At 74.8% G+C, this 55,803-nt stretch carries 54 protein-coding genes and 1 pseudogene (1 of these 55 cut by a window edge); 27 read left to right on the forward strand and 28 right to left on the reverse strand.

Annotated elements, in window-relative coordinates; genetic code table 11:
* Nucleotides 1–303 carry the 3' portion of a hypothetical protein gene (locus LZG04_RS14425; protein ID WP_233817065.1) on the forward strand. 189 nt of this gene lie to the left of the window's left edge, so only the last 303 of its 492 coding nucleotides appear in the window; its start codon lies off the left edge, out of view; its stop codon occupies nucleotides 301–303.
* A 263-nt stretch (nucleotides 304–566) separates the two neighbouring features.
* The gene (locus LZG04_RS14430) at nucleotides 567–1,898 is read left to right on the forward strand and encodes a serine/threonine-protein kinase (protein ID WP_233817067.1); all 1,332 of its coding nucleotides are present in this window, start codon (nucleotides 567–569) and stop codon (nucleotides 1,896–1,898) included.
* 35 nt (nucleotides 1,899–1,933) lie between these two features.
* Here the strand turns inward: LZG04_RS14430 and LZG04_RS14435 are convergent, their stop codons facing one another.
* The 6 genes from LZG04_RS14435 to LZG04_RS14460 form a co-directional block, all read right to left on the reverse strand.
* Nucleotides 1,934–2,890, reverse strand: a complete 957-nt coding sequence (locus LZG04_RS14435) for an LLM class F420-dependent oxidoreductase (RefSeq protein ID WP_233817069.1) — start codon at nucleotides 2,888–2,890, stop codon at nucleotides 1,934–1,936.
* 8 nt (nucleotides 2,891–2,898) lie between these two features.
* On the reverse strand, nucleotides 2,899–3,546 hold the full coding sequence (locus LZG04_RS14440; protein ID WP_233817071.1) for an HAD family hydrolase: 648 nt from the start codon (nucleotides 3,544–3,546) through the stop codon (nucleotides 2,899–2,901).
* Between the two features lie 49 nt (nucleotides 3,547–3,595).
* Nucleotides 3,596–4,333, reverse strand: a complete 738-nt coding sequence (locus LZG04_RS14445) for an alpha/beta fold hydrolase (RefSeq protein WP_233817073.1) — start codon at nucleotides 4,331–4,333, stop codon at nucleotides 3,596–3,598.
* A gap of 159 nt (nucleotides 4,334–4,492) precedes the next feature.
* Complete coding sequence (locus LZG04_RS14450; RefSeq protein WP_233817075.1) at nucleotides 4,493–5,410, reverse strand: sensor histidine kinase; 918 nt, start codon at nucleotides 5,408–5,410, stop codon at nucleotides 4,493–4,495.
* Between the two features lie 62 nt (nucleotides 5,411–5,472).
* Nucleotides 5,473–5,958, reverse strand: a complete 486-nt coding sequence (locus tag LZG04_RS14455; RefSeq protein WP_233817078.1) for a GNAT family N-acetyltransferase — start codon at nucleotides 5,956–5,958, stop codon at nucleotides 5,473–5,475.
* A gap of 10 nt (nucleotides 5,959–5,968) precedes the next feature.
* Entirely contained in the window at nucleotides 5,969–6,340 is a 372-nt protein-coding gene (locus LZG04_RS14460) for a hypothetical protein (RefSeq protein WP_233817080.1), read from the reverse strand.
* 51 nt (nucleotides 6,341–6,391) lie between these two features.
* On the opposite strand from LZG04_RS14460, the gene LZG04_RS14465 reads away from it, so the two are divergent.
* Entirely contained in the window at nucleotides 6,392–6,595 is a 204-nt protein-coding gene (locus LZG04_RS14465) for a hypothetical protein (protein ID WP_233817082.1), read from the forward strand.
* 18 nt (nucleotides 6,596–6,613) lie between these two features.
* Here the strand turns inward: LZG04_RS14465 and LZG04_RS14470 are convergent, their stop codons facing one another.
* Nucleotides 6,614–7,411: an SDR family oxidoreductase gene (locus LZG04_RS14470; protein WP_233817083.1), complete on the reverse strand. Its 798-nt coding sequence runs from the start codon at nucleotides 7,409–7,411 to the stop codon at nucleotides 6,614–6,616.
* 101 nt (nucleotides 7,412–7,512) lie between these two features.
* On the opposite strand from LZG04_RS14470, the gene LZG04_RS14475 reads away from it, so the two are divergent.
* The 6 genes from LZG04_RS14475 (at nucleotide 7,513) to LZG04_RS14500 (ending at nucleotide 15,296) form a co-directional block, all read left to right on the forward strand.
* Entirely contained in the window at nucleotides 7,513–8,469 is a 957-nt protein-coding gene (locus LZG04_RS14475) for a Ppx/GppA phosphatase family protein (RefSeq protein ID WP_233817085.1), read from the forward strand.
* A 10-nt stretch (nucleotides 8,470–8,479) separates the two neighbouring features.
* On the forward strand, nucleotides 8,480–9,241 hold the full coding sequence (locus LZG04_RS14480) for an STAS domain-containing protein (RefSeq protein WP_233817087.1): 762 nt from the start codon (nucleotides 8,480–8,482) through the stop codon (nucleotides 9,239–9,241).
* A gap of 182 nt (nucleotides 9,242–9,423) precedes the next feature.
* Nucleotides 9,424–9,864 carry a DUF4383 domain-containing protein gene (locus LZG04_RS14485; RefSeq protein ID WP_233817089.1) on the forward strand — a complete coding sequence of 147 codons (441 nt, stop codon included), beginning with the start codon at nucleotides 9,424–9,426 and terminating at the stop codon, nucleotides 9,862–9,864.
* A complete protein-coding gene (locus LZG04_RS14490; RefSeq protein WP_233817091.1) occupies nucleotides 9,848–10,486 on the forward strand; it encodes a hypothetical protein in 639 nt (212 codons plus the stop codon). Before LZG04_RS14485 ends, LZG04_RS14490 begins: the two co-directional genes overlap by 17 nt.
* Nucleotides 10,487–10,621: 135 nt before the next feature.
* Entirely contained in the window at nucleotides 10,622–12,196 is a 1,575-nt protein-coding gene (locus LZG04_RS14495) for a S8 family serine peptidase (RefSeq protein ID WP_233817093.1), read from the forward strand.
* Nucleotides 12,197–12,341: 145 nt separating this feature from the next.
* Nucleotides 12,342–15,296 carry an AfsR/SARP family transcriptional regulator gene (locus LZG04_RS14500; protein ID WP_233817095.1) on the forward strand — a complete coding sequence of 985 codons (2,955 nt, stop codon included), beginning with the start codon at nucleotides 12,342–12,344 and terminating at the stop codon, nucleotides 15,294–15,296.
* 11 nt (nucleotides 15,297–15,307) lie between these two features.
* On the opposite strand, the gene LZG04_RS14505 is transcribed toward LZG04_RS14500, so the two are convergent.
* The 4 genes from LZG04_RS14505 to LZG04_RS14520 form a co-directional block, all read right to left on the reverse strand.
* The gene (locus tag LZG04_RS14505) at nucleotides 15,308–15,667 is read right to left on the reverse strand and encodes a DUF2203 domain-containing protein (RefSeq protein ID WP_233817097.1); all 360 of its coding nucleotides are present in this window, start codon (nucleotides 15,665–15,667) and stop codon (nucleotides 15,308–15,310) included.
* 143 nt (nucleotides 15,668–15,810) lie between these two features.
* Nucleotides 15,811–16,968 carry a glycoside hydrolase family 6 protein gene (locus LZG04_RS14510; RefSeq protein WP_233817099.1) on the reverse strand — a complete coding sequence of 386 codons (1,158 nt, stop codon included), beginning with the start codon at nucleotides 16,966–16,968 and terminating at the stop codon, nucleotides 15,811–15,813.
* 86 nt (nucleotides 16,969–17,054) lie between these two features.
* Nucleotides 17,055–17,600, reverse strand: coding sequence for a hypothetical protein (locus LZG04_RS14515; protein WP_233817101.1), 546 nt, complete (start codon nucleotides 17,598–17,600; stop codon nucleotides 17,055–17,057).
* Nucleotides 17,601–17,635: 35 nt separating this feature from the next.
* The gene (locus LZG04_RS14520) at nucleotides 17,636–17,908 is read right to left on the reverse strand and encodes a YbaB/EbfC family nucleoid-associated protein (RefSeq protein ID WP_233817103.1); all 273 of its coding nucleotides are present in this window, start codon (nucleotides 17,906–17,908) and stop codon (nucleotides 17,636–17,638) included.
* Between the two features lie 90 nt (nucleotides 17,909–17,998).
* On the opposite strand from LZG04_RS14520, the gene mycP reads away from it, so the two are divergent.
* Nucleotides 17,999–19,264 carry a type VII secretion-associated serine protease mycosin gene (mycP, locus tag LZG04_RS14525; RefSeq protein ID WP_233817105.1) on the forward strand — a complete coding sequence of 422 codons (1,266 nt, stop codon included), beginning with the start codon at nucleotides 17,999–18,001 and terminating at the stop codon, nucleotides 19,262–19,264.
* A 46-nt stretch (nucleotides 19,265–19,310) separates the two neighbouring features.
* On the opposite strand, the gene LZG04_RS14530 is transcribed toward mycP, so the two are convergent.
* Nucleotides 19,311–19,607 (reverse strand): hypothetical protein, encoded by a 297-nt coding sequence (locus LZG04_RS14530; RefSeq protein ID WP_233817107.1) that lies wholly within the window; start codon nucleotides 19,605–19,607, stop codon nucleotides 19,311–19,313.
* A 28-nt stretch (nucleotides 19,608–19,635) separates the two neighbouring features.
* Entirely contained in the window at nucleotides 19,636–20,109 is a 474-nt protein-coding gene (locus tag LZG04_RS14535) for a WXG100 family type VII secretion target (protein ID WP_308199093.1), read from the reverse strand.
* A gap of 32 nt (nucleotides 20,110–20,141) precedes the next feature.
* On the opposite strand from LZG04_RS14535, the gene eccCa reads away from it, so the two are divergent.
* From eccCa to LZG04_RS14550, 3 genes are read left to right on the forward strand one after another with little or no spacing between them, the layout of a single operon-like run.
* Nucleotides 20,142–24,089: a type VII secretion protein EccCa gene (gene eccCa, locus LZG04_RS14540; protein ID WP_233817111.1), complete on the forward strand. Its 3,948-nt coding sequence runs from the start codon at nucleotides 20,142–20,144 to the stop codon at nucleotides 24,087–24,089.
* A complete protein-coding gene (locus LZG04_RS14545) occupies nucleotides 24,086–24,463 on the forward strand; it encodes a hypothetical protein (protein ID WP_233817113.1) in 378 nt (125 codons plus the stop codon). Before eccCa ends, LZG04_RS14545 begins: the two co-directional genes overlap by 4 nt.
* Nucleotides 24,460–25,740 (forward strand): hypothetical protein, encoded by a 1,281-nt coding sequence (locus LZG04_RS14550; protein WP_233817578.1) that lies wholly within the window; start codon nucleotides 24,460–24,462, stop codon nucleotides 25,738–25,740. Before LZG04_RS14545 ends, LZG04_RS14550 begins: the two co-directional genes overlap by 4 nt.
* A 380-nt stretch (nucleotides 25,741–26,120) precedes the next feature.
* Here the strand turns inward: LZG04_RS14550 and eccB are convergent, their stop codons facing one another.
* Both eccB and eccD read right to left on the reverse strand, forming a co-directional pair.
* Nucleotides 26,121–27,527 (reverse strand): type VII secretion protein EccB, encoded by a 1,407-nt coding sequence (gene eccB / locus LZG04_RS14555; protein ID WP_233817115.1) that lies wholly within the window; start codon nucleotides 27,525–27,527, stop codon nucleotides 26,121–26,123.
* Nucleotides 27,528–27,530: 3 nt separating this feature from the next.
* Nucleotides 27,531–28,811 carry a type VII secretion integral membrane protein EccD gene (gene eccD, locus LZG04_RS14560; protein WP_233817117.1) on the reverse strand — a complete coding sequence of 427 codons (1,281 nt, stop codon included), beginning with the start codon at nucleotides 28,809–28,811 and terminating at the stop codon, nucleotides 27,531–27,533.
* Nucleotides 28,812–28,910: 99 nt separating this feature from the next.
* On the opposite strand from eccD, the gene LZG04_RS14565 reads away from it, so the two are divergent.
* A complete protein-coding gene (locus tag LZG04_RS14565; protein WP_233817119.1) occupies nucleotides 28,911–30,404 on the forward strand; it encodes a protein kinase in 1,494 nt (497 codons plus the stop codon).
* A gap of 3 nt (nucleotides 30,405–30,407) precedes the next feature.
* On the opposite strand, the gene LZG04_RS41710 is transcribed toward LZG04_RS14565, so the two are convergent.
* Genes LZG04_RS41710 through LZG04_RS14585 form a run of 4 tightly spaced genes read right to left on the reverse strand, consistent with a single transcriptional unit; the run spans nucleotide 30,408 to nucleotide 36,219 of the window.
* Nucleotides 30,408–32,369 carry a transglutaminaseTgpA domain-containing protein gene (locus LZG04_RS41710; protein ID WP_308199094.1) on the reverse strand — a complete coding sequence of 654 codons (1,962 nt, stop codon included), beginning with the start codon at nucleotides 32,367–32,369 and terminating at the stop codon, nucleotides 30,408–30,410.
* Nucleotides 32,366–33,412, reverse strand: a complete 1,047-nt coding sequence (locus tag LZG04_RS14575) for a DUF58 domain-containing protein (RefSeq protein WP_233817121.1) — start codon at nucleotides 33,410–33,412, stop codon at nucleotides 32,366–32,368. The genes LZG04_RS41710 and LZG04_RS14575 overlap by 4 nt, the downstream gene beginning before the upstream one ends.
* A 3-nt stretch (nucleotides 33,413–33,415) precedes the next feature.
* Nucleotides 33,416–34,366: a MoxR family ATPase gene (locus LZG04_RS14580; RefSeq protein WP_233817123.1), complete on the reverse strand. Its 951-nt coding sequence runs from the start codon at nucleotides 34,364–34,366 to the stop codon at nucleotides 33,416–33,418.
* The gene (locus tag LZG04_RS14585) at nucleotides 34,363–36,219 is read right to left on the reverse strand and encodes a fibronectin type III domain-containing protein (RefSeq protein ID WP_233817125.1); all 1,857 of its coding nucleotides are present in this window, start codon (nucleotides 36,217–36,219) and stop codon (nucleotides 34,363–34,365) included. The genes LZG04_RS14580 and LZG04_RS14585 overlap by 4 nt, the downstream gene beginning before the upstream one ends.
* A 64-nt stretch (nucleotides 36,220–36,283) precedes the next feature.
* On the opposite strand from LZG04_RS14585, the gene LZG04_RS14590 reads away from it, so the two are divergent.
* Nucleotides 36,284–36,712, forward strand: a complete 429-nt coding sequence (locus LZG04_RS14590; RefSeq protein WP_233817127.1) for a hypothetical protein — start codon at nucleotides 36,284–36,286, stop codon at nucleotides 36,710–36,712.
* On the opposite strand, the gene LZG04_RS14595 is transcribed toward LZG04_RS14590, so the two are convergent.
* Nucleotides 36,699–37,943, reverse strand: a complete 1,245-nt coding sequence (locus LZG04_RS14595) for a sensor histidine kinase KdpD (protein WP_233817128.1) — start codon at nucleotides 37,941–37,943, stop codon at nucleotides 36,699–36,701. The genes LZG04_RS14590 and LZG04_RS14595 overlap by 14 nt on opposite strands.
* Nucleotides 37,940–38,596, reverse strand: a complete 657-nt coding sequence (locus LZG04_RS14600) for a response regulator transcription factor (protein WP_233817130.1) — start codon at nucleotides 38,594–38,596, stop codon at nucleotides 37,940–37,942. Before LZG04_RS14600 ends, LZG04_RS14595 begins: the two co-directional genes overlap by 4 nt.
* A 40-nt stretch (nucleotides 38,597–38,636) precedes the next feature.
* On the opposite strand from LZG04_RS14600, the gene LZG04_RS14605 reads away from it, so the two are divergent.
* The 4 genes from LZG04_RS14605 to LZG04_RS14620 are packed head-to-tail and all read left to right on the forward strand — an operon-like array spanning nucleotide 38,637 to nucleotide 41,506.
* On the forward strand, nucleotides 38,637–39,317 hold the full coding sequence (locus tag LZG04_RS14605) for an AfsR/SARP family transcriptional regulator (RefSeq protein ID WP_233817133.1): 681 nt from the start codon (nucleotides 38,637–38,639) through the stop codon (nucleotides 39,315–39,317).
* The gene (locus LZG04_RS42500) at nucleotides 39,314–40,252 is read left to right on the forward strand and encodes a type VII secretion protein EccE (RefSeq protein WP_233817135.1); all 939 of its coding nucleotides are present in this window, start codon (nucleotides 39,314–39,316) and stop codon (nucleotides 40,250–40,252) included. The genes LZG04_RS14605 and LZG04_RS42500 overlap by 4 nt, the downstream gene beginning before the upstream one ends.
* A complete protein-coding gene (locus LZG04_RS14615; RefSeq protein WP_233817137.1) occupies nucleotides 40,249–40,821 on the forward strand; it encodes a helix-turn-helix transcriptional regulator in 573 nt (190 codons plus the stop codon). Before LZG04_RS42500 ends, LZG04_RS14615 begins: the two co-directional genes overlap by 4 nt.
* A 13-nt stretch (nucleotides 40,822–40,834) precedes the next feature.
* Nucleotides 40,835–41,506: a response regulator transcription factor gene (locus tag LZG04_RS14620; protein ID WP_233817139.1), complete on the forward strand. Its 672-nt coding sequence runs from the start codon at nucleotides 40,835–40,837 to the stop codon at nucleotides 41,504–41,506.
* Nucleotides 41,507–41,512: 6 nt separating this feature from the next.
* Here LZG04_RS14620 and LZG04_RS14625 read toward each other — a convergent pair whose 3' ends face one another.
* Complete coding sequence (locus tag LZG04_RS14625) at nucleotides 41,513–41,995, reverse strand: hypothetical protein (RefSeq protein ID WP_233817141.1); 483 nt, start codon at nucleotides 41,993–41,995, stop codon at nucleotides 41,513–41,515.
* A 133-nt stretch (nucleotides 41,996–42,128) separates the two neighbouring features.
* Here LZG04_RS14625 and LZG04_RS14630 point away from each other — a divergent pair, with 133 nt between their 5' ends.
* From LZG04_RS14630 to LZG04_RS14645, 4 genes are read left to right on the forward strand one after another with little or no spacing between them, the layout of a single operon-like run.
* Nucleotides 42,129–43,697, forward strand: a complete 1,569-nt coding sequence (locus LZG04_RS14630; RefSeq protein WP_233817143.1) for a hypothetical protein — start codon at nucleotides 42,129–42,131, stop codon at nucleotides 43,695–43,697.
* A complete protein-coding gene (locus LZG04_RS14635; protein ID WP_233817145.1) occupies nucleotides 43,694–44,266 on the forward strand; it encodes a hypothetical protein in 573 nt (190 codons plus the stop codon). The genes LZG04_RS14630 and LZG04_RS14635 overlap by 4 nt, the downstream gene beginning before the upstream one ends.
* Nucleotides 44,263–46,764 carry an Hsp70 family protein gene (locus LZG04_RS14640; RefSeq protein WP_233817147.1) on the forward strand — a complete coding sequence of 834 codons (2,502 nt, stop codon included), beginning with the start codon at nucleotides 44,263–44,265 and terminating at the stop codon, nucleotides 46,762–46,764. Before LZG04_RS14635 ends, LZG04_RS14640 begins: the two co-directional genes overlap by 4 nt.
* A complete protein-coding gene (locus tag LZG04_RS14645; protein ID WP_233817149.1) occupies nucleotides 46,761–47,582 on the forward strand; it encodes a tetratricopeptide repeat protein in 822 nt (273 codons plus the stop codon). The genes LZG04_RS14640 and LZG04_RS14645 overlap by 4 nt, the downstream gene beginning before the upstream one ends.
* A 172-nt stretch (nucleotides 47,583–47,754) precedes the next feature.
* Here LZG04_RS14645 and LZG04_RS14650 read toward each other — a convergent pair.
* Nucleotides 47,755–48,053, reverse strand: a pseudogene (locus LZG04_RS14650) (ArsR/SmtB family transcription factor); the annotation flags it as partial.
* Nucleotides 48,054–48,064: 11 nt separating this feature from the next.
* The gene (locus LZG04_RS14655) at nucleotides 48,065–48,928 is read right to left on the reverse strand and encodes a hypothetical protein (RefSeq protein ID WP_233817151.1); all 864 of its coding nucleotides are present in this window, start codon (nucleotides 48,926–48,928) and stop codon (nucleotides 48,065–48,067) included.
* 123 nt (nucleotides 48,929–49,051) lie between these two features.
* Between LZG04_RS14655 and LZG04_RS14660 the strand changes: the two genes are divergently transcribed.
* Together LZG04_RS14660 and LZG04_RS14665 are read left to right on the forward strand one after the other, a co-directional pair.
* On the forward strand, nucleotides 49,052–50,263 hold the full coding sequence (locus LZG04_RS14660; RefSeq protein ID WP_233817153.1) for a glycosyltransferase family 4 protein: 1,212 nt from the start codon (nucleotides 49,052–49,054) through the stop codon (nucleotides 50,261–50,263).
* A gap of 8 nt (nucleotides 50,264–50,271) precedes the next feature.
* Complete coding sequence (locus LZG04_RS14665) at nucleotides 50,272–52,380, forward strand: glycogen debranching N-terminal domain-containing protein (RefSeq protein ID WP_374202824.1); 2,109 nt, start codon at nucleotides 50,272–50,274, stop codon at nucleotides 52,378–52,380.
* Here LZG04_RS14665 and LZG04_RS14670 read toward each other — a convergent pair.
* The gene (locus tag LZG04_RS14670; RefSeq protein ID WP_233817156.1) at nucleotides 52,360–52,698 is read right to left on the reverse strand and encodes a MerR family transcriptional regulator; all 339 of its coding nucleotides are present in this window, start codon (nucleotides 52,696–52,698) and stop codon (nucleotides 52,360–52,362) included. The two genes, LZG04_RS14665 and LZG04_RS14670, sit on opposite strands and share 21 nt — an antisense overlap.
* 106 nt (nucleotides 52,699–52,804) lie before the next feature.
* On the opposite strand from LZG04_RS14670, the gene LZG04_RS14675 reads away from it, so the two are divergent.
* A complete protein-coding gene (locus LZG04_RS14675) occupies nucleotides 52,805–53,077 on the forward strand; it encodes a hypothetical protein (RefSeq protein ID WP_233817158.1) in 273 nt (90 codons plus the stop codon).
* A gap of 173 nt (nucleotides 53,078–53,250) precedes the next feature.
* Nucleotides 53,251–53,463, forward strand: coding sequence for a hypothetical protein (locus LZG04_RS14680; protein ID WP_233817160.1), 213 nt, complete (start codon nucleotides 53,251–53,253; stop codon nucleotides 53,461–53,463).
* A gap of 1 nt (nucleotide 53,464) precedes the next feature.
* Here the strand turns inward: LZG04_RS14680 and LZG04_RS14685 are convergent, their stop codons facing one another.
* Genes LZG04_RS14685 through LZG04_RS14695 form a run of 3 tightly spaced genes read right to left on the reverse strand, consistent with a single transcriptional unit; the run spans nucleotide 53,465 to nucleotide 55,761 of the window.
* On the reverse strand, nucleotides 53,465–54,256 hold the full coding sequence (locus LZG04_RS14685; protein ID WP_374202823.1) for an alpha/beta hydrolase: 792 nt from the start codon (nucleotides 54,254–54,256) through the stop codon (nucleotides 53,465–53,467).
* A 3-nt stretch (nucleotides 54,257–54,259) separates the two neighbouring features.
* On the reverse strand, nucleotides 54,260–54,442 hold the full coding sequence (locus tag LZG04_RS14690; protein WP_233817162.1) for a hypothetical protein: 183 nt from the start codon (nucleotides 54,440–54,442) through the stop codon (nucleotides 54,260–54,262).
* Complete coding sequence (locus LZG04_RS14695) at nucleotides 54,439–55,761, reverse strand: HAMP domain-containing sensor histidine kinase (RefSeq protein WP_233817569.1); 1,323 nt, start codon at nucleotides 55,759–55,761, stop codon at nucleotides 54,439–54,441. Before LZG04_RS14695 ends, LZG04_RS14690 begins: the two co-directional genes overlap by 4 nt.
* Between the last annotated feature and the right edge of the window lie 42 nt (nucleotides 55,762–55,803).

Here is a 55,803-nt window from a genome sequence, read left to right on the forward strand (position 1 = left end):
CCGTCGGTCACCTACGACGACAAGTACCGGTACGCCGTCGCCGTGGGCCAGGTCTACAAGGCGAATCTGCCCTCGCAGGTCGACGTCGTGACGTCCACCAGCGGCGCGATGTGCGGCATCAGGCTCGCGACGGGCGTGCGGTACGTCGTGTTCGCGCACGGCGACGCGTCCGACGGGCGGATCGAGTCGCACTACTGCAGCGGCACCCGGCCCGCCTCGGCCGGCCCGCCGGTGACCACCCTGCCCGGGAGCACCACCACGACGACCCCGCCGACGCGCACTTGCACCACCGCCACGCCGTAGAGGTCGTTTTCCACCCGGCCGTGCGCCGGAGGTCACTCAACCGGGTGGTCTTCGGTGCACGGCCGGTCAGCTTCCGGGGGTGGTGCTCGTAGTCTGCGACCGGGTCGAACCCGGCTTCGGCAACCCGAAGTCACCGTCGTTTGTGACGAGCGCGCTACGGGTAGGTGTACGCGGAACGGCATACGGAGTGGCTGACGGTGCCGTGGGACCGGTAACTTCCGGCGTCCGGGCCGACGTCGTCGACACAGCGGAGGTTCAACCGGATGTGGGACGGTGACCTGACCGGCGAGGTGGTCGACGGCAGGTACGCCCTCGGCAGCCTGTACGGATCGGGCGGCATGGCCGAGGTGTACCGGGCGGTGGACGAGCGCCTGGACCGGAAGGTCGCGATCAAGTTCTTCCTGGGCGAGGCCTCCGGCGAGGACCGGATCCGGCTCGACCGCGAGGCGCAGGTGCTGGGCGGGATGCGGTGCCCCGGCCTGGTCGAGGTGTACGGCACCGGGGTCTTCCGCGGCCGGCCCTACTTCGTGATGCAGCCGGTCGAGGGCGGCACGCTGCGCCGCCGGATGCGCGGCGCGATGGCGCCCGAGGTGGTGGCCGCGATCGGGGCGCAGGTCGCGGGCGTGCTGGCGCACGTGCACGCCAACGACGTGGTGCACCGGGACGTGAAGCCGTCCAACATCCTGCTCGACCCGGCGGGGCGGCGCGCCTACCTGGCCGACTTCGGGTTGGCGCTCCAAGCGCAGGTCACGCGCGTGACCAGGTCCGGGGTGCTGGTCGGCACGGCCGGGTACCTCGCGCCCGAGCAGGTGCGCGGCGGCGAGGTGCTGCCGGCGGCGGACGTCTACGCGCTCGGCCTCGTGCTGCTGGAGTGCCTGACCGGGCGGCCCGAGTACCCCGGCGGTGACACGGAGGCCGCGTTGTCGCGGCTGCACCGGGAGCCGCGCATCCCGGCCAACCTGCCCGCGCCGTGGACCGAGGTGCTGACCGCGATGACCGCGTCCGACCCGGCCAGGCGGCCGTCGGCGGCGGAGTGCGAGCGGCTGCTGACCCGGGCGCAGGAGGCCAGCGCGGGCCTGTCGCCGCTGGTCGAGGTGGCGGTGGTGGACCGGCCGGCGCCCGAGGAGCCCGAGCCGAAGTCCGGCAACCGGGTCATGCTGGTCGGCGGTGCCGCCGCGGCGGCGGTGCTGACGTTGCTGGGCTTCCTGCTGTGGGGCGAGGGGACCGCGCCGGACACCGGCGACCGCACGGGCAGACCGGTGACCAGCACCGTGCCCGAGCCGGTCGCGGAGCAGGCGGGCGACACCGACGCGGTCGTGCCGGGCCACGACCCGTCCACGGTGACCGCGATCGATCCGAACTCGCCGGGGCAGACCCCGGGCGGGAGCACCGGGCAGCCGGGCGGCGGCACGACCGTCGAACCCCCGCCCGCCACCACCACGACGACCGCGAGCACCAAGACGACCAAGTCGACTCGTGAGACCGAGGTCCGCGTGCCGCCGGAGACGCCGCTCGTGATCACCCCGAACCCGGGCCCGCCGACGGTGACCGGACCGCCGTCGCGTGACCGGGGCAGCGGGTCCAGCCGGGGCTGACCCGGCCGCGCGGGCGGGGTCAGCCCAGTGCGGGTTCAGCGCAGGGCGGGCAGGAGCTCGCCCTTGGCGAAGTCGAGGAACTCGCGCTGGTGGTCGCCGCCGATCTGCACCAGCGCCAGGTCGGTGAAGCCCGCCTCGCGGAACTTCGCCACCGCCTCCACCACCGGGCCGACGTCCGGACCGCACGGGATCCGGGCGGCCACGTCCTCCGGTCGCACGAACTGCGTCGCGCCCGCGAACCCGGCCGTGCCGGGCAGCTCGGAGTTGACCTTCCACCCGCCCGCGAACCAGCGGAACTGCTCGTGGGCCCGTTCGACCGCCGCGTCGCGGTCCGGGTCCCAGCAGATCGGCAACTGGCCGATCTTGCGCGACTTGCCGCCCTGGAAGACGTCCCACTCCTGGCTCAGCGACGCGTCCGGCTCGGTGGCCACCATCGCGTCGGCCAGGGGCGCGAACGTGCGCACCGACTGCCCGCCCGACACCGCGACCGCGATCGGCACGCGCTGCTCGGGCAGGTCCCACAGCTTCGCCGAGTCGACCCGGAAGTGCTGGCCCGAGTAGTTGACGTACCCGCCGTCGAACAACTGGGAGATGATCTCCACGGCCTCGCGCAGCAGCTCGTGCCGCACGTTCACCGGCGGCCAGCCGCGGCCGACCACGTGCTCGTTGAGGTTCTCACCCGCCCCGATGCCCAACGTGAAGCGGTTGCCCGACAGCAGCTGCACGGTCGCCGCCTTCTGCGCCACCACCGCCGGGTGGTAGCGCACGGTCGGGCAGGTCACGTAGGTCATCAGCTCGACCCGCTCGGTGGCCTGCGTGACCGCGCCGAGCACGCTCCACGCGTACGGCGCGTGCCCCTGCTCGTCCAGCCACGGCGAGTAGTGGTCGCTCATCACCTCGAAGTCGAACCCGGCCTGCTCGGCCAGCCCCGCGTGCTCGACCAGCTCGCGTGGCCCGGCCTGCTCGGTCATGAGGGTGTACCCGATCCGCACGATTCCTCCTACGCCATCGGCAGGTCGGTGAGGTCCGCCCGCAGCCCGTCGAGTTCTTCGTAGACTGCCGACGCGCCGGCGTCGCGCAACTCGGCCTCGCCGAAACCACCCGTGCGAACGCACACCACCGGCAGGCCGGCCCGTGCGGCGGCCTGGCAGTCCCACACCGAGTCGCCGATCACCACCGCCCGACCGCCGCCGTCGACCCGCTTCAACGCGACCTCGATCAGGTCCGGCGCGGGCTTGCTGTCCTCCACGTCGTCCGCGGAGGTCGACGTGATGCCGGAGACGTCGATCAGCTTCACGTAGTGGTCGACGTGGTGGCGCTTGCCCGAGCTGGCCAGCACGACGGTGAAGTCCTGCTCCAGCGCCGCGGCGACGAGGCGGTGCGCGCCCTCCAGCGGCCTGATCTCGGCCAGCATCGGCTCGAACGCCACCTCCCACGCCTGGCGCAGGTCGTCGCCGTGCTCGCGTTCCACGTGCTCGCCCGCGACGGCGGCGACGAGCTTGTCACCGCCCATCCCGATGGCGCGGTGCAACCGCCAGGTGGGCACGGTGATGTCGAAACGGCGGAACGCGCGGTACCAGGCCACCGCGTGGTGGTAGTTGGTGTCCACCAGCGTGCCGTCCACGTCGAGGACGAGCGTGTTGGTCATGCGGCCTGGTTAGCCCGACCGCCTGAGCGGCAAACCGGCCGCCCTCGGTTCAGGCGGCGGGCACGGAGTCGAGGAACTCCTCGATCAGCCGGACCCACTCGGTCGGCGCTTCCACGGCGGGGGAGTGGCCGCTGTCCAGCTCGGCCCACCGCGCGCCGGGGATCAGGTCGGCCAGCTCGCGCGTGACGCCGGGTGCGATCAGCCGGTCGTGCTTGGTGCCGATCACCAGCGTCGGCACGGTCAACGACGGCAGCTCGGGACGCAGGTCGACGCGCTGCACCAGGTCCACCTGCTCGGGCGTGCCGGGCGGGATGGTGAGCGCGATCAGCTCCAGGAAGCCCTCGGTCTGCTCGGCGGTCATCCGCCGCAGGAACGGCTCGCCCAACGCGATGGACATGAGGAAGCGGGCGAGCTCGGTGCGGGGGCCGTCGACCAGCCGCCGCCACTGCCGCATCCGGTCCAGGGTCTCGCCGTCCAGGTGGGCGAACCCGGCGGTGAGCACCAGCGCCGTCACCCGTTCCGGGTGCCGCCGCGCCGCGCGCACGGCGACCGCGCAGCCCATCGAGTAGCCGACCACCGCGAACTTCTCCTCGCCGTCGGCGGCGGCGACCAGCCGGTCGGCCAGGTCGTCCAGTTCGAGGGCGGTGGTCGCGCGCGGGGTGGTCCCGGAGCCGGGGAAGTCCACCGCGTGCACCTTGCGGTTGCGCGACAACCGCGGGATCAGCGGGCTGAAGTTGGCGCGGACCGTGCCACCGGCCCCGTGGGCGAGCAGAAGTGCGGGAGTCACGGTCCCGATTCTGCCGGTCGGGGCCGGTGCGCCGAGGTCGTTCGCGCCCGAAGGTCATCCGCGACCAGCGGGATTGGCGGGAGGTGGGTGTGCAAGCACACACGCGTGGCTTCGGTGCACCGAGCCGCGCCGAGCCCGCCCCGCCGAGCCCTTGCCCTCTCAGCCGATGTACACGCGGATCGATGTGCCGTCCTCGCCCGTGTGCACGCGCACCAAGTCGCACAGCAGGTTCACGAGCATCACGCCGTACCCGCCGTGCGGGTTCGGGCCCGGGTTGCGCCTGCCCACCATCGGGTTCTCCAGCCGGCCGGCGTCACGCACCTCGCACACCACCGAGCCGCTCTCCCGCCACAGCAGCAGCGTGCCGGTGCCGCCACCGTGCACGACGCTGTTGGTGGTCAGCTCGTTGACCGCGAGCACCAAATCCTCCACCTGGTCGGCGGTCAGGCCCGCGTCGGCGGCGAAACCGGCCACCAGCCGTCGGGTGGGTGCGAGGTCGTCCAGGTCGAACCGGCGGGTCAGGGCGTCCGGCGGCGGGGCCGGCAGCGGGCGGTTGAACTCCTCGGCGACCAGGAACGGCTCGCGGTAGTCCGCGCTGGGCCTGCGTCGCCGGCCTTCGACCACGACCGGGTGCGTGGTCTCCGCGTCGCGCAGCGCCTCCGGCGTGAGGTTCGCCGTGTCGTACGGGCAGAGGATCCAGGCGGGCCGGTCCTCGAACGCGGTGTTGACCAGCGCCTCGTGCTGCACGCACGCCGGGTACTCCAGGTCGGTGCGGTCCGGCCAGATCGGCTCGCCGACGATCCGCACCCGGCCCGCGCCGGCGTTGTTGTCGGTGAACGCGGTCAGCACACCGGGGATGATCCGGCCGGGGTTGCGCCCCGCGCGTCTGAGGTCCACGAACTCGACCTGCTCGGCCTGCCGGCCCAACGCGCGCCGCAGCAGGTCGATCCCGCGCCGCGGCACGGCCACCAGCACCGGCTCCCCCGCGGCGAGGCCGTCGCGCACGAACGGCACCGTACCCGCGAGGTACTGCTCGTCGTCGCGGTACAGCAGTGCCTCGTGCACGAAGTCGACCACCTTGGGGCACCTCCGAACGGTCGCGGGCGGTCACGCCCGCCCAGTATCGCGCCCGAACGCCGTTACGGGAGCGGCCTGCGCAGGCAGACGCGTGTCGTCGGGTCCAGACCGCGTGCGGTCTCGGCCGCCACGACGGCCGCCAGTCCCGGCGTGAGGTCGGTGACCTCGTGGAACCCCAGCCGCCGATAATAAGGGCCGTTCCAGGGGATGTCGCGGAACGTCGTCAAGGTCAACGCGGCCAGCCCGCGCCCGGCGGCCCAGCGCTCGACGTGGTCGAGCAGCGCGGCCCCGATGCCGCGGCGGGCGCGGTCGGGGTGCACGCAGAGCTGCTCGACGTGCGCCGCGCCGTCGACCTGCTCGACCGCGACCCAGGCCACCGGGTGCGGGTCGGCGGCCACCCAGACGTGCAGGTGGGCCAGGGTGCTCAGCGGCATCGGGTCGTCGTCGGCGATCTCGGGCATGCCGAAGTCTCGGAAGGGCTCACCGGACGCCCGTTCGATCGGGGGCAGCAGCGGCAGCTCGTCGGGCCGGGCGGGGCGGATGTCCACCGGGACATGATCAGCCGGCGGTGAGGTTCTGCTCAACGTCATTGGCCAGCGCCTCCAGCAGCCGCGACGGCAGTTGCTCGTCGGCGCAGTCGGCCACCCGCAGCTCGGCGACGCTGCCCGCGACGCCGGCCAGCGAGACGCGCAGCTCGCCGCGGCAGCCGCGGCCGGCCAGCGGTTCCCAGGTCAGCAGCAGCCGGTCGTAGTCGGCGGCCAGGCTCACCTGGTGCGGCCCGTCCTGCGCGCGCAGGATCAGCACGTCGTCCGAACGGCCGACGACCTGGTAGGGGTCGGGCAGCCAGGCGGCCAGCCGGACGGGGTCCGCGGCGGCGTTGAACACCAGGTCGGGCAGGGCTGGGACGTCTCGTCTCGCGTGGATGGTCACGACGTCACGGATACTCCGTTCGAGCGACGGCACACGGGGTAACCAGCGGCCATGACCGCAGCACAGGAACCGCAGGACGACCCGATCGACCCGGACGAGCTCGCCGAGGAAGCCCCGATCGACCCGACCCCGCAGGAAGTCGACGAGTACCGGTCGCTGATCGGCGACGAGACGCCGGAACCCGACGAGGCGGTCGAACACGAGGAGCCGACGCCGGAGGCCGGCGGTCGAGGGCCGGAGATCCCCGAGTTCTGACCCGACGGGAGCGGTAAGTCAGCCCGAGCCCGGTTCGGTCATGCCCCGCATCGCCCGCGCCTTCACCGGGTCGGGCAGCAGGCGGCCGGCCGCGGCTTGCGCCTTGTTGCGCAGGGAACCGGCCACCACGTGGTCGTCACCGTCCATCAGCGCCTTGAACCCCGCCCGTGCGACGTCGGCCGGGTCGTCCTTCGGGCCGGTCGCCACCTTCGTGTCCGTCATGCCCGCCCGGCGGAAGAAGTCGGTGTCCGTCGGGCCCGGCATCAACGCCGTCACGGTCACCCCGCTGTCGCGCAACTCCTCCCGCAACGACTGCGAGAACGACGCCAGGAACGCCTTCGACGCCGCGTACACCGAGTGGAACGGGCCCGGCGCGGTAGCCGCGATCGACGACGTGAACAGCACGCGGCCGGCACCGCGCTCCACCATCGCGGGCACCAGTCGCTTCGCCAGGTGCACCGCCGAGGAGATGTTGAGGTCCACCACGCGCAGGTGGGCGCGCAGGTCGCTGTCGTCGACGAAATCCCCGCCGATGCCGATGCCCGCGTTGACCGCCAACGCGTCCACCGGCCGTCCCACGCCCTCGACCACCGCGACCAGGTCCTCGTTGCCCTCGAACGTGGCGAGGTCGGCGCGCACCGGGTCGACCCGCGCACCGCCGGCGGCCAACTCCCGCGCCACGTCGTGCACCACGTCGTTCTCCGCCGCCGCCACCACCAGGTCGAACCCGTGCTCGACGAACACCTTCGCCAGCTCGAGCCCGATCCCGCTGGACGCGCCGGTCACCACCGCCAACGGCCTCTCCGAAGCACTCATGGCCCTTGAACTACCCGGAGTCGGATCACCCAATCCGGTTTCACCCGATGCGCCTGCGGGTACCCCTCCCGGTACCTCTCACTCGCGAACGGTGGTGACGTATGTCCAGACGGCCCGGTCAGGTCGGGGTGCTCGACGTCGGCTGCTTCAGCGCCCACCTGCTCGTGGTGTCGGGCTCCCCGCTCAACCCGGTCGTCTCGCACAAGACCCGGCTCCGCCTCGACCAGGCCCTCGACCGGCACAACCGACTGCGCCCGGAAGGCGTCGAACAAGTCGTGACCGCCGTCCGCACCGCCCGCCGCATCGCCGAACGCGCCGGCGTCGCCGGCATCGTGCCGTTCGCCACCTCCGTCATCCGCGACGCGCCGAACGCGGACCAGGTCATCGCCGAGGTCGCCCGGCGCACCGGCACCCGGCTGCGCGTGCTGCCCGGCCCGGAGGAAGCGCGCCTGGCCTACCAGGCGGCACGGCACTGGTTCGGCTGGCACGTCGGCCCGCTGCTGGTGCTCGACGTCGGCGGCGGCACGGTGGAGCTGGCGGCCGGTCAGGACGTCGAGCCGTCGTTCACCCGGTCGTTGCCGTTCGGGGCGCGCACGATGACGCGGCGGTTGGCGTTGCGCGGGACCGCGCCCCGCGACCACCGCGGCCTGGCCCGCGAGCAGGTGCTGGTGCACGACCGGGTGGTGGCCGCGCTGGAGGGCACGTCGGTCGCCGACCACCGGGCCGTCGGCTGCTCGAAGGTGTTCCAGCAGTTGGCGCGGCTGGCCGGGGCGCGACCGCAGCACGAGGGGCCGTTCGTGCCGCGCACGTTGCGGCTGGACGACCTGCGCGGCTGGATCCCCCGCCTGGCCCGGATGCCCGCGCCCCGGCGCGCCCGGCTGCCCGGCATCTCCCGGCACCGCGCGGAGCAGTCGCTGGCGGGCGCGCTGGTGGCGCAGGCGTTGATGGTGGCCACCGGCCACGACGAGGTGGAGATCTGCCCGTGGTCGACCAGGGAAGGGCTGCTGCTGTCCCTGATCGGGGCGGGCGACGACGACGAGAACTACCGGGTGGCGTGAAGGGGTCGGGATGCTGGCGCTGTCGGTCGAGGCCCACCGGACGGGGTGCGCGGTGGTCGTGGCGACCGGGGAGTTGGACCTGGCGGGAGCGCGCCGGGTGCTGGACCGGATGGACCGGTTGGTGAGCGAGGGACGTGACCGGATCGTGCTCGACATGTCCGGGGTGGCGTTCTGCGGCGCGCAGGCGATGAGCGCGTTGGTGCGGACGCGGGCGCGGGCCCAGCGGGCCGGTGGGTGGCTGCGGCTGGCCGCCGTGCCGCCGCACGTGCGGCGGGTGTTCGAGCGCACGGACCTGGACCGGCTGTTCCCGCGCTACCCGGACGTGGCGTCGGCGGCGTCCGGGCGCGTGGTGCCGAGCGGGGTGGCGTCCGGTGGTGACGCGCGCGCGGTGTCGGGCGGCACGGTGGCGCGACCGGGGTCGGCGACGGTCGGTCGTGGCGGGCGGGTCGTGTCGCGCGGCGGCGGGCGCGCGGTTCCGGGTGCGGACGGGCGGTTCGGTGGTGCGGCGGCGGACCGGGGTGGGGACGGGCGGTTCGGCGGCGGTGCGGCGGGCGGTGACGCGCGGTTCGGTGGTGCGGCGGACGGCGATGGCCGATTCGGGGGATCGGCGGCGGACCGGGGCGGGGATGGGCGGTTCGGTGGCCGTACGGCGGCGGACAGGAGCGAGGACGGGCGGTTCGGCGGTTCGGCGGCGGACGGGGACGGCGATGGCCGGTTCGGCGGTGCGACGGCGGACAGGAGCGAGGACGGGCGGTTCGGTGGCGGGTGGTGATGCGCGGTTCGGCGGGGGTGGGCGGCGACTTCCCCGTTCGGTGGTGGGGTGGATGGTGGTGGGCGGGCGTCGGGCACGCAGACCGGAGTGCCGGTTCGGGTGGTGGGGGGAGCGCCGCCGTTTCGGGTGGTGATCGCGGGGTAGCCGGGCGGGAGCCAACGTCACAGGCGAGGTGATCGGCGATGAGTGCGACCACGCGGCTGCCGCACCCGGTTCGCGGCGCGGCGATGGCGGTCGCGGTCGTGTTCCTGCTGGTGGGTGTGCTGGGGTTCGTGCCCGGGATCACCGCCCACCTCGACCGGATCGCCTTCGCCGGTCCCGGGTCCGGCGCGCACCTGCTCGGCGTGTTCCACGTGTCCGTCCTGCACAACCTGGTGCACCTGCTGTTCGGCGTGGTCGGTGTCGCGATGGCGCGCACGGCGTCGTCGGCGCGGGCGTTCCTGATCGGCGGCGGGGCGGTCTACCTGGTGCTGTGGCTGTACGGGCTGGTCGTCGACGAGGACGGCCCGGCGAACTTCGTGCCGGTCAACGCCGCCGACGACTGGCTGCACCTCGGGCTCGGCGCCGGCATGGTCGCGCTGGGCCTGGCGCTGAAGGGGAGCCCCCATGCCCGCAGTGCCTGACCTCGTCGAACCCGCCTTCCGCGCGCTGGCCGCCGCCCGCGACGCCAAGGCGTTCCACCCGCGCGGCCGGTGGTTCGAGGGCGAGCTGACCGCGACGTTCGACCCGGCGCTGCCGCTGCCGGTGGGCGAGGTGGAGGTGTGCGGCCGGCTGTCCAAGGGCGTGGGCACGCCCGGCGGGCTGCCCGACGTGCTCGGGTTGGCGTTCCGGCTGCCCGGACCGTGGGACGTGCTGCTGTCCACGTGCGTCGCCCGCGTGGTGCCCCGGCCCACCCGGACCTGGACCAGCGCCCGGTACGGCAGCATCACCCCGTTCCGCCGGCGCGACCGGCTGGTGTGGCTGGCCGCCGTCCCCGACCCCGTGCGGTGCGGCTCGGCGGCGTTGACCGACCTGCCCGCCGAGCTCGGCTTCACCCTGGAGGTCGGGCCGCCGTGGCGTCCGGTCGGCCGGCTGGTGGCCCGTCCGCTGGACGTCGACCGCGACCTGCCCGCGCTCGACCCGGTCCTCAACCGGCCGGCGGGCCTCGACCTCGCGCCCGCCGTGCTGGCGCGGGCCCGCGAGAGGGCCTACCGGGGCAGCCGACGCGGGCGATCGCCCGATCCGGTGACTGCTCCGGAGGCATGATCGGTCGTTGCTTCGGGTAGCCGAGTGCCGTGACGGTGTCGTCGCGGTGCGCAGTCGCGTCGTCACCCGGAGGTTCCGCGCGGCCTGCTTGACCACCACCGCTGCCGGGCGGCCTAGTGGAACGGAGAACGACCGATGCGACACGATCGCTCGACCCGGCGGCGGGTCGCCACCGCGTGCCTGGCGACGACGACTCTGTTGCTGACCGCGGCCGGGTACGGGCAGGCGCACCGAGCCGAGGGCGACATCCTCGGCGTGGGCCAACCCGGCGCGGTGGAGGGCAGCTACATCGTCGCGCTGCGGGAGGACTCCGTCAGCCTGGAGCAGACCCCCGCCGTCGCCCAGGCGTTGGCCACGACCTACGGCGGCGAGCTCAAGCTGACCTACACCGCGGTGCTGCGCGGCTTCTCGACCGCGATGAGCGAGGACCAGGCGCGCCGGCTGGCCGCCGACCCGGCCGTGGAGTACGTGGAGCAGGACGGCACCGCGCAGGCCACCGGCACCCAGGAGAACCCGACCTGGGGCCTGGACCGGGTGGACCAGAAGAACCTGCCGCTGGACCAGAAGTACACCTACAAGGCCACCGGCGAGGGCGTGACCGCGTACGTGGTCGACACCGGCATCCACAAAACGCACCCGGACTTCGGCGGCCGGGCCGCCGACGGGTACGACTTCATCGACAACGACGGCGTGGCGCAGGACTGCCACGGCCACGGCACGCACGTCGCCGGCACCATCGGCTCGACCACGTACGGCCTGGCCAAGGCCGTGAAGCTGGTCGGGGTGCGGGTGCTCAACTGCCGGGGTTCGGGCCAGTGGTCGCAGATCGTCGGCGGCCTGGACTGGGTCGCCCAGCACGCGGCCAAGCCTGCGGTGGCGAACATGAGCCTCGGCGGCTCGGCCAACACCAGCGTGGACGAGGCGGTGAAGAAGCTGGTCACGGCCGGGGTCACGGTGGCGGTGGCGTCCGGCAACGACAACCGCGACGCGTGCAACACCTCGCCGGCCCGCACGCCGGAGGCGATCACGGTCGACGCCTCCGACAACGCCGACACCCGGGCGACGTTCTCCAACTTCGGCCGGTGCACCGACCTCTTCGCGCCGGGCGTCAACATCACGTCCACCTGGAACAACGACGGCACCCGTGCGCTCAACGGCACGTCGATGGCCTCGCCGCACGTGGCGGGCGCGGCGGCGCTGTACCTCAGCGCCAAACCCGCCAACCGCGCGGCGACCCCGGCGGACGTGGCCAAGGCCCTGACCGACAACGCCACCGCGGACGTCGTCAAGAACCCCGGCGCGGCCTCGCCGAACAAGCTGCTGTACACGGGCTTCATCGGGACCGACCCCAAGCCGCCCGCGTGCGCCGGCGGGTCGAGCACCGAGGACGTGGAGGTCCCCGACGCCGGTGACGCGGTCACGTCGCAGATCGCGGTGGCCGGCTGCGAGGGCCAGGGCACGGCGGCGACCTCGGTGAAGGTCGACATCGTGCACCCCTACACCGCCGACCTGGCCGTGGACCTGATCGGGCCCAGCGGCGCGGTGTTCCCGCTGCGCGCCTCCGGCGGCGCGAACTCGGAGGACGGCATCCACGAGACGTTCAAGGTCGACACGTCCAAGGAGAAGAAGAACGGCACGTGGAAGCTGCGGGTGAAGGACGTCTACACCTACGACACCGGCAGGATCGACGGCTGGTCGATCTCCTTCTGACGCCACCGGGTCGGTAGAGGGTGCGGGCGGGCGGTGACCGGCGGTCGCCGCCCGCCCGTCCACGCGAGCGGACCGCGGTGCCGGAACCGGACAGGGGCCGCTTCCGGCCGATTCCGGGCCGGTCCTCCTGCGGTATACCGAATCGGTGCGATTCGGGGTGTTGGGGCCCGTGGTGGCCTGGCGCGAGGGGGACGCCGTGCCGGTCGGTGGCGCGCGCGAGCGGTACGTGCTGGCCGCGTTGCTGCTCAACGCCGACCGCGTGACACCGGCGGAGCGGCTGATCGGCCAACTGTGGTCGCGGCCGCCGCGCTCGGCCCGCGCGCAGTTGCACAACCTGGTCAGCAGGCTGCGCGCCCGGCTGGACGAGGGCGTGATCGTCACCCGGCCCACCGGCTACCAGCTGACCACGCGTGCCGCCGAGCTGGACCTGGCCCAGTTCAGGGCGGCGGCCGAGCGGGGGCGGCGGGCGGCGGAGGCCGGTGACCACGCGGCGGCGGAGGAGTCGTTCGACGCGGCCCTGGCGTTGTGGCGGGGACCGGCGCTGGCCGACGTCGACGAGGAGCAGGCGGGCCCCGTCCGGGCGGCGCTGCACGAGGAACGGCTGGCCGCGCAGGAAGGCCGGCTGGCCGCGCGGCTCGCGCTGGAGCGGTACGACGAGGTGCTGGCCGAGGTCGCGCCGCTGATCGCCGAGCACCCGTACCGGGAACGGCTGTACGAGACGCGGATGGTGGCGCTGGCGGCCGTGGGGCGGCAGGCCGAGGCGCTGGAGGTGTACCGCCAGGTCTACCGGAGGCTGGACGACGACCTCGGCGTGACGCCGGGTGCGGCGTTGCGGGAGTTGGAGCGGCACGTGCTGCGCGGCGAGGTGCCCGCCGCGCCGCGCCGGTCCGCGCAGGTCGTGGTGCCGCGCCAGTTGCCGCCGGAGAACGCGGTGCTGGTCGGGCGCGGGAAGCCGCACGCCGAGGTCGTGGCGGCGGTGCGGGCCGACGACCGGCCCGGGTTGGCGGTGCTCGTCGGGCCCGGCGGGGTCGGCAAGACCGCGTTGGCGGTGTCGGTGGCCCACCACCTGGCCGGGCACTTCCCGGACGGCCAACTGTTCGCCACCCTGCGCGGGTCGCACCGCGACCAGGCCGACCCGCACGAGGTGGTGGGCCGGTTCCTGCGCGCGCTCGGCGTGACCGGCGCGGCTGTGCCGGAGGACCCGGACGAACGGGTCGCCCTCTACCGCAGCACGCTGGCCGACCGCGCGGTGCTGGTGGTGCTGGACGACGTGGCGGCCGAGGCGCAGGTCCGGCCGCTGCTGCCGGGCGGCACGTCGTGCGCGACCGTGATCACCTCCCGCCGCCAGCTCGGCGCGCTGGTCGGCGCGGCGCGCTGGACGCTGCCCGCGCTGCCCGCCGAGGACTCGCTGGAGCTGCTGTCGCGGATCGCGGGCGCGGAGCGGATCGCGGCCGAGCCGGAGGCCGCGAGCGGGATCGTCGCGCTGTGCGGCAACCTGCCGCTGGCCGTGAGCGTGGCCGCCGGCCGGCTGGCCGTGCACCCGACGTGGCGGGTCGCGGAGTTCCGGGACCGGCTGGCCGAGGAACGCGGTCGGCTGGACGAGCTGTCCTTGGGCGACCTGGACGTGCGGGCGGTCATCGCGACCAGCTACCGGCTGCTCGACCCGCCCGCCCGGGTGCTGCTGCGCCGGCTCGGCCTGTCCGCGACACCGGAGTGGCCCGCCTGGGTGGCGGGCGCGCTGGTCGGCGGCGACGGGCCGGTGGACCGGCTGCTGGAGACGTTGGCCGACGTGCACCTGGTCGAGGTGCTCGGCCGGGACCGGGTGGGGCAGGAGCGGTTCCGGCTGCACGGCCTGGTGCACGACTTCGCCGCCGAACGCGCCGCCGCCGAGGAACCGCCGCACGAGCGCGACGCGGCCGTGCACCGGGTGCTGTCGGGGTGGCTCGGCCGGGCCGGGGCGGCCGACGAACGGGTCGGGCACGGCATGCAGAACGCGGTCGGCCTCGACCTGCCGCTCGCGCCGGACGACGTGGCCGGGCCGATCGCCGCCGCGCCGAGGGAGTGGTTCGAGGTCGAGTCGACCGCGTTGACCGCGTGCGTCGAGCAGGCGTGCCGGCTCGGCCTGGCCGAGCTCGCCGGCGGGCTGGCGCTGCGCATGACCGGGTTCCTCGCCCTGCGCACCTACGACGTGGAGCGGGAGCGGATCCTGCGTGCCGCGGTCACGTGCACGCGCGCGCACGGCGTGGACCGGCAGACGGTGCGGCTGCTGCTGAGCCTGTTCGGGCTGGCCGCCCAGCGGTCGCGGTTCGAGGAGCTGCCCGCGCTGGCGGCCGAAGGGCTCGCGCTGGCGCGCAAGCTCGGTGACCGGCTCGGGGTGCTGGGCGCGCTCGGCAACGCCGGGTGGGCGGCGCAGAGCCTGGGCCGGCTGGCGGAGGCCGCGCGGTGGTTCGAGGAGGGCGTCGACCGCTGCGACGCGGGCACGCCGCCGCCGTTGGCGCGGTGGCTGGCGTTGTCGCTGGCGCGCACCCGGCACGAGGCCGGTTCCCCGGCGCGGGCCGTGCCGGTGGTCGAGCGGCTGCTGGCGGAGGGGTCGGCCGACGAGGAGGAGCGCAACCAGGCGCAGGTGCTCGCGTTGAGCGCCGACGTGCTGCTCGCGGTCGGTCGGGACGAGGAGGCGGAGCGGTTGCTGACCGAGGCCGCGGCGCTGGTGCACGCCCTCGGTGACGAGCTGGGCGTGGCCCGCGTCGGGCACGACCTGGCCCGGGTGTGGGCGCACCGGGGCGAGTGGGACCGGGCCGCCGAACGGCTCGCCCGCGTGCTGCGGGTGCACGAGGAGCTGGGCGTGGCGGACGAGGTGGCGCGGACCCTGGTCACGATCGGCGAGGTGGAGCTTGGCCGGGGACGGCCCGCGGCGGCGGTGCTGCGCCGGTCGTTGGCGATCTGGCGGGAGCGGGGCGCGCGGCTGGACGTGGCGCGGACGTTGGCGCGCCTGGCGTTGGCGGACCCGGTGGACGCGCGGGCGTGCCGGCGGGAGTGCGAGGAGATCCTGGAAGAGCTGGGACTGGACTCGCGTGCGCTGCGGCTGCCGTCGTCGCGGTGACCGGCGTGCCCTCAGGCCAGCGGGCGTCGGCCGGCGAAGCCCAGGTCCGCCCGGTGGTACCAGTGCAGGCCCTCGTCGCCCTCGAGCCAGCACAGCAGCACGGGCACGCCGTCGAGGTCGGACGGGAAGTCGACCAGCAGGGGCGCGAAGCCCTTCAGCTCGGCACCGGTCGCCTGCACCGCGGTCATCAGGTCGTCCAGCCGGGCCTGCGCGGCCTTCAGCTCGGGCAGCCCGCCGAGGTCGGTGGGCTCGCCGCCGTTGAGGGAGGAGGCCAGCTCGGCGGCGTCGGCGCGCAGCTCGACGATCTCGGTGAGCACCGGCAGGAGCCTGGCCAGCTCTTCCCGCGCCTCGGGCACGCTGAACACCGTCACCCCTGCTCCCCCGTGGACCGCCGCACGCGGACAGGCTACCCGCCGGGACCGGCCGGCAGCGCGACCCGGAACCGCACCGGGGGTCGAGGTCGGGAAAGCGGTGAGCCGGGGCCGCCCGGCGGTAAGGCGGCCCCGGCGTCACGTCAGCGCAGCGGCGGGGAGGCCAGCTTCGCCAGCTCCAGCGCCTGCTCCGGCCACCAGCGGCCGGCGGCCGGGCCGCCCTGGCACTCGCCGTCGGACTCGCCGGGGCGCTTGACCCACAGGAACGCGTCCACCAGCGGGATGCCGGTGTTCGCCGTGGGACGTTCGCCCAGGCCGCGGCCCGGCGGGTTGCACCAGTCGGTCTCGCCCTCACCGGGCGTGTAGTGACCGCGGCCGTTGCGGCTGGTGTCCAGCACGAAGTGCGTCATCTTGGACTTGCGCACCGGCAGCGCGTCCAGCTCCTCGTCGGCCGGGCACGTGGTCGCGCCTTCCTGCGTGCGCAGGTAGAGGCACTTCGACACGCGGGTGCCGTACCGCACCAGGTCGTCGGTGAAGCGGTAGTTGGACGTGTTGAGCGCGAACCCGTCCGCCCGCGTCACGCCGCCCCGCAACAGCCGGTTGACGATGCCCAACTGCTGACGCGGCTCGCCGTAGCCCGCGTCGTAGTCGTTGAGCGCCTGCCACGCCGAGTGCCCGGCGTCGAGGTAGACGCGGGTGTGCTTGCCGCGCTTGAGCGCGTCCACGGCGTGGTTGATCTCGCGGAACCGCTGCGGCACCAGCTCCGAGTCCGGGCCGATCGTGCACCACGGCTCGCTGGTCAGCAGGGCCAGGCCGTCCGGCTCGACCACGACGACGGCCTTGTCGTCACCGATGCCCTCGGCGAAGGCGTCGATCCACTCCTTGTACTCCTGCTCGCTGCGCGCGCCGCCCGCGGACCACTGCGAGCAGTCCCGGTAGGGCACGAAGTACGCCACGAGCACCGGCACCTGGTCCTTGGCCCGCGCCGCCCGCACGACCTCGCGCACGTCGCGCCGCACCTGGTCCGCACCCGCCGTGGTGAACCAGATCGCGGTCGGCTGGGCGGCCACGGCCTCCATCAGCTCGGCGTCCGCCACCCGGCCCTCGGCCCGCCACTGCCGGGCCTGCCGCGCGGCGTTGCCGTCCGGTTCGACGTAGAACGACGTGCCCTTGGGCAGGTGCGGCGGTCCCGAAGCCGTCACGGTCCCCTCCGCTCCGGCGCTGCTCGCGCCGATCAACGCGCACACCGCGGTCGCCGCCAGGGTCAGCCCGACGCGCCGTCGTCTCGGTCCGTTGTTCACTCGACTGCTCCTCACGGGGCGCTGCCTGGGAGCGCTCCCAACCGGCCGTCAGCATGCGGCGTCATGAGCTGGATCACAACCCCCGGTCACGCGTGCGTTCCCCTTTTCGCAATCCTGTCGTTACCTGACGCCGCGGACCACGCGGGCCGGGTGCAGCGCGATGGTGAACAGGCCCGTGGTCGGTCCGGCCGGCTCCAGCACGGTCGCCGCGATGCGCGGCGGTGGTGCCGGGCCGGACGTCGGCGAGCAGCCGCGCGACCTCCTCCGCCGGCTCTCCCGCCAGGTCGAGCGGGGTGAACTGCGTTCGTGCCGACGGCCACCCTGTTCGCGGCCACCGGGTCGGCGATCAGGCCCTCGGCGGCGGCCTCGGGCAGCGGCGCGGCGTCGGGGCCCGTGTCGGCGGTGTGCCACAGCGCCCGGACGCCGCCGAACGCGTTGCCCGCGTTGTCCGCGCGCACGGGTTCGGGCCGGTACTCGGCCCGGAACGACCGCGCGAGCAGACCCGTGCCGTTGCCGGACTCGTTGGCCGTGATCTGGCCGCCCGCCCACGCGTCGCCGGACACCGCGGCCGCCGCCTCGACACCGGTCATCGCCTGCTCCGTCGCGCCGGGGTCCATGTGCGCGAGGCTCATCGCGGCCCCCGGCGGGTCGGAGCGGTCGCCTCGGCCTACGGCATGAGCCGCTTGGTCAGCGCGGCCACCTGGTCTTGGGCGAGCCGGGTCGCCTCCGCGACCGTCGCCACGATCCGCCCGCTCAACCCGTCGGCGTCGGGGTCGCGGTAGACGCGCGGGTTCAGCTCCAGGTCGAGGAGTTCGCCACGCGCGTCGACGGTGGCGGTGATCAGGCCGTCCGGTGAGTCCGCGCTCGCCCGGATCCCGGCCATGCCCTGGCGCACGGCGCGCAGGTGGTCGGCGAGTCGCCGGTAGGCTGCTGGGTCCACAGGGGAATGCTCGGCCGGCCCGGGCCGCGTGCGGTGGGCCGTGACCGCTTCCGGCCACGGCGGCGACCGCTCACGCGCGCACTGCCGACGATGGTGCCCGTGAGACGACTCAACACCGCGCTCGCGGCCGTCGCGCTCGTGGCACTGTCCACACCGGACGCCCACGCCGCGCCGCCGCCGGGTGCCTGTCGCGACCCGGAGCCGGCGCGCCCGCCGATCCGGGAGCTGCCGTGGGCGCAGCAGGCGTTGGACGTGACGCGGGCGTGGCCGCACAGCACCGGCGCCGGCGTGCTGGTCGCGGTCGTGGACACCGGGGTCGACCGGGACCACCCGCAGCTGAGCGCGCCGGGGAAGGTGGCGCGCGGCGAGGACTTCCACCTCACGGGCGACCTCCCCGGCGACTTCGACTGCGGGTCGCACGGCACGGCGGTGGCGAGCATCGTGGCCGCCGACCCGGTGGAGGGCGTCGGCTTCCACGGTGTCGCGCCCGGCGCGCGGGTGCTGCCGGTGCGGGTCGCCGACCGCGACCTGGATGAGTCGGGCGCGGTGCGCGCGCTGGACCCCGTCGTGCTGGCCCGCGGCATCTGGTACGCCGCCGACCAGGGCGCAAAGGTGATCAACCTGTCGATGGCCGGGCTGGAGGACAACCAGTACGTGCGCGACGCCGTGGCGCACGCGGTGGCCAAGGACGTGCTCGTGGTGGCCGCCGCGGGCAACCGGCAGCGGGACGGCGTGCGGCTGCCGTCGTTCCCGGCCGCGTACGACGGCGTGCTGGGCGTGGGCGCGATCGACATCGCGGGCGACCGGATGTCCGGCTCGCAGCTCGGCGACTACGTCGACCTGGTCGCGCCGGGCAAGGCGGTGGCGGGCGCGACCCGCGCGGGCGGGCACGCCTACTGGGAGGGCACGAGCTTCGCCGCGCCGTTCGTCGCGGGCACGGCCGCGCTGGTGCGGGCGGCGTGGCCGGAGCTGACCGCGCCGGAGGTCGCGCGCCGGCTGCTGGCCACGGCGAGCCCGGCGCGGGGTGAGGCCGCCGCCTACGGCGCGGGCGTGGTCAACCCGTACCGCGCGGTCACCGACGGGCTGGTGGCGGCCGAACCCGACGTCCTGCCGGTCGTGGTCAAGCCCGTGGAAGACCCCGGCGCGGCCCGGGAACGGGCCTGGTGGCGTGCCGCCGTGGCGCACGCCCGCCGCCACCTCCTGCTCGCCGCCGCGGTGGTGCTGGTCGCGGTCGTGCTGCTGGTCGTGCTGGTCAACGGTCGCCGCCGGCGGTGGACGCCCACCCGGCTGGACCCCTTGCCCGAGGGCTCACCGCCGGCCGAGGTGCCCGACCAGGTGTTCCTGTTCCCCCGATGACGAAGGCCCCGACGCCGGTGGGCGTCGGGGCCTGGTCGGGTGCTGCTCAGAGCGCGGTCGAGCGGACCCGCATCGCAGCCGACTGCAGCGCCGTCTGGAGCTCGTTGTTGGCCACGTTCACGCCGTGGCGCAGGGCCGCGAGCACGGCCTGCTGCGCGGCGGACATCTGCTGCCACGCGTCGTTGACCTCGCCGAACGCCCCACCGGCCTGGTCGAGCCAGTCGAGGGACGTGGCGCCCGCCTCGGTGCGCCAGGTGTCCATCTCCTGCGAGACCTTGGTCATGGTCTCCTCGATGTGCCTGGCCAGCCCGTCGAGCTGGGTGAAGTTGCCCTTGATGAGCATGTCGGTCCCTTCCTGGTCCGGCTGGGTGTCAGGCGAGCTGACCGTTGAACGGCAGGCCGCCCGCGGGCACGGCCTTCAGCCCCGAGGCGCCCACCTCGTCGGCGTTGACGTAGGTCGACACCGAGTACTTGGTGTTCTCGCCGAGCGAGTCGAGCGCCGCGGTGAGCCGCGTGACCGCCGCCTCCCAATCGGCGTGGGCGGCGTCGAAGATCGGCCGCGCGGTGCCCTCCCACTGGCCCTTGAGCGCGTCCACGGTGGGGCGCAGCGTCGACAGGTGGCCCCTGATGTCACCGGACACCGTCCCCGCCATCGAGGCGGCGCGCTCCAGGGTCTCGGTCACGCCGTGAAGTTGGTCCTGCACTCCGGTTCTCCCTTCCGCTGGTCGCGGTCGCCGCCTGGTCGCGGTTCCCGCACCGCCCAGCGAACCGCCCCGGCGCGGTCGGTCGGGCGGGCGCGGCACGTTCCTGCCACGACCACCCGCCGACCACCCGCGCGCCACCACGATCGGTGCCGACGTGGAAAGGGGGTGCCGGGGTGGCGACCGTGGTGGTGACGAGACCTGGACGCAGGCCCGCGCCGGAGATGCCGTCCGGCGAGCTGGTGCTCGAGGCGCCGCCGGAGATCCCGCCGCCCGCGGGCCGGGCGTGGGCGCAACTGGTCGTGGTGCTGCCGATGGTGGCGATCATGGCGGCGATGCTGCTGACGTTCGGCGGCAGCACGACCGGCGCGCTGCGGTTCGTCGTGTTCGGCCTGTTCGGCGTGGCGATGCTGGCGATGGTGCTGGTGTCGCTGCTGAACAACAGCGGCCCGAGCAAGCGGGAGATGGCCCAGGCCCGGCGGTCCTACCTGCGGCAGTTGGCGCAGCACCGGGTGCGGGTCACCCGTGCGGTGCGCCGCCAGCGCGAGGCGCTGGCCCACCTGCACCCCGAACCGGACGCGCTGCTGTCGCTGGCGGTGTCGGACCGGCGGTGGGAGCGACGCCGGTCCGACGCGGACTTCGCCGTCGTGCGCGTCGGACTCGGCCCGCAGGCGCCGGCGCTGGACCTCGTGCCGCCGGACACCGTGCCGCTGGAACGGCTGGAACCGTTGTCCGCCTTGGCGTTGCGCCGGTTCCTGACCACCTACTCCGCGGTGGCCGACCTGCCGCTGGCGTTGGCGCTGGCGGGGTTCGGCGTGATCCACGTGGGCGGTGACCGGGACCGCGTGGTGGCGTTGGCGCGTGCGGTGCTCGCGCAGTTGGCGGTGCTGCAAGCGCCCGACGACGTGCGGATCGCCGTCTGCGCGGGTGACGCGGCACGGCCGTCGTGGGAGTGGGTGAAGTGGCTGCCACACGCGTTGCACCCCGAACGCGCCGACGCCGTGGGACCGGTGCGGCTGGTGACGTCCGGCGTGGTGGCGCTGGAGGCGCTGCTGGACGACGTGCTCGCCGACCGGCCCCGGTTCGACCCCGACGGCGCGCGCGGCACGGCCGGTCCGCACCTGGTGGTGGTGCTGGACGGCGGCTCGGTCGCGGGCTCGGACCACCTGATGACCGGCGGTGGCGTCGAGGGTGTGACGGTGCTGGACCTGTCGTCGCCGCTGCCGCGCGTGCCGGAGCGGGCGGCGCTGGCGTTGGAGGTCGCCGCCGACGGCGCGCTGAGCGCCCGCACCGCGGACGGCGACGTGGAGCTGGGGCGCGCCGACGTGCTCGACCTGCCGACGGCCGAGGCGCTGGCCCGCGAGCTGGCGCCGTTGCGGCTGACCGCGGGCAGCGCGGGCGAGCAGCCGCTGGCGGGCGACACGGGCCTGGAGGACCTGCTGGAGCTGGGCGAGGTGTACTCCTACGAGCCGGGGGAGAACTGGCAGCAGCGGCCCAACCGGGACCGGCTGCGCATCCCGTTCGGCATCCGCGAGGACGGCACGCCGGTCGAGCTGGACTTCAAGGAGTCCGCGCAGGACGGCATGGGGCCGCACGGCCTGCTCATCGGCGCGACCGGGTCGGGCAAGAGCGAGCTGCTGCGCACCCTGGTGCTGGGGCTGGCGCTCACGCACCCGCCCGAGTCGCTGAACTTCGCGCTGATCGACTTCAAGGGCGGCGCGACGTTCGCCACCCTGGACCGGTTGCCGCACACCAGCGCGGTGATCACGAACCTGGAGGACGAGCTGCCGCTGGTCGACCGGATGGCCGACGCGGTCAACGGCGAGCTGGTGCGCCGCCAGGAACTGCTGCGCGCGGCCGGGAACTTCGCCTCGCTGCGCGACTACGACCGGGCGCGCGCGGCGGGCGCGCCACTGCCCGAGGTGCCGACGCTGCTGGTGGTGTGCGACGAGTTCAGCGAGCTGCTGTCGGCCAAGCCCGACTTCGTGGACATCTTCGTGCAGATCGGCCGGTTGGGGCGGTCGCTGGGCGTGCACCTGCTGCTGGCCAGCCAGCGGTTGGACGAGGGGCGGTTGCGCGGGCTGGACACGCACCTGTCGTACCGGATCGGCCTGCGCACGTTCTCCGAGCTGGAGAGCCGGACCGTGCTGGGCGTGGCGGACGCGTTCAGCCTGCCCCGCGCGCCCGGCCACGGGTACCTGAAGTTCGGCACGGAGCCGATGGTGCGGTTCCGGTCGGCGTACGTGTCCGGGGTGCACCGCAGGCCGGGGTCGGGTGTCGTGGCCGGCTCGGTGGACCTGCCCGGAATGGCGCTCTACACCACCGATTATGTCGCGCCGAGCGCGCCCCCCGAGGTGGCGCCGGTGGACGAGGACGCGGTCGGCGAGAGCCTGCTGGACATCCTGGTGGACCGGTTGGCCGGCCGCGGCACGCCCGCGCACCAGGTGTGGCTGCCGCCGTTGGACCGCTCGTCCACTTTGGACGAGTTGCTGGGTGCGCTCGTGGTGGACCCCGCGCGGGGGCTGTGTCCCGTCGACCGGCGGCGCAACGGCGGGCTGCGAGCCGTGGTGGGGTTGGTGGACCGGCCGTTCGAGCAGCGGCGCGACCTGCTGGAGCTGGACCTGTCCGGTGCGGCCGGGCACGTGCTGGTGGTCGGCGGCCCGCGCAGTGGCCGCAGCACGGCGGTGCGCACGGTGGTGGCGAGCCTGGCGCTCACGCACACCCCGGCGGAGGTGCAGTTCTACTGCCTGGACTTCGGCGGCGGGCTGCTGGGCGCGCTGCGCGGGCTGCCGCACGTCGGCGGGGTCGCCGGGCGGCAGCAGGCCGGGGCCGTGCGGCGGACCGTGGCCGAGGTGGCCGCGGTGCTGGAACGGCGGGAGCGCCTGTTCGCCGAGCACGACGTGGACGGCATCGCCGGGTTCCGGGCCATGCGGCGGGAGGGCCGGTTCGCCGACGAGCCGCACGGCGACGTGTTCCTGGTGGTCGACGGGTGGCAGACGTTGCGCAAGGACTTCGAGGACCTGGAGGACGTGATCTCCGACATCGCGGCCCGCGGGTTGTCGTTCGGGGTGCACGTGGTGGGCGCGTGCGCGCGGCCGTTCGACCTGCGCCCGGGTATCCGCGACCTGTTCGGCAGCCGGGTGGAGCTGCGCCTGGGCGACCCGCTGGACAGCGCGGTGGACCGGCGCAGCGCGGCGGCGGTGCCGGAGGGCGTGCCGGGGCGCGGCATCACGCCGGGCGGGCACCACCTGCTGGTGGCGCTGCCGCGCATCGACGGCCAGTCCGATGTGGACAGTGCCACGCCCGCGCTGGCCGCGCTCGTGGACGCGGTGGCCCGGGCCTGGACCGGCGCGCCCGCGCCGCGGGTGCGGTTGCTGCCCGGTCGGGTGGCGGTCGCCGACCTCCCGCCGGCCGACGAGGGGCTGCGGTTCGCGATCGGCCTGGCCGAGCACGACCTCGGGCCGGCGCACGTGGACTTCGCCGCCGACGCCCACTTCCTGGTGCTGGGCGACGCCGAGTCCGGCAAGACGTCGTTCCTGCGGCTGCTGGCCCGGCGGATCGTGGCCAACCGCACGCCCGCGCAGGCCAGGCTGCTGGTGGTGGACCACCGGCGCGGCCTGGTCGGCGACGTGCCGGACACCCACCTGCTCGGCTACGGCGCGGACACCTCGACCACCGCGCACCTGATGGCGGAGGCGGCGCGGGCGATGGCGTTGCGGCTGCCCGGCCCGGACGTCACCGCCGAGCAGTTGCGCGCGCGCAACTGGTGGACCGGGCCCGAGCTGTTCGTGCTGGTCGACGACTACGACCTGGTCGCGACCGGCATGGACAACCCGCTGCTGGCGCTGCTGCCGTACCTGCCGCAGGGGCGAGACATCGGGCTGCACGTCGTGGTGACGCGGCGGACCGGTGGGGCCGGGCGGGCGCTGTTCGAGGCGTTCGTCGCCAGGCTGCGCGACGTGGGCTCGCCGGGGTTGATGTTGTCCGGCGACCGCAACGAGGGGCCGTTGCTGGGCGGCCTCAAGCCCGAGCCGCTGCCACCGGGGCGCGGCCGGTTGGTGGACCGGCGACGCGCGCCGTCGCTGGTGCAAGTGGCAGATCCGGACCGAGGGAGCGATCAGTGATCAACGGAGTGACCGAGGACATGGCGGCGTTCAAGCCGCGGCAACTGGACCTGACGGCGGTGGCGCGCGAGGCCGTGCCCGGTCGGTGCGGCGGCGGTGTGCTGGGGTGCCCGCCGTTCCAGGCGGCCGACGAGGCGTCGACCGCCGCGCTGACCACCTACCTGACCGCCGCCGACCAGGAGCTGGTCCGGTTGCGGGACATCGCGGTGGCGTGCGCGGACGACTACCTGCGCGGCGACGGCACCGCAGCGCAGGCGCTGGTGCGGGCGCGTGACGCGGCCCCGACCGGGCCCGCTCCGGTGTTCGCGGAGGCCACGCGCCTGTACCGGAACGTGCGGCGCGGTCCCGGCGGCGAGCCGGCGGCGCTGGCATGAGCTACGCGGGTGAGACGTGCGCGCAGATGGCCGCGCGGGTGGCGCAGGAGACGGCCCACGTCGCCCGGCTGGAACGGGCGAGCCGGATGTGGGTCCGGGCGCGGGAGGAACTGGGCCTCTCGGCCGCGGCGCTGGACGCCCAGGTCGGCGACCTGGCGCCCCGGTGGACCGACGAGGCCGGTGGGATGTTCGGGGCGCGGGCGTCGGCGGCGTCGAAGGGGATGGCCGAGTGGGCGGCGCGCATCGACGCGGCGCGACCGTCGGCGGCGTTGGACGTGCTGGCCGCCGACATCCCGGTGACGAAGGCGTTCCTCGACCAGTGCGCCGTGGCGGAGCAGCAGTTGCTGGCGTTGGCGGCGACGGGGGTGGCGGCGGCCGCGGTACTGGCGCAGCTGGTGGCGTTGCGGGCGCAGGCGGCGGCGCGGTTGGAGGCGTTGGACGGGTTGTACGCGGCGGCGGCCGCGGCGGTGAGCGCGGCGGCGCAGGGTGAGCGGGCGGCGACGACGGGGGCCGGTGGGCCCGGTGGCCCGGGCGGTGGGCCGTCCGGCGGCCCTTCCGGCGCTCCGGCGGGCGGTCCCGCGGCTGGTCCCGCGGCCGGTGGTCCTGCTCCCGGCGGCGCTCCCGGTGGTGCTCCTGGTGGTGCTGCTCCCGGTGGCGCCGCTGGTGGTCCGGCGGGTGGTCCGGCGTTGTCCGGTGGCGCGGCGACGCTGCCGACGCTGCCGACGCTGCCGTCCGTGCCGCCGACCCCGGACCTCACCCGGCCGACCCCGGCGTTGCCGCACCTGCCCGTGACGCCGCCGGTCACCACACCGGGCGTGACGCCGGCGTGGGCGACGCGCGGGATCGGCGGGCGAGGTGTGGGCGGTGCGGCGTTGACCGGTCTGCCCGCCGTGCCGGCGGTCGCGAAGGCCGTCAAGCCGGGAACCCTGTCCGCCGCGTCCCTGATCCCGCCGACACCACCCGTGCTGCCCACGGCGGCAGGTAGTGCCCCGGCGTCGACCACGGGCGGCGGCACCGTGCCGCCGATGATGCCGCCGGCGACCGCGGGGCGGTCCGGCGCGGGCAAGCCGAAGCCGGGTGACGCCCAACGCGCACCGGCGGGCAAGGGCAGGCGGCGCGCCGGCACGCCGGGCGTGCCCGAGACGTTGCGCGGGCGGCCGACCCCGGCGGGCACGCTCCCCACCAGGGCGGACGGGCGGCGGACTCCGGAGTCGGAGGCGCTGGACGAGGAACTGTGGCAGACGGAGGGGCCACGCTCCCCACTGACCGGCCGCTGACCACGACAAACATCGCACCGCCCCTCGCCGAGCGCGAGGGGCGGTGCGGTGTTTCCGACACCTGGCGAACTCCCGGCGGGTGAGCGAGCCACTGCGGGCCAGGGTGGTTTGGGCCGGGCCGGGCCGGGTTGCGCGGCTGTGGGGCGGGTCGGGTTGGGTTGGGCGCGGTCGGGCCGCTGTGTGTCCGGTGGGTTGGGCGTGGTCGGGCCGCTGTAGGTCCGGTGGGTTGGCCGGCTGGGCGGATCGGGTCGGGTGGGCCGGGTCGGCGTGGTCGGGTGGCTGTGGGTCGGGTTGGGTTGGCCGGCTCGGGTTGGTCCCGGCGGGTCGGGTCGGGTGGACCAGGTCGGGGCAGGTTTGGCGTGGGGCGGGTTCGATGCCCTTCAGGGGCGGCGCAGGGCGGCGGCCGGGTCCAGTGGTGAGCCGTGTGGGACGCGGGAGACCAGGCTCACCGGCAGGCGCACCGGCGTGATGTCCTGGTAGCCCAGCACTTCCAGCACGTCGCGGGACGCCAGGGCGTGAGCCCGGCCCTGGTCGGTGACCAGGACGACGGTGCCCACCGGGGCGTCCGGGCCCGGCATGACCTCCACCACGGCGGCACGGCCCGGTGGCACGATCACCCGGTCCGCCAGCGGTGTCCCGGTTTCCGTGCGCCGAGTGGTGGCGCTCATCAGCGGGTCCGGGGTGGGCAGGGGCGGGTCGACGACCAGGGTCGGCGGGGAGCCGGCGGCGTCGAACGCGGCGCACAGGGTCGAGCCGTCCGCCGCGGCGAACTCCGGGCGGGCCGTGGGCGGCTTGCCCGGGCCCGTCCGCACCGGTGGCCCCTGCTTGGACTGCCCGGCCACCAACAACCCCAGCGGGATCCCGACCGGCTGACCGCCGTCGTACGCCTGCGCGGTGGGTTGGAACGTGCGCTGGATGTCGTACTGGAGCTCGGAGATGGGCCGCAGCGCCTCGGCCTCCGCCAGGTAGTGCTGCACCTCGCCGCCGGACGCCTCCACCACGAACAGCTGACCCACCCGCGCGCCCGGCACCGCCCGTGACCCGGCCCCGACACCCGGCAGCGCGATCGGCGCGATCGGCTCACCCGCCGGCAGCACGTCGACCAGCGCCGACCCGACCCGCGCCCGCGGCTCGGAGCGCAGCGCCAGGCCCACGGCCACCGTGTCGGCCTGCCGGATCCGGTGGCGGAAACCGCGCCACAGCAGGTACTGGTCACCCGTCTCCGGCACGTCCACCAGCAGCGCGCGGTCCTCCAACGGCCGCCCGCCCGCCAGGTCGCCGACCACGAGCACCGAGTCGTTCACGGTCGCGCCGGTGACGTCCGGCCGGGGCTGCGAGCACATCGTCCAGCCGCCGGTGATCAGGCGCGCCGGGGCGGGCAGCGAGTCCGGCGCGTCCTCGATCCCGATCCGCGGCCCGCGCGGCACACCGGCCAACGACTCGCGCGACACCGTCCGCGTCTGCGCGTGCCTGCCCAGCGCCAACAACGCCGACACGTAGTTGGCCACCGGGTGCAGCCTGCCGTCCAGGTACACGTGCCGCGCGCCGGTCTCCTTCTCCACCACCACGAACTCGCCGCGCCACGCCGTGCTGCCACCCGGCGACACCATCCCGTACACCCCGAACCCCGCCAGCACGACCACCGCGACGGCGATGCCGCCGAACGCCGCCACCACGGCCCGGCGGAACGGCGGCTGCTCCGGGTCGGTCTCGCCGGTGACGAGCGCGGACACCACCCGTTGCAGCAGGAACTGCTGCGCCTGCACCTGATCCCGGTTCGACGCCACGGCTCAGCCCCCCAACCCGCGCAGGTACCCATACAGCCCGAGCACCGCGCACACCACCGGCACCACGGCGACCACCACGACGACCTCCGCCAGCTCCGCGTAACGCGACAGCCGCGCGTTCCGCTTCACCCGGGCCAGGCCCACCACGATCACCACCGCGCCGAGCCCGATCACCGCCGGTCCCGCCGGCAGCGCCGCCACCACCGCGATCCCGGCTCCCAGCAGCGGTCCGCGTTGCCGCACCGCCGGGTACAGCCGGGCGCGCAGCAACAACCCCACGCCCAGGACGCCCAGCAGCACCCACGACCACACGCCGCCCCGCGCCAGCAGCACCGCGCACCCCACGATCGCGACCGCGCAGCCGGCGAGCATCCCGGTCAACAGCCCGTCGGCCCGCACCACCGCCTCGCGCACCGCCGCACGGGCCGGACGGGGCGGATCGGCGAGCAGGTCCGCGGGCGTGCGCGGCAACGTCGGCAACGGCACCCGGCCCAGCCGGATCGCCAGCGGCGCGCACAGCGGCGAGAACACCAGCGCCGCGCCCGCGACCACGGCGGCCGCCTCCACGCCGGTCAGCACGTCCGCCGCCAACCACGCCCCGCCGGCGCCCAGCAGCGCGGCGGTCGTCGCGGCGGTGAACCACACCGCCCGCTCCGCCACCCCGACCAACGCGAGCACGGCCACCACCAACACCGCCGAGCACGCCGTCACCAGGTGCGGCGCGCCGAGACCCGCACCCACGCCGAGGAACAGCACCCCGCCCAACGCGGCGAACGGCAACGCCAACGCCGCCAGCACCGCGCCCGCCCCCGCGTCGCCGAACGCCCGCGCACACGTCACACCGGCCGCCAGCAGCGCCGCGGCCAGGCCCCAGGCCCACCACGGCGAACCCAGGGCCGCGATCGGCACCGCGCCGAGCAGCACCAGCAGCCCGCCCGCGAGCAGGCCCGCCCGCCGGGTGTGCCGCGGACCCCACGTGCGGCCCAGGCCGGACGCGATCACGTCCACCAGGTCGTCGTACTCCAGCTCGGGCCACTCGGTGCGCCGGTGCGCCAGGTGCAGCACCTCGCCGTCGCGGATCCGGTGCGCGGCCAGCGTCCGGCCCAGTTCCAGCGCCGTGCCGTCGGGCCTGCGCAGCAGCCAGCCGTCGTCGGCGGGCGGTTCACCCGCGTGCTTCACCAGTCCGGGCAGCACTTCGGCGACCGAAGACTGCTCGGGCAGCGCCAAGTCGATGCGCCGGTGCGGCGCGGCGATCGTCACCCGCACCAGACCTGTGGTGTTCATGCGCGTCACGATGGACCGGCGGTACCGCGCGTGGCGGACGTGCGGCAGCTACCGGACACGCGGCACGGCCGCTGGACGGCGTGCGGCAGCGTGGGGACAATGAGCACCGCGATGGTCAATCCTCACAGCAACCACCTCGTTCCGCTGGGCAACGGCCCGGTGGCGACGGTGTACGCGGGCGGCGGGGCGGCGTACAAGGTGCTCCCGGCCGCGCTGGACCGGCGCACGCGCGCCGCGCTGGAGCGGGAGGTCGCGAAGTGGCGGCGGGTGCCGTTCACCGCGGCCGTGCGGGGCGTGGAGGAGTTGGCCGACGGCGTGACCGCGGTGTGCTCGGAGCTGTGCCGGCACTCGCTGGCGGCGCGGGTGCGCCACGGCGGCCCGCTGCCGGTGAACGAGGTGCTGGACCTGGCGCAGGTGCTGGCGGAGGCGTTGGGCGCGGCGCACGCGGCCGGCCTCGTGCACGGCGGCGTCACCGCCACCAACGTGCTGTTCCGGGCGTCCGGCGAACCGGTGCTGGCCGACGGTGGCCTGATGGTCCGCCGGGCGTTCCCGACCGACCCGCCGGTGGACTTCGCCGCGCCGGAGACCGTGCGCGACGCGGTGCGCGACGCGCGCACCGACCTGTACGGCTTGGGCGCGGTGCTGTACCTGGCGTTGACGGGCGAGGTGCCCTACCCGGCGCGGATGGGGGAGCGGGCGGAGGAGCACCTGCTGCGGGTGCTGGGCTCCCCGGTGCCGGGCGTGACGCGCCCGGACCTGCCGCCGGGCCTGGCCGACGTGGTCCGCGCCCTGCTGTCGCGGGAACCGGACGCCCGGCCGACCGACGTGGCGGCACGCCTGGCCGCCATCGCCGGGGTGGGCTTCGACGACTTCGCCGACACCACCTACCACCAGCCGGCCGCGCCGTTCATCCCGATGCCCGCGACCCCACCGACCGCGCTCCCGCCCGCGCCGACAGGTCCCGCTCCGCGGTCGGTACCGCCGGTCGTGTTCCCTTCTGCGCCGACGATCCCAGCTTCGCAGCCGGCCGTCTTCCCCGCGCCGGCGGGTCCGGCCTCGCCGCAGACCTCGTTCCCCCCTGCGCCGCCGATCGCGCCGCCCGCCTCCGACGCCTACCCGATCGTGCCGCCCGCCCCGCCGGTGCGGATGCCCATCGTCGAGGTCACGCCGGACCGCAAGAAGTCCGACCGGACCGGGAAGGCCGGGATGGTGGCGGGCATCGCGGGTGCGCTGGCGCTCTTCGCCGCGGCACCCTTCCTGCTCCTCCGCGAAGACGCGCCACCGCCGTCGCCCGCCGCGCCGACCGTGAACGCGCCCGGCGGCGACACCGGCGTGCAGATCGAGCTGGAGGTCGTCGAGGACACCGGCGAGCAGGTGCGGCTCGCCTGGCGCAGCTCCGCCAAGCTGGACTACGTGGTCATCGTCGCGCCCGATGGGCAACCCAACTGGAACACGGGGCCGTTGCGCGAGCAGACCACGAACATCAAGGTCGAGCCCGGCCGCAAGTACTGCTTCGAGCTCCAGGGCACCGACGGCAACGAGGTCTACCACAGCCAGCTCAAGGGCATCCGCGACGCCGTCTGCGCGAAGTAGGGCTCAGTACCGGAACATCGCCCGCAGCCGCGCCTTCAGCGGACGGCGGGCCAGCCCCGATCGCACGTCACGGGCCGCGGCCCACGCGTGCACCCGTGCGTCGACCGGCGCGCCCGACCACATCGCGGCGTCCACCGCCATCGCCAAGCCGGACAACGCCTCCACCGTGGGGCGGTCGACGACCGGCCCGGCCGCCCGCGCCGCGTCCCGCACGGTCATCGCCGAGGTCACCGCCACCCCGTGCCGGCGCAACCGGTCGCGCACCTCGGCCCACGCGTCGCCCACCGTGCCCGACCGGCGCCGCCGCCACGACCGCGCCCAGGCCAGCACCGGCAGCGCGACCACCCACGCCACCGGCACGACGAGCAGCCACAGCAACGGCCACCACCGCCGGTCCTCGTCCGAGGTGCCGTCGACCGGGGGCGCGGGCGGCAGCCGGGGCGGTGACAGGTCCTCCACCGGCGGCAGCTTCTCCCGCGCCTCCTCCGTCACCTCCGACAGCCCCGCCGAGGCCGACGACACCTTGGCCGACCCGGTCGGGTCCAGCGCCACCCACCCCACGTCGGCCACCGCCACCTCGGGCCACGCCATGACGTCACCGTTGCGCACCACCGCGTCCGCGCCCGACCCGGCGAACCCGACCACCAGCCGCGCCGGGATGCCCAGCACCCGCGCCATCGCCACGTACGCCGCCGCGAACTGCTCGCTCGTCCCGCGCTTCTCGACCAGCAGGAACCGCTCCAACTGCGGCCAGCCGTGCCCGACCGGCAGCTCGCCGGACGACACCAGCTCGAACTCCTCGCGCATGAACTTCTCCAGCACCAACGCGGACTGGAACGACGACCGCAGGCCCCGCACGGCGTCCTTGGCGCGCTGCTGGACCTCGGCGGGCACCTCGCCGATACCGGCGAACCCGCCGGGGGCCGACGGGTCGATCCCCTTGCCCATCAACGTCTCCGGGTCGATCCGCGGCTCCCACCACGTCAACGTGTACTCGGAAGCCCGATCGGCCAGCAACGTGCCGCTGGAGGGGTTCACCACCGCGTCGACGCCGTCGACAGCGGCGGGCTTGGCCTGGCTGGGCAGCCACGGCCCGGCCAACGACCCCGTCAACCGCACGCGCGCCGACCGCGACACCGCGCCCTCCACCCCGGCGGGCAGCTCCGCACCCATCCGCCGCAGCTCGCCGCCGGGCGTCCAGTCGACCCCGTCGAACTCGTCCAGCACCGCGATCGGCCACCGGTCGACCGGCTGGGCGTCGGTCGTGGAGTACTCGAACACCGGCTCGGCGGGATCGGACAGCAGGGCCGGCAGCTCGTTGAGCGGGCTCGCCACCCGTGACGTCGCCAGCGGCGCGGACTCGCCCTCCCGCAACGTCCAGGCCGGTCCCGGCGACACCAGGCCCAGCGCCACCGCGCCGACGACACCGAGGACGATGGCCGCCCACGGCACGGACCGCGCCACGATCACCGCGCCGCACGCCGCGAACGCCACCGCCGCCACCACCGCCACCGCACCACCGGCCGCCGCGTACGCCTGGCTCAACACCACCACGCCCAACGCCGGCAGCAACGACACCAACGGCGTGCGCAGCCGCGCCAGCAGCTCGACCCCGAACACCGCGGCCGCCAGCACCAGCAGCGGCACGAACACGACGACCTCGGGCTCCGGGCGGGCGGGCCACGTCGTCTGCAACGCCAGCCGCCACGAGTCCGGCACGCTCGCGAGCACCACCCGCGGGTCCGTCCGCAACGCGGTCACCAGCACCGCCGACCCGGCCGCGGCCGCCGCCACCGCACGCCACGCCTCACGCGACCGCAGCCACAGCGTCACGCCCAACGCGGGCAGCACCGCCGCGCCCACCGGCAGCAGCAACGCGCCGACCCCGAACACCGGCCCGAACAACAACCCCGCCACCACCGCCGCCGCGTACACGGCGACCGTCCCCCGCACGGCCACGCTCACCCCACCGCCTCGTTCCACCGCCGGACCGCACGTTCGGCGTCCGGCGCCCAGATCACCCGCGCCCCGACGACCTCACCGGGGCCGCCGAGGGAGAACACGACATCGGGCCGCAGCGGCGCGACCGCGTCCAGCGGACCCGCCGTCACCACCACCAGGCTGCCCGGTGGGCGTGACGGCAGCGCCGAGCCCGGCCGCACGCCCAGCACGCACAGCTCGTCGAGCAGCCGCCGCGCGGCCAGCACCCCGCCCCGCACCGTCACGTCCACGCCGCACGGCGTGAGCAGCCGCCCGTGCCGACCGGCCACGACGCCCGCGTGCAGCAGGGACGCGGCGATCTCCACGGCCTCCTCGAACGCCTTGGCGTGCCGGGTGTCCAGCAGCAACGTGAACCGCGGCTGGTCGGGGTCGGCGTAGTCGCGCACCATCAGCTTCCCGGTCCGCGCGGTGGCCTTCCAGTGCACCAGCCGCACCTCGTCGCCGGGCACGTACTCGCGCACCTCGCGCAGGTCCAGCGAGCCGCGCGGTGACTGGTCGGTGGTCGGGCCGTCGTGGTGGTGCCGCCGGTAGCCGCCCGCGAACGGCCGGGCCGGGTGCAGCCGGGGGTGCACCCACAGCGTCACCGTGTCGCCGGTGTCCACCAGGTTGCGCACCAGGCCCAGCGGGTCGGCGCGCTCGATCGCCAGCGGGCCGACGGTGTGCTTGCCGCGTGAGGTGGTCGGCAGCTCGTACCGGTACACCGCGTCCGCCCGCACCAGCACGCCGCGCACGTGCGGCCCGCACCGGTCCCGCGCGGTGAAGCCGCCACCCGAGTGCCGGACGTCCAGCCGCGCCAGCGCGGGCCTGCCCCGCTCGACCCGGTCCGGGTAGACGTCCCGGCGCACGTCGACGCGCGGGCGGCGGGCGGCCGCGAAGAACGCCGCCACCACCGCGCCGACCGACAGCCCGGCCAACGCCTGCAACAACGGGTAGCCGGCGGCGAAACCGCCCGCGCCGCACAGCAGCGCGGCGACGAGCACGGCCACGCCGCGCCGGGTCAGCCGCACCGCTCAGCCCGCCGAGAGCGGCGCCGCGACCGTGCCCAGCACCTCCGCGACCACCTCGGCGGGCCGGCGCTGGTTCAGCTCCGCGTCGGGGGTCAGCACCAGCCGGTGCGCCAGCACCGGCTCGGCCACGGCCTTGATGTCGTCCGGCGTCACGAACGGCCTGCCCTCGGTCGCGGCCAACGCCTGCGCGGCCCGCACCAGGGCGATGCTGCCGCGCGGGCTCGCGCCCCAGCGCACGGCCGCGTGCTCACGGGTGGCCGCGGCGAGCCGCACGGCGTACTCGACGATCGCGGGCGCGAGGTGCGAGCCGCGGACCTCGGTGATCGCCGCGCGCAACCGGGGGATGTCGACCACCGGTTGCAGGTCGTCGGGGCCGACCCGCGCCGCGTCGCTCATCACCACCAGCACCTCGGCGGCCAGGTCGGGGTACCCGACGGACAGCCGCATCAGGAACCGGTCCAGCTGCGCCTCGGGCAACCGGTAGGTGCCCTCCATCTCGATCGGGTTCTGGGTGGCCACCACCAGGAACGGGTGCGGCACCTCGTGCGGGGTCGAGTCGACCGTGACGCGGCGTTCGCTCATCACCTCCAGCAGCGCCGACTGGGTCTTCGGCGTGCCCCGGTTGACCTCGTCGGCCAGCACCACGTTGGCGAACACGCCACCGGGGTGGAACTCGAACCGCTCGGTCTTCTGGTGGTAGACGGTCACGCCGGTGACGTCGCCGGGCAGCAGGTCGGGGGTGAACTGGATGCGGCTCCACGTGCCGCCGATGCTGCGCGCCAGGCACCGCGCCAGCGTCGTCTTGCCCAGGCCGGGCACGTCCTCCACGAGCAGGTGCCCTTCGGCGAGCAGCGCGGCCACGGCGAACCGCACCACCTCGGGCTTGCCGCGCACGACGCGCTGCACGTTGTCCGCGATCGACCGGTAGACCTCGGCCGCGTGCATCCCGCTCATCTCCATTCCAGGCGGTTGGACTCGACACCGTCGATGGTCACCCAGACGGTGTGACCGGTGCCGAAGTAGTAGAACTGGTCGAAGACCTCCGAGCCGTCGGCTTCCGTCGTGAAGCCGTACCCAGGATTGCTGTACCCGGTGTCCGTCGACTTCGGATAGGCGTTGTAGCGCGTATTGGGCTCGAACCCGGTCACGACCACGTGCATCCAGTAGCAGTCGGATCGACCGCACTTGTCTGCTGCTGAAGGTCCTTTGGATAGGGTGATCGACTTCACGGGCGTCTGCGGCACGGTGCGGGCGGAGGCGGGCGTGCCGCGTCCCGCGCTGTTCTCGGCGACCACGGTCACCGTGAAGGGGACGTCCGCGCCGGACCAGATGCCCGCGATGACGTAGGACAGGGGCCCGCCGCCGGGCACCGTGGCCGAACCTGGGCGGGAACCGTCGTCCCGGGTCCACGACACGTGGTAGGCGGTGACCGGTGCACCGTTGTCCAGGGCCGCCGTCCAGGTCACGGTCGCGTCCACGACCTGCGACGTGATGGCGACCTGGAGGTTGCCCGGCGTGCCCGGCGGGCTGGCCGGCACCACGGGCGGCGGTGGCGGCTGCACGGTCTGCTGCTGCCGTCGCGTCGGCTGCTGCGCGGGCGGCGGTTCCTGGGTCGTGGGCTGCTCGCGCCCCACCGGCGGTGGCGGGTTGGTGGTGGTCGTCGTCGGCGGGGTCGTCGTCTCTGTCGGAGGCGTCAGCAGCGAGCGGGAGGTGGGCGGGTGCACGCTGTTCACCTGGACCGGGGTCACCTTGCCCTCGGGGTCCACGACCAGCACGTGCTTGCCCTCGCCGCTGTCGACGTAGACGCGGGCGTCGTCGCCCTTGCTCAGCCGGGGCGTGCCGCGCTCGGGGGGCACGGGCGTCTTCTGGTGCTTGCCACCGGTGTGGTCGTAAGTGTGCAGGGTGCCGCTGCGCTGGTCGAGCACCGCGACGGTGGAGCCGGTGGACAACGGCCCGGTGTAGTCGCCGGGTTCCAGCGGCACGGTGTTGGTCTCCGCGGCCGGCCGGTCGCCGACCAGGTCGGAGCCGTCCACCAGGTGCAGCTTGCCCCGCCGGTCGAGCACCGGCACCAGGCCCGCGACGTCACCGGGCCCGACCTCGGCGTCGTCGGGCACGTCCGTGCCGATCGGCTTCTTCCGGGTCAGGCCGCTGTCCTCGACCAGGTGCACCGTGTCGGACGTGGTGTCGACGAACAACGGCTTCTCGCCCACCACGGTCAGCCCGCCCGTGTGGCCCGCCACCGTCGCCGGGCAGGACGGCGCGGTGGTGCCGGGGGAGAGCCGGCACAGCCGGCCGCTGCGCGTGTAGTGCAGCCACACCGTGCCGTCGGGCGTGGCCACCGGGTTGCCCAGCGGCTCGTCGACCGAGATCGGCGGCGTGTGGTCGGTGCCCAGCCGCACCACCTTGCCCGCCCTGCGGTAGACCAGGTACGGCCCGCCCGCGACCTGCAACGCCACCGGCACCTCGTCGTCGGTCGGCGCGGTGGTCGTCCCCTCGACCCGCAGCGTCGACTTGCCGAACTCGGTGACCTTGCCCTTCCCGACGACGTAACCGCTGGTGTCGCTCTGCACCACCAGGCTGCCCGGGTCGGCGCCCGGCACGGCCACCTCGGCGTTCACCCGCTTGGTCGAGCCGTCGACGTGGAAGACCTTGCCCAGCGCCGAGTTCAGCACCCAGTGCCCCGGTTGCAGGAACTCCAGCTGCGGCACCCCCGAGGCGCCGCCGATGGCCAACCCCGCCACGGTGAGGCTCGCCGCGGTCAGCAGGGCCACCGGCACGCGACCGCGCCACTTCGTGGAAATCCCCATAGCACCCACCCCCTACTCTGCAATCACGTAGCGTATGGCACCCGATACAGAAACGGTCCAGTCCTTGACTCGAACCCGGTCCCTGCTGCTCCTCGGCGCGCCGTTGCTCGTCGCGGTGCTCGTCGTGGTCCTGCTGACCGGCGAGCGCGACGTGCCGGTGGCCGACCTGCCCGCGACGCCGACGGTCGTCGCGGCGGTCGTGCTGGAGCCGCGGATCCCCGAGGCGGGCGAGGAGGTCGTGGCCAGGGTGACGATCGCCGCCGACCGGCCGATCACGGTGCGCGCGCTCACCGTGCAGGTCCTGAAGCGCACGACCAACACCTCGCACGACTTCCCCGAGCTGGCCGACCACGCCCTCGGCACGACCACGCAGGAGCTCACCTTCCGCCGCACCTTCGACACCCCGGGCCGGTACACGTACTTCCTGGCGTACCGGCTGGACGACGGGCAGTGGGTGCGGCTCAAGCCGTGGGAGACGGTCACGGTCCGCTGACCGGCAGGGAGAGCTCGAAGATCGCCCCGCCTTCCTCGGCGTTGTAGACCCGCAGCGTGCCGCCGTGCGCCAGGGCGACCCAGCGCACGATCGCGAGCCCCAGCCCGGTCGACGCGCCGGAGGTGGTGAACCGGTCGAACACGCGCTCGGCCGCCTCCGGGTCGATGCCCGGCCCGTTGTCGGCCACCGTGACGCGACCGCCGGCGACCGTGATGTGCACGGCGGCCTCGCCGTCCGGGCGGCGACCGTGCCGCAGGGCGTTGGCCAGCAGGTTGCCGATCGCGCGTTGCAGCAGCGTCGGGTCGGCGTTGACCATCGTGGGCGCGGCCGTGACGGTGACCCTGGTGTCCGGCGCGGGCGTCTCCTCGACCACCACGGCGACGAGCTGGTCCAGCCAGATCGGCTGGATCGCGAGCTGCTCGACGCCCGCCGCCAGCCGGGCGCGCACCAGCAGGCCGTCGATGATGCCGCCCATCCGCGCGGCCAGCCCGACCGTGCGCGGCAGCAGCTCGGCCTGCTGGTCGGGGTTGCGCATCGCGGTCTCGGCCAGGGCGCGCAGCGCGGCCACCGGGGTGCGCAGGTCGTGCGCGGTCTCGGCGAGCAGCACCTCCTGCTGCTCCAACGCCGCCGCCGCGGGCCGGATCGCGCGACCGGACAACGCGTGCCCGGCCAGGGCGAGCGCCACCACCAGCACCAGGCAGCCGCCGACCACGCGCCAGATCGTGCCGAGGTGGCGCGCCCGTTCCGGGGCGAGGTCGGCGAACGCGACGATCGCGCCGACCACCTCGCCGCCCTCGGTCTTCACCGGCTGCGCGCGCACGCGCAGCCCGTCCTTCGGGCCGGTCACCAGGGCTTCACCGCTGACCGCGGTGGTGGCCAGGGCGCTGAGCACGCCCATGTCGGCCTCGACGCAGGTCTTCTCGCTGCGGTGGCTGCCGAACTCGCGGGCCGCGCCGCCGGGCAGGATCACGAACGCGGGGCAGGAGCGGTTCACCGGGTCGTCGACCAGGTCGGCGGTGATCAGCGAGTCGTCGTAGTCGATCTGCCGGCTGACGATGTCGGTGACGCGGTGCAGCTCGGCGTCCAGCGCGGCCACGCCCTGCTCGTCGTCGTTCTCGATCACCATGATCGCGAACACCAGCAACCCGGCGGTGTTCATCGCGGTGAACAGCACGGTGAGCAGCCGGCGCAGCGACCGCAGCCGCGCCGCGGACCCGCTCGCGCCGGTCATGCGCTGCCCAGCCGGTAGCCGTGCCCGTGGACGGTGTGGATCAGCTCCGGCCCGTGCAGCTTGCGGCGCAGCCGCTTGATCACCGCTTCGACCACGTTCGCCATCGGCTCATCGTCCCAGCAGTGCTCGATCAGGTCCGCGCGGGTGACCACCTGCCCGGCGTGCGCGGCGAGGTACTCCAGCACCGCGAACTCCAAGCCGGACAACGACAGCAGCACGCCGGCGCGGCGCACCTCGTGCCGGATGCAGTCCACCTCCAGGTCGGCGTGCCGCAGCACGGTCGGCCGCCCGGCGCCGGCGCGGTGGCACAGCTTGAGCACGCGCGCGGTCAGCTCCTCGATCGCGAACGGCTTGACCAGGTAGTCGTCGCCGCCGTGGGCGAAGCCCGCCACCCGGTCGTGGACGGTGTCCCGCGCGGTCAGGAACAGCACCGGCGCGGTCCAGCCGAGGGAACGCCGGTGCTGGACGTAGTCGATGGCGTCGAGGCCGTCGAGCATCCGGTCGAACACCACGCACGCGTAGGTGGTCGCGGTGAACGCGCGGTCGGCGGTCGGGATGTCGGGCGCGGTGTCCACCTCCAACCCGGCGCCGCGCAGCTGGGCCGCCACGGCGACCCGGAGGTTCTCGTCGTCCTCCACCACCATCACCCGCATGTCATCAGAACCTCATGTGTCGTGACGGATCGTTGGCGGCGTGATCTTCCGAGTCCTCGGCCCGCAAACCGGGCCACGCAAGCCCGCCACCCTGCTGGCCACGTTGCTCCTGCACGCTAACGCGTGGGTGAGCCTAGACGAGCTGATCGACGAGATCTGGCAGGAACAGGCCGTCCCGGTGTCGGCCGAGCGCAACGTGCGCACCTACGTCTGGCAGGTCCGGCGGGTCGTGCCCGAGGGCCGCATCGACGCCCGGCCGAGGTCCTACCGGTTGCGCGTCGCGCCGGGCGAGGTGGACGCCGACGTGGCCCGCGCCCTGCTGGACCGGTCGGCCGGGGTGGCCGCGCCGGAGGCCGTCGGCTGCCTGACCGCGGCGTTGGAGCTGTGGCGCGGCACGCCGTACGCGGAGCTGCGGGCGGAGACGGCGGTGGCGGCGACGGCCTGGCTGCGCGAGCTGCGGTGGGAGCTGCGCGAACGGCTCGCCGACGCGTACACGGCCCTGGGCAGGCACGGCGAGGCGATCGCCGTGCTCCGCGCGCTGACCGCGGAGGACCCGTTGCGCGAGGGCACGTGGGCGCGGCTGGTGCGGGCGCTGCACGTGGCCGGGCGGCGGGCCACCGCGCTGTCGGAGTACCGCCGGGTGTGCGACTTCCTGGCCGCCGAGCTGGGCGTGGAGCCGGGGCCGGAGCTGGTGCGGGCGCGGCGGGAGGTGGCGGCGTGACGGCGGTGACGGCCGCACGCGGTGGTGGCCGGCAGGGTGGGGGCGATCAGCTTCGCGCCGGCGCGTCGACCGGGGCGATCAGGTTCGTGTGGGCGCAGCTCGCCGTGCTGGGCGCGGTGGCCGCGGCTTGGGCGTCGTCGCCGGTGGCGGCCGCGTCCTGGCTCGGCGCGCTGGCCGTCCTGGTGCTGTGCCTGGGTCGGTGGCGTCGGCGGTGGCTCTCGGAGTGGGTGGCGCGGTACGCGGCGTTCCTGGTGCGGCGCAAGCGGCGCGGGGCGTTGCTGGACGTCGTCGCGCCCGGCGCGTGGGTCGAGGGCGACCACGTGCACGGCCCCGGCGGGGTGGTCGCGGTGCTGCGGCCCCGGTTGGCCGCGCCGCGGGTGCTCGCCGGGCTGGCCGGGCCGGACGTGCTGGTCGTCCTGCACGTCGGCCGCGGCCAGGTGAGGCGTCCGCGCGCCTGGGTGGTCGCGCGGGCCGCGCGGACGCCGGAGCTCTGGCACGACGACGAGGTCGTCCGCGTGCTGGGCAACGCGACCCGCCGGACCCGCCGCGAGCTGCGCCGCCTCGGCGTGACCGCCGACCTGCTCGCCGAGGAGGACCTCGTCACCACCATCGCCGCGCTCGGCCACGTGACCGGGCAGCGCGAGGTGCGCGAGGACTGGAAGTACTGGCACAGCGGGCCCGTGGCGCAGGCGTGCTTCCGGCTGCCCGCCGCGACCGCCCGCGCCGCCGTCGACTGGCTGCTCACCGCCGCGCCCGGCGTCGCCGTGACCGTCGCGCTGACCGCCGACGACGCCGTGCTGCGGGTCGCGGGCGCCGCCGAGGCCGCCGTGGAAGCGGCCGTCGGCGTGCTCGCCGCGCACGTGCGACTCGAACGACTGGATGGACTGCACGCCCGGGGCGTCGCCGCCTCGCTGCTCATCGGAGGTGTCCTGTGATCAAGGTGTTGCCGACCGGCGTGGACGCGCTGCTGGCCAAGGCCCGTGCCGAAGTCGTGGTGATGGCGACCGGCGGGATGACGCTGCGCCGCATCGACCAGGCCAACCTGCGCCGCGGCGTGCGCTACCGGGTGCTGCTGCCCGACGTGCTGCGGCCCAACGCGCTCGCCCTCGCCCCGTGCGAGGTGCGCACGCTGCCCCAGGTGCCGATGGACGCGGTCGTCGTGGACGGCGTCGCGGCCGTGCTGCCCGCCGAGCGGGGCGTCGCGGTGTTCCGCTTGCCCAGCGTGGTGCGCGCGGCGGTCGAGCTGTTCGAGCGGGTCTGGCCGGAGGCGGTGGCCGCCTACGACGTGACCGACGACTGCGAGCTGACCCGGCGGGAACGAGAGTTGCTCACGTTGTTGTTCGCCGGCAGCACGGACGAGGCCGCCGCGGCCCGGCTGGACGTGTCGGTGCGCACGGTCCGCCGCATGGTCGCCGACATCATGAACCGCCTCGGCGCGCGCAGCCGGTTCCAGGCGGGCGCGAAGGCCGCCGACCGGGGCTGGTTGTTGCAGCGCGCCGGGTGACTACGGTGGGTCTGTGCGCATCCTGGTGACCGAGGACGAGGCGGACCTGCTCCACGCCGTGGCGGTGTCGTTGCGCGGTGCGGGTTTCGCGGTCGACACGGCGGCGGACCTGGCGGGCGCGGACGAGGCGTTGGCGGTCAACTCCTACGACTGCGCGGTGTTCGACCGCATGGTGCCCGGCGGTCGCGCGGCGCCCCGCGTCGACACCCTGGCCTACGTCCGGCACCGCCGCCGTACCGGCCTGCGCGTGCCGGTGCTGTTCCTCACCGCGCTGGACGGCGTGGGGCACCGGGTGGAGGGCCTGGAGGTCGGCGACGACTACCTGGTGAAGCCGTTCGCGATGGAGGAGCTGGTGGTGCGGGTGCGCCTGCTGTGCCACCGCCGCGAGATCGCCCGGCCCGCGGTGCTGCGGCACGGGGACGTGGAGCTGGACGCGGGCACGCGCCAGGTGCGCCGCGCGGGCGTGCTGCTGACGTTGACCCGGCGCGAGTACCTGGTGCTGGAGCTGTTGCTGGCCAACGCGGGGCGGCCGGTGTCGCGGGCCGACCTCATCCGGCACGCGTGGGACGAGATGGCGCAGCCCGCGACGAACGTGCTGGACGTGCTGATGGCCGGGTTGCGGCGCAAGCTGCGCCAGCCGCCGGTCATCCACACCGTGCGCCAGGTGGGCTACCGGATCGGCTGAGCCACCTCACCCGGTGACCAGCCGCACGACCGCCGTGCCACCCGTGACGCCGACCAGTTGCACGGCGAGCACGCCGGTCTGCGGCTGCGGCGGCGGCAAGGGCTGGTTCGAGCACCGGCTGCCGCCGCCACCGGGCGTGAACGTCAGCGTGCAGTACCCCTTCAGGGTGCCGTGCCCGCCGCTGTGCGGGAGGTCGACGTCGAACTCGATCCCGTCCTCGCGCACGGCGAGCACCTTGAACGTGCCCGGTCCGGTCGAGGAACCCACCGCGATGTCGACCGGACCGGTCAACGCCACCTCGCACGTCCCGTCCGCGCACGCGGCGTAGTCCGCGCCGTCCGCGGCGGTCGGCGGCGGGGCAGTGGTGGTGGTCGTGGTGGTGGTGGGCGCGGGGACGGCGGTGCCCGGCACGGTCCCGCACCCCGCCGCAGCCAGTGCCGCGACCAGGCCGCCGACGAGCAACCACCGGTCCACAGTGGATGGTGTCATGCCGTCCAGCGTGGCACACCGGGCCCGTCGTCCGCCGCCGCGGCCGGAACCTGCCAACCACCGTGGGCCGGGCCTGGCCGTCACTAGCGTCGGTCACGTCATCGGGTGGGAGGGGATCGGCGTGGGAGGGTTGATGTCGGAGCGTGACGCCCTCAGGGCCGACCGGGCGCGGGCACGGCTGCTGGAGGTGGCCGGGCCGGACCTGTACCGCCGCAACCCGTTCCGCGTCACGGGGTTGCGGACCGACGCGCCCCCGCGGGAGGTGCGGGCGCGGCGCCAGTTGGCGGTCGGCGTCTCGGCCCTGGTCGGGACCGCGCCGCAGCGCGACGAGCGCCTGCCGCTGCCCGAGGACCCGGGGCCGGAGCAGGTGCGGTCGGCGTTCGACGAGCTCGGCCGCGGCTGGCACCGGCTGGTGGGGGAGCTGTTCTGGTGGTGGGGCGAGCCGGGTGGCTGCGGGTGCGCGGAGGTCGTGCACCGGTTGCACGACGACGCGGTGCACGCCCACGCCGCGGTGCTGGACCTGGAGGCGGGCGGTGAGCCGGGCAACGGGTCGAAGCGGGCTCGGCTGTGGCGCGAGGCCGCCCAGGCTTGGGGCTTCGCCCTGGCGCACCAGGACTTCTGGTCGCACGTCGACCACCGCGTCCGCGCCCTGGCGGACCGTTCACTCGACCAGTCCACTGTGGACGCGGTGCGGGAGGCGTTCGCCCGCGCGTTGCTCGGACCCCAGGTGGCGCTCGCCGCCGCCCGCGGTGACGCCGAGCTGGCCGGGCTGATCGGCGAGTGGCGGCTCGACGCCGACGTCCTGGCCGACGCCCGCGCCCTCGCCGCCCGGCCGCTGGTCGACCGCCTGAAGGCGTTGATCGGGGAGTTCGGCGACCTGGTCGAGGCGCGCCAGTTCGGCGTGACGGCCCGCCGCGCGCCCGCCGAGCTGGCCGAGGCCGTGCGGCGGCTGGAAGTGGCGCTGCCGCACCGGAGCAACCCCGGCACGGCGCGGTTGCGCGAGCAGGCCGCCGTGGTGCTGAACAACTGCGCGCTGGCCATGCTGGACCAGCGCAAGCCCGACCTGCTGCGGGTCAAGGCGTTGCTGGCCGAGGCCGAACGGCTCGCCGTGGACGAGCAGACCCGGCGGACGGTGCGCGCGAACTTCGAGTCGGTCGAGGACGGCTCGGCGTCCGTGCGGGTCGACGGCATCGACAAGATGCTCGCCGGTGGCCAGTACCTGACCGTGGCCAGGATCCTGGGCCAGGCGCGCAAGCGGATCACCAACCCCCGCGAACGGGCCCGGATCGACTTCCTGCTGCGCGAGATCCGCGACGTCCGCTCGCACCGGTTGGTGGGCGACACGTCCGGGCGGTCCGGGTACGCGATCAGCCTGGCGTTGTACCTGGTGCACGTGTCGGTGGTCGCGCTGGTCATCGGCCTGCTGGACAGCGGCAGCCCGTTCGCCGCCGGGGTCGGCGCGGCGGTGGCGGCGGTGCTGCCCTGCGTCACGGCCCAGCGGCGGTGGTTCCTGGTCGGGCCGATGACGTGGCCCAAGTGGGTCGGCGCGCTGCTGGTCGTCGCCGGTTTCGCGGTTCTGGCGGTGACGGCGCCGGCGGTGGGGTTCGCGCCGGTGGCGATCAGCGTGGTGGCGTTCCTGGCCACGCGGACGGTGAGCGGGACGTTCAGCCGCGCGCTCGCGGACCGGTGGGACGAGCGATGACGGCGTGGCGACGGTGGCGGGCCGACGCGCGGCAACGCCGCCACCACCGGCCGTTCCGGATCGCCGCACCGGCCTGGGACGCCGCCGAGCGGGACCGGCTCCGCGCGATCCTGGAGGCCGCCGCCCGGGTGCGCGCCGAGGACGACGCGGCGTCGACCGGACGAACCGGGGACGACGCGGCGTCGGCCGGAGGAGGCGAGCCGGTCGGCGAGCACCCGTCGCCGTTGGCCGAGCGGGAGCTGTCCGCGGCGGCGACGAACCTCTGGCGGGCGCGGCGCAAGATCGCGAAGTCGCCGGTGGCCGACTCGCGCGAGGGCAAGCAGGTGGCGCGGTACCTCCGGGCCACGCAGGAGGCGCTGGACCAGGCGGGCGTGGTGATCCAGGACCACGACGGGACGGAGTTCCACCCCGACCTGTCGATCGAGGTGCTGGCGTTCGCCGAGGACCCGGCGCTGACCCGGGACGTGGTGGTGGAGACGGTTCGACCGTCGGTCTACCTGGGTGACCGGCGCATCCAGATGGGGCAGGTCGTCGTGGGCTGCCCCGACGCAGGGGGAGGCACTCCGTGAGCGACACCATCGACTTCGGCATCGACCTCGGCACGACCAACAGCGCGATCGCCCGGCTGGTCGGCGGTCAGGTCGAGGTCGTCAAGAACGTCGACCAGTGGGACTACACGCCGTCCGCGGTGTGGATCAACAAGCGCGGCGAGGTCCGGGTCGGCCGCCGGGCGCGGGAACAGGCCCTGCGCGGCGACGTGGACAACGCGCACACCGAGTTCAAGCTGGAGATGGGGCTGGAGAGCGCCGTCCGCCGGTTCGCCGACGCGGGTGTCGAGCTCACCCCGCCGCAGCTGTCCGCCGAGGTGCTCAAGTCGCTGGGCGTGGACGTGGCCGACCGGCTGGGCGCGCCACCGCCCGCGGCGGTCATCACCGTGCCGGCGGCGTTCCGGCTGCACCAGAACAACGCCACCGGCGAAGCGGCCGCGCTGGCGGGCTTCGGGGCCTGCCCGCTGCTCCAGGAGCCGACGGCCGCCGCCTTCGCCTACGGGTTCCAGCACCAGAGCACCGAGGCGTACTGGATGGTGTTCGACTTCGGCGGCGGCACGTTCGACGCGGCGATCGTCAGCACCTACGAGGGCGAGCTGCGCGTGCTCGACCACGCGGGCGACCCGCATATGGGCGGCAAGCTGATCGACTGGGCCGTGGTGGACCGCGTGCTGGCCCCGGCCGCCGCGCGCGAGCTGGGCCTGCCCGACTTCGAGCGCGGCAACCGGCGTTGGGTGGCGAACTTCGCCAAGCTGAAGGGCGCGGCCGAGGAGGCGAAGATCGGCCTGTCCCGGCAGACCGAGGTCACCGTGACGGTCGACCTCACCCTGGCCGACGGCCGGGAGCGGGAGTTCGAGCACGTGCTCACCCGCGAGGTGGTCGACGCGCTGGCCGAGCCGTTCTACGCCCGCTCGGTCAATTTGTGCCGGGAGGCGCTGGCCAAGGCCAACCTCGCCGCCGCCGACGTGGACCGGTTGCTGCTGGTGGGCGGCGCGACGCTGGCGCCCTCGCTGCGGGCCCGGCTGGCCGACCCGCACCTCGGCCTCGGCATCCCGTTGGACCACAGCCAGGACCCGTCCACGGTGGTGGCGCGCGGCGCGGCGGTGTTCGCGGGCACGGTGCCGCTGGAGCGGCCCGCGTACGTGCCGGCGGTGGGCGAGTTCGGGGTCGAGCTGACCTACCCGCGCACGACGAGCCTGTCCCGGGTGGCGGTGGGCGGCCGGTTCCGTTCGCCGTCGACGGTGGACTGGTCGGGTTACCGGGTGGAGCTGGCCAACCCGTCGGGCCGGCCGCCGTTCCGCAGCCCGAAGATCGCGGTGGACCCGACGGGCGCGTTCGTGGCCGAGGTGGTGCTGACCGAGCTGGACACGTCCACGTTCGGCGTGGTGCTCACCGGGCCGCGCGGCACGCGGGAACGGGTCGTGCCCGACGAGTTCAGCGTCCGGCACTGGGCGAACGAGCCGGGCGGGTCGGTGCTGACCAACGGGCTGGGGCTGGCGCAGGCGGACGGCGAGTTCGCGTCGATGCTGGCCAAGGGCGCGCGGCTGCCCGCGGCGACCACCGAGACGTTCCGGACCACGGTGCCGCTGCGCCGCACGGACCCCGACGCGGTGATCCGCATCCCGATCGTGGAGGGCGAGCACGCCCGCGCGGACCGCAACCTCCAGGTCGCGGTGATCGAGATCCGGCCCCGTGACGTGCGCATCGACCTGCCGGAGGGCGCGGAGGTGGAGATCACCTTCGAGGTGGACGAGTCGCGGCGGGTGAGCGTGGTCGCCGAGGTGCCGCTGGTGGACGAGCAGTTCGAGGCGACGATCGACCTGTCCGTGGTGGCCGCACCGTCGGCCGCACAGCTGCGCGAAAGGTTGGCGGAGGTGCGGCAGCGGGCGGACGAGCTGCGTGCGTCGGCGGAGCGCGCGTTGTCGGAGCGGGCGCTGGCCCGGTTCGCCCGGCTGGACGAGGAGCGGATGCTGGCGCAGGCCGAGGACGAGGTGCGGGCCGCCGACGGCGACCCGGCCGGCGCGGCGGCGGCCGACGAGCGGTTGCGCGCCATCCAGGCGGTGCTCGACGACGTCGAGTCGGACGTGCGGCTGCCCAGGGTGCTCGCGGACATGAGCGAGGCGGTCGAGGCGTGCCGGGCGCTGGTGGACCGGGTGGGCACGCCGGACGACCTGGTCGAGCTCGCGGACCTGGAACGGCGGGCCGGGCAGGCGCGGGCGGCGCAGGACGCGGAGGCCGCCGAACGCGTGGTGGGACGTGCGCTGGACCTGGAAGTGGTGTTGCTGCGCCGCGACGGGAGCCTGGACGTCACGATCTTCCACTACTTCCGCGCCAACGCCGACCGCATGTCGTCGCCGCACCAGGCGCGGACGTTGATCGACCGCGGCGAGCGCGCGTTGATGACCGGCGACACCGCCACCCTGGCCGAGGTGAACCAGCGCCTGCGGGTGCTGCTGCCCGCCACCGTGCCGGACCCGACGACGGGCGGCGTGCGACGGCAACGGGGGTTCACGGGATGACCGCCGACGCGCTGGAGGACTTGGCGCACGACGTCCGGCTGGCCGAAGCGGCGGACCGGGCGCGTGCGGGCGACTTCACGGGCGCGCTGGCGGTGCTCGACCTCGTGCCCGCCGACCACCCCGACCGGCTCGACCTCACCGCCCGCGTGCACGCCCAGCGCGGCGCGTTCGCCGAGGCGGAGGCGGCGTGGCGCGAGGTGCTGCGGTTGCGGCCCGACGACCCGGCGGCGTCGCACGGGTGCGCGTTGATCGGCCGGATCACGGCGGGCAGGCGGTCGCGGCGGCCGGTGCCCCGGACGGGTGTGGCCGCTGCGGTCGCGGTGCTCGCGGTGGCGTTGTGGTGGCCGCCGGTCGAGGTGACCGTGGACCACGGGCTGCGCCCGCCCCCGGTGGTCGCCGTCCGGCCGACCCCGGTCGAAGACCCGGTCGACGTGCTGGCCCGTGCGCTCACCACGCCCGACGTCGTGGCCGAACGCCGGGCGGGCGGTGTGCGCGTGACGTTCGGCGAAGGGCTCTTCGGGCCGGACGCCACCGAGCCGACCCCGAGGGGACGGCAGGTGCTCGAACGGTGGGCCGCCATGCTCGTCGGTCAGGACGTGCGGGTCACCGTCCTGGGTCACGCGGTGGTCGTGCCGGGCGGACCCGCGTCCGGGGGCTCGCCGGTGGCCCTGGCCCGCGCCGGCGCGGCGGCCGAGGTGCTGGCGGCGGCCGGCGGGCTGCCGCTGACCGCCTTCACCCTCGCCAGCGCCGACCAGACCGAGGCACCGCACCACGACCCGGCCCGCGACCGCACGATCACCCTGCTGGTGGCTCGGTGATCCCCGCTGCGCTGGACGATCCGTCCGGTCACCGCGTCCGGACGACCACCCGGACGGAGCTCGGCTCGGGGTCGGAGGGGTCGGGCGACTGCATCCCGGCGGCCAGGTCGGTGCGCACGTGGTCCAGCACCTCCGCCGTGATCACCTCGCCCGGCGGGTAGAGCTCGACCTCGTCCACGCGGTCCTCGGTCGGGTCGACCGCGAGGACCACGTCGAGCAGGTCGCGGATCGCCCGCGCCAGGTGCGGGTCGGCGATGTCGTACCGCACCTGACGTCCCTCGTAGGTGGCCACGACGAGCCCGCAGCCGCGCGGGCAGGACACGCGTCCGACCTGGTCGACTCCAACCGCTCGGCCGGCTGGGCGGGGTAGCCGGGCCCGTCGAGCAGAGCCATCGGGATGCGGCACCGGGTGGGGTCGGCCAGGGCGCGACCGAGCCGGGCGAGCGCGGTCGCCCGTGTTCCAGACGTCAGCGCGCGCGGAACTACACAGCTTCCGCTGTATCGACCAGGTGCGGCACCCGCTGGGTCGGGATCTCCTCCAACGGCATGTGCAGCAGCGGGTCGGCCTCGGCCAGCAGCTCCCGCGCCCCGCGCAACCCGGCCGCGATGCGGTCACGGCGGTCGCGCAGCTCGTCCACCCGGTCCCGTGCCCGCGCCACGATCCGCCGGGCGTGCTCCTCGGCGTCGCGGACCAGCCGGTCGGCCCGCGCCCGGGCGGCGGCCTCCTCGGCGGCGATCGCCTCCAACGACTCCGTCCGCCGCGCGTTCATCGCCAGTTCGAAGTCGACCCGGACCTCCTCCCGCAACGCCGCCGCCCGCTCGTCCAGCTCACGCCGCCGCTGCTCGGCCTCCCGCGTCGCGGCCAGCAGCTTCTCGCCCGCCTCGCGCATCAGCGCCCGGTGCTCGGCCTCGGCCTGCCGCCGTTGGGCGTCCAGCTCGGCGACGAGCCGCTCCGACCGCTCGCGCACCCGTGCGGCCACCCGTTCCGCGGTGGCCCAGTGGCTCTCCGCGACGGCCCGTGCCCGTTCGGCGATCTCGTCCGCCTCCTCGTGCGCGAGTTCGGCCATGCGCCGCAGGCGCTCGGTCAGCGCGGCCGGGTCGATCGGCGTGCGGCTGATCCGGTCGATGTGCTCGCGCAGCACGCGGATCTCGGCGCGGGCGGTCTCCAGTTGGCGCGCGAGGTCGTCGGCCCGCGCCTCGGCCGCGTCCCGGTCGACCGCCAGCACGCGCAGCTCGCCTTCCACGCCCTCCACGTAGTGGCGCACCTGGCCGCGGTCGTAGCCGCGCCACACCACGTCGAAGTCCGCCCGCAACGGCACCAGGTCGCCGTCCACAGCCACCACCACAGCACTCTCCCCGTGATCGACGTCTCGTCGCGGCGGGTATTGCGCACCGCCCACGATCTTTGTTAGCACTCTCGGGCGAAGAGTGCCAAACAGTGGTCTGCTCGCCCGCTCGAGGAGGTCGACTTGAGCAGCCTGCCTTCCGCCGCAACGCTTCCCCGCCAGGCCGGCCGCGACCGGTTGCGCGTCGCGCTCGTGGCCCCGCCCTACTTCGACGTCCCGCCCAAGGCCTACGGCGGGGTGGAGGCCGTCGTCGCCGACCTCGCCGACTCGCTCGTCGCCCGCGGCCACTCGGTGACCTTGCTGGGCGCCGGAGAACCCGGGACCAAGGCGCGGTTCGTGCCCGTCTGGGACCGCACGGTCCCCGAACGCCTCGGTGAGCCGTTCCCCGAAGTCGTGCACGCCGCCGCGGTGCGCCGCGAGATCGAGCGGCTCGCCGACGCCGAGGGCCTGGACGTCGTGCACGACCACACCCTCGCCGGCCCGCTCAACGCGCCCGCGTTCGCCGCGATGGGCCTGCCGACCGTGGCCACCGTGCACGGTCCCGTCGACACCGACATGCGCCGCTACTACCGCGAACTGGGCGACGACGTCGGCCTCGTCGCGATCAGCGACCGGCAGCGCGAGCTCGCGCCCGAGCTGAACTGGATCGGCACCGTGCACAACGCGCTGCGCCTGCGCGACTGGCCGTTCCGGGCGCACAAGGAGGACTACGCGCTGTTCCTCGGCCGCTTCCACCCCGACAAGGCGCCCCACCTGGCGCTGGAAGCCGCCCACGCCGCCGGCGTGCCGCTCGTGCTGGCGGGCAAGTGCGCCGAGCCGATCGAGAAGGAGTACTTCGAGGCCGAGGTCCGGCCCCGGCTGACCGACCGCGACCACGTGTTCGGCGTCGCCGACGCGTCCGAGAAGCGCAAGCTGCTGTCCGCCGCACGGTGTCTTCTGTTCCCCATCCGTTGGGAAGAGCCGTTCGGCATGGTCATGATCGAGGCGATGGCCTGCGGCACGCCGGTGGTGGCGCTGCGGGCGGGCGCGGTGCCGGAGGTGGTGGTGGACGGCGTGACCGGGTTGGTGCGGGACGATCCCGAGGAGCTGGTGGACGCGCTGCACGACGTGCGCGGGCTGGACCCGGCCGCCTGCCGGGCGCACGTCGCCGCGCACTTCGACGTCGACGGCCTGGGCTCGGGCTACGAGGCCGCCTACCGCAAGGCCCTCGCCGGCGACGGCTCGCTCACCGCGCTGCGCCGCGACTACGCCGCGCTGGACTCCGCGCTCGACCGCGTCTACGAGCGCAACGTCGACGGCGGGCCCGCCCTGCACGCCTCCGGGGACCGCGCGTGACGGCCGACCTGCCACCGGAGCCGTTCAACGCGGGCGAGCCCGCGTTCACCGGTGACGTCGGCGGCACCACGACGTTGGTCGAGGGCAGCACGTTCTGCCTGTCCACCGGCACCGGCGACATCGAGCCCGGCACACCGCACGGGCTGTTCTTCCGCGACGCCCGGCTGCTGTCGCGGTGGCAGCTGCGGCTGGACGGCCGCACGCCGCACCCGCTGTCGGTGTCGCACCCGGAGGCGTTCGCCGCGCGGTTCGTGCTGCGCCGCCCGCCGGCCGCGGGCCTGGCCGACAGCACCCTGCTGCTGGTGCGCGAACGGCTGGTCGGCGACGGGATGCGCGAGACGATCACGGTCGACAACCTGGGCCGCGAGGCCACCGCCGTGCGGCTGGAGCTGCACGTGGACGCCGACTTCGCCGACCTGTTCGCGGTCAAGGAGGGCCGGGCCGTGCACGGCGGCTCCGACGCCACCGCGGCCGGGGCGGAACTCGTGCTGCGCGACCGCAAGGACGGCTCGCGCGGGGTGTCGTTCACCGCCACCGCCGAGCCCGTCGTGGTGCCGGGCGCGTTGAGCTGGCACGTGGTCGTGCCCGCGGGCGGCCGGTGGTCCACCGAGGTGGTCGTGCAGCCGACCGTGTCCGGCCGGCCCGTGCAGCCCCAGTTCCACCGCGGCGAGCGGATCGAGGCCAGCGGGCCCGCGCGCAAGATCCGGGCGTGGCGCGCGGCCAGCACCCTGGTCACCGCGAGCGACCCGGTGCTGACCGGCGTGCTGCGCCGCACCGAGAGCGACCTGGGCGCGTTGCAGATCCACGACCCGGCGCGCGACGGCAGGCCGTTCGTCGCCGCCGGCGCGCCCTGGTTCATGACCCTGTTCGGCCGCGACAGCCTGCTGACCGCGTGGATGGCGCTGCCGCTGGACGTCGGCCTGGCCCTGGGCACGTTGCAGACCCTCGCCGAGACCCAGGGCAAGGTCGTCGACCCGCTCACCGAGGAGGAGCCCGGCCGCGTCCTGCACGAGCTGCGGCTGGGCCCGGACAGCACGGCGGTGCTGGGCGGCAACCACTACTACGGCACGGTCGACGCGACGCCGCTGTTCGTGATGCTGCTGGCCGAGTGCTGGCGGTGGGGTGCGGACCCCGCCGTCGTGCGCTCCCTGCTGCCCGCCGCCGATGCCGCGCTCGCGTGGGTCGACCGGTACGGCGACCGCGACGGCGACGGGTTCGTGGAGTACCGCCGCGCCACCGACCGTGGGCTGGCCAACCAGGGGTGGAAGGACAGCTTCGACGGCATCAACGACGCCTCGGGCCGGCAGGCCATCCCGACCATCGCGCTGTGCGAGGTCCAGGGGTACGTGTACGCGGCGTTGCTGGCCCGCGCGGAGCTGGCCGAGGGGTTCGGCGAGGAGTCGACCGCCGCCCGCCTGCGCGCCCGTGCCGAGGAGCTGCGGCACCGGTTCGCCGAGGCGTTCTGGCTGCCGGACAGGGGCTGGTACGCCGTGGCGCTCGACGGGCGCAAGCAGCCGGTGGACGCGCTGACCAGCAACACCGCCCACTGCCTGTGGACCGGGATCGCCACCGACGAGCACGCGGCCGCCCTGATCCGGCGGCTGGCCGACCCGGAGATGGACACCGGGTACGGCCTGCGCACGCTCGCGTCGTCGATGGGCGCGTACAACCCGATGAGCTACCACAACGGGTCGGTGTGGCCGCACGACACCGCCATCGCGGTGGCGGGGCTGCTGCGCTACGCCCACCTGCCCGGCGCGGTGGACCTCGCGCACCGCCTGGCGGACGGCCTGCTCGACGCCGCCGCCGCGTTCGGCGGCCGCCTGCCCGAGCTGTACTGCGGCTTCTCCCGCGACGACTTCAGCCCGCCCGTGCCGTACCCGACGTCGTGCTCGCCGCAGGCGTGGGCCAGCGCGTCGCCGTTGCTGCTGGTCCGCGCGTGCCTCGGGCTGGAGCCGCACGTGCCGCGCAAAACGCTGACCACCACACCGCACCTGCCGCAGCGCTGGGGCGAGCTGACCCTGACCGACCTCCGGCTGGGTGACGAGACCGCCCACATCAGCGCCACCGGCGAGAAGGTCGCGGTGTCCGGCCTGTCAGCCGACTGGACCACCTGACGCGCCGCCGTCGCACGCGCCGAGCCTGCCCCGCAGCTGGGCGATCTCGGCGCGTGCGGCGGCCAGCGTGTCCTCCAGCTCCAGGATGCGCGTGGTCGCGGCGAGCGAGTGGCCCTGGTCGAACAGCGCGCGCACGCGCTGCACGAGTTCGAGCTGCCTGCGGCTGTAGCGGCGGTGCCCGGCGCCGGAGCGGTGCGGGCGGACCAGGTCGGCGGTGTCCAGGCTGCGCAGGAACGCCTGCCGCACGCCGAGCAGGTCGGCCGCCTGGCCGATGGAGTAGGCCGGGAAGTCGACGTCGTCGAGCTCGTGCAAGGCCACATCCGGACCCTATCCGCACCGACCACTTGACACAATCTACAGCGGTGACTATAAGAAAGGTGTATCGGTCAGTGACCTGGTGAACGCGGTCCGGGGAGTGATCGACGTGCGTGACGTCCGGAGCGACACCGGCTTCGCCGACGTGGTCCTGGCGGACCGCGGCTGGCTCGACGCCGAGTTCGAGGCGATCGTCGCCGCCAACTTCGGCCCGACCGAACGCCCCTGGTCCTCCTCACGCCGCCCGTCGGCCGCACCGGCCCGTGCCGCCGAACCGGACACGTTCCCCCCGGTCAGCCTGGCGCGCCAGGTTCACCCGCGCGAGCGTTCCCCTCCGCCGCGCGCGGGATCGACGGTGACTGTTCGCTCGACGAGGAGGTGACCGGACCCGGGGCCTCGGCCCGTTCGGCGAGGTGGCCCGATCGGACGGCCATCACGGGTTTGAGCCCCCGCCAGTGCGTGAATCCACTTTCGAACGTCGTATCCGTCCGCCCGCTGCGACGCCTGGTCGCAGCGGGCGCCGTCCTGCCCGTGCCGTAGTGGAGGATCACGCTGATGAGCCTGGAGAAGCCGTGGAACGACGTGGCCGACCAGTCGCTGCCCGTCGAGCCCGAGCCCGACGCCGGGGTCGTTGACGAGGAGGCCGCCGTCGGCCGGGCTGACCTCGCCCCGCAGCCGCCGGACGTGCCCGAGGCCGACCCGGCGGACGTCGCCGACCAGAACCGCGTCGTCCCGCTGCCCGACGACGGCCCGGACGACACCTGGTAGGTCAGGGCACGAGCGCGTCGACCGCGTCGGCCACCTGCCGGCCGTCCAGCAGCACCCGGTCGTTGTGGTCGGCCCCCACCACCTCGACCGCCACCCCGCCCGCCGCGACCGCCACCGCACGGCTCTGCTCGGGCGGCACCACCGTGTCCGCCGTGCCGTATACGACCGTCACCGGCGCGCGCACCCGTCCCACGTGGCGTTCGGTGGCGAACTCGTCCGACAACAACCACCGCACCGGAAGGAACGGGTAGTGGCGGGCCCCGACCGAGGCCAGATCCGTGAACGGCGACCGCAACACCACCCCGACCGGCGGGAACTCCACCGCGAGCTCCGCCACCACCGCCGCCCCGAGGCTCTCGCCGAAGTACAGCAACCGCTCCGGCGGCACCCCGGCCTCCCCGACCAGGAACTCCCGCCCGGCGCGCACGTCCAGCGCCAACCCCTCCTCGGTCGGGTCGCCGGGGTTCCCGCCGTACCCCCGGTAGTCCACCAGCAGCACCGACAACCCCCGCCCGACCAGCGCCCGCGCCAACGGGACCCGCAGGTGGCGGTTCCCGGCGTTGCCCGGTGCCACCAGCACCGCCGCCCTCGCCGCCTCCGCCGGGAAGTACCAGGCCGCCAGGCCCAACCCGTCCCGGGTCCGCAAGGTGACGTCCCGCCCGCCACCCAGCACCTCACCCGCCCCCGGCAACGGCCCACCGGCCGGCAGGAACACCAACTTCCGCTGGAACGCGAACAGACCACCGAACACCACGACCACCATGATGGCGACCGCCAACGCCCACTTGCGCACCGCTCACCCCGAGGTGGTCGTCGTCGTCATCGCGGTGGTCGACGACGGCGCGTCCGGCCGCTGCGTCAGCGTGGGCGTCGGCACCGGGTTCGCCGTCGACGTGACCAACGGCTGCGGCTCGTCCTGGGTCGTCACCCCACACCTGCTGACCAGCGCGAACAGCACGAACACCAACACGACCCTCATCGCGGTGCCTCCGGCAGCTCCACCACGAACCGCGCCCCACCACCGGGCCGGTCCTCCACCCACACCGTGCCACCGTGCCGCTGCACGTGCTGCGCGACCAGCGCCAACCCCAGCCCGCTGCCGGTGTCCGCACCCCGCCGCCCCGCCCGCGCACCCCGGTCGAACCGGTCGAAGATCCGGTCCCGCAACTCGGGCGGCACCCCGGGCCCGGCGTCGTCCACCTCGATCCGCGCCCGTCCCGCCCGCGCGAACACCCCGACCCGCACCACCCCACCCGCGTGCCGCTCGGCGTTGTCCAGCAAGTTGTCCACGACCCGGTCCAACCGCCGCCGGTCGCCGAGCACCTGCGGCGGCGGCGACCCGGCGTCCACCGGCACCGGCCCACCCGGCCGCGCCGCCACCACGTTGCCCACCAGCGAGGCCAGGTCGATCGTCTCCGACGTCGGGTCCTCCGCCTGCTGGTCGGCCCGCGAGATCTCCAGCAGGTCCACCACCATCCGCGCGAACCGGTCCACTTCGGACGTCAGCAGGTCGAGCGCCTTGCCCGCCGTCCCGGGCACCTCCACCCGCCGACGCCGCAACACCTCGGCGGCGTTGACCATCGTCGTCAACGGCGACCGCAACTCGTGGCTGACATCCCCGGCGAACCGCGCGTCCCGCCTCACCCGCTGCTCCAACGCCTCGGCGGTCGCGTTGAACGTCGTGGCCAGCGACGTCAGGTCCGGATCGGTCTGCGTCGGCAACCGGGCACCCAGGTCACCACCGGCGATCCTCGACGCGGCCTTCGTCAACTCGCTCAACGGCCGCAACGCCCGCCTCCCGGCCCACGACCCCAACGCCACCCCCGACAACCCGCTGACCACCGTGACCGCCACCAACAGGGCACTGAGGAACCGGAACGTGCGGTCCAACTGCACGAGCGGCGCCAACTCCACGTACGCCCCGTCCGTGGTCCCGATGGGCAACGTCACCGCCAACACCGGTATCCCGTCCACCACGATCCGCTGCGCAGCCGGCGTCCCCTGCCTCCCCAACTCCACCAACCGCCTGGGCAGCACCGTCGCGTCGACCTGCCGCCCACTGGTCAACACCTGCCCACCGTGGAACAACAACACGGTCGAATCGGGCCCCGTCGTCAACCCCGTCAACAACCCGGTCAACCCATCCGACCCACTGCCCAACGCCGCATCGACCAACCTGACGTTGACCTCCGCCTGCCGCACCGCACTCTGCTCCCGCTGCCGCAACATGTACCCGGCGGTCAAATTCCACACCGCCACCCCCACCGCACTGGTCAACAACACCGACCCGACCCCCATCGCCAACCCAACCCGCCACCTCAACGAAAACCGAGGCACACC

This window comes from Saccharothrix sp. S26 (assembly GCF_021390395.1).
In the GTDB taxonomy this organism is placed as follows: Bacteria; Actinomycetota; Actinomycetes; order Mycobacteriales; family Pseudonocardiaceae; genus Actinosynnema.

Excerpts from the sequence above, each read along its gene's own strand:
- LZG04_RS14680 (WP_233817160.1), top strand. The coding sequence starts at position 53,251 with ATGAGCCTGGAGAAGCCGTGGAACGACGTGGCCGACCAGTCGCTGCCC.
- LZG04_RS14565 (WP_233817119.1), top strand. The coding sequence starts at position 28,911 with ATGAGCACCGCGATGGTCAATCCTCACAGCAACCACCTCGTTCCGCTG.
- LZG04_RS14440 (WP_233817071.1), bottom strand. The coding sequence starts at position 3,546 with ATGACCAACACGCTCGTCCTCGACGTGGACGGCACGCTGGTGGACACC.
- LZG04_RS14625 (WP_233817141.1), bottom strand. The coding sequence starts at position 41,995 with ATGACACCATCCACTGTGGACCGGTGGTTGCTCGTCGGCGGCCTGGTC.
- LZG04_RS14645 (WP_233817149.1), top strand. The coding sequence starts at position 46,761 with ATGACCGCCGACGCGCTGGAGGACTTGGCGCACGACGTCCGGCTGGCC.
- LZG04_RS14470 (WP_233817083.1), bottom strand. The coding sequence starts at position 7,411 with ATGAGTGCTTCGGAGAGGCCGTTGGCGGTGGTGACCGGCGCGTCCAGC.
- LZG04_RS14485 (WP_233817089.1), top strand. The coding sequence starts at position 9,424 with ATGAGTGCGACCACGCGGCTGCCGCACCCGGTTCGCGGCGCGGCGATG.
- LZG04_RS14635 (WP_233817145.1), top strand. The coding sequence starts at position 43,694 with ATGACGGCGTGGCGACGGTGGCGGGCCGACGCGCGGCAACGCCGCCAC.
- LZG04_RS14630 (WP_233817143.1), top strand. The coding sequence starts at position 42,129 with ATGTCGGAGCGTGACGCCCTCAGGGCCGACCGGGCGCGGGCACGGCTG.
- LZG04_RS14550 (WP_233817578.1), top strand. The coding sequence starts at position 24,460 with ATGAGCTACGCGGGTGAGACGTGCGCGCAGATGGCCGCGCGGGTGGCG.
- LZG04_RS14530 (WP_233817107.1), bottom strand. The coding sequence starts at position 19,607 with ATGCTCATCAAGGGCAACTTCACCCAGCTCGACGGGCTGGCCAGGCAC.
- LZG04_RS14475 (WP_233817085.1), top strand. The coding sequence starts at position 7,513 with ATGTCCAGACGGCCCGGTCAGGTCGGGGTGCTCGACGTCGGCTGCTTC.
- LZG04_RS14515 (WP_233817101.1), bottom strand. The coding sequence starts at position 17,600 with ATGAGCCTCGCGCACATGGACCCCGGCGCGACGGAGCAGGCGATGACC.
- LZG04_RS14695 (WP_233817569.1), bottom strand. The coding sequence starts at position 55,761 with ATGGGGGTCGGGTCGGTGTTGTTGACCAGTGCGGTGGGGGTGGCGGTG.
- LZG04_RS14580 (WP_233817123.1), bottom strand. The coding sequence starts at position 34,366 with ATGAGCGGGATGCACGCGGCCGAGGTCTACCGGTCGATCGCGGACAAC.
- LZG04_RS14595 (WP_233817128.1), bottom strand. The coding sequence starts at position 37,943 with ATGACCGGCGCGAGCGGGTCCGCGGCGCGGCTGCGGTCGCTGCGCCGG.
- LZG04_RS14490 (WP_233817091.1), top strand. The coding sequence starts at position 9,848 with ATGCCCGCAGTGCCTGACCTCGTCGAACCCGCCTTCCGCGCGCTGGCC.
- eccD (WP_233817117.1), bottom strand. The coding sequence starts at position 28,811 with ATGAACACCACAGGTCTGGTGCGGGTGACGATCGCCGCGCCGCACCGG.
- LZG04_RS14495 (WP_233817093.1), top strand. The coding sequence starts at position 10,622 with ATGCGACACGATCGCTCGACCCGGCGGCGGGTCGCCACCGCGTGCCTG.
- LZG04_RS14600 (WP_233817130.1), bottom strand. The coding sequence starts at position 38,596 with ATGCGGGTGATGGTGGTGGAGGACGACGAGAACCTCCGGGTCGCCGTG.
- LZG04_RS14430 (WP_233817067.1), top strand. The coding sequence starts at position 567 with ATGTGGGACGGTGACCTGACCGGCGAGGTGGTCGACGGCAGGTACGCC.
- mycP (WP_233817105.1), top strand. The coding sequence starts at position 17,999 with ATGGTGCCCGTGAGACGACTCAACACCGCGCTCGCGGCCGTCGCGCTC.
- LZG04_RS14480 (WP_233817087.1), top strand. The coding sequence starts at position 8,480 with ATGCTGGCGCTGTCGGTCGAGGCCCACCGGACGGGGTGCGCGGTGGTC.
- LZG04_RS14465 (WP_233817082.1), top strand. The coding sequence starts at position 6,392 with ATGACCGCAGCACAGGAACCGCAGGACGACCCGATCGACCCGGACGAG.
- LZG04_RS14585 (WP_233817125.1), bottom strand. The coding sequence starts at position 36,219 with ATGGGGATTTCCACGAAGTGGCGCGGTCGCGTGCCGGTGGCCCTGCTG.
- LZG04_RS14690 (WP_233817162.1), bottom strand. The coding sequence starts at position 54,442 with ATGAGGGTCGTGTTGGTGTTCGTGCTGTTCGCGCTGGTCAGCAGGTGT.